Consider the following 55,698-nt stretch of genomic DNA (forward strand, 5'->3'; position numbering starts at 1 on the left):
AGGTAGGCACGGTAGCGCTCTTTATCGAGTGACGCGAAGACCTCCGTCTTGACCAGGGCGCTGAGCCCGGTCATTGCCGAAAGGGGGCGGCGCAGGTCCTGACTGACATGGGCAATAAAATTGGTGCTGGATTGGGCCGCGATCTGCCGGCGCCTTTCTGCTTCCTGCCGGGCACGGCAGTAGCGCTCCCAGGACTTTACGGTCTGGTATCCCAACCCGGCGACACCCAAGGCCAGGGCCGCGGCCAGCACGACGAAAAGCACGTGCGGCTGCGCACCGGGATGCGATGGCGTCCAGGTAAGGCTGGCCACCTGCGTACCGGCCTTGGTCTCCAGCGCCAAAGTTGCGTCGCGCGGCAGGCGCTTGGAAACAAAGGCCAGGTCCGCCAGCCCGAAGTCATGCGCGATCTCGGACAGATAGGCCGGTGTCAGGGGGCGGAGCAGTACCAGCAGATGAACGGTTTTGCCGTCCACTTCCGCCCGGGGTGTTTCCTGAAAAGGCAAAATCGGGCTCACCGCCACCAGGGCCACCGCGTCGCCAAGATTGACGAAGGCGGAGGCGGCATAGGGTCGGCTGACTTCACGGCTCCTGACATGATCGATCAGCTCGGCGAGCCCGCCGGCGAGCAGCCGCGGCATCTCCATCCGCTCCTCCGGTCCACGCCGGCCTTGGGAACCCTGCACTTGCGCCAGGACGGGCACATCGTTCTCGTCGAGGACCAGGAAAGCGTCGATCCCCAGCATGTCGTGAAGGTCATCGAGAATGATGTTCTCCTCAACCCAACCGCTGTCCGGCGCTTCCACCAGATTCCGGTAGGCCTCGTTCCAATAGCCGTAGTCACGCGCCAGAACCTCGGTCTGGCGCGCAAAGTTCTTCACCGCAGTCTGTGCGAGGTGATGGCTGTGATTGCGCAGCGATCTGTCCTGCGCCTCGACGTGCCAGAACACGGACCCCAGCAAAGCCGAGAGGGCGAAGAGCAACAAACCGCAGAGGACACGTACCGGCGGCATGCGCATCCGCGCTGCATCGCCAACATGGCTTCCAAACCCAACAGGACTTCCCAACATCGTCCGACCTTTCAAACATGGCCCCCCACAGTCGTATCGGCAGGCGAGATCGCGGAGCCGGGATCGCGGCGGCGGCCAAAAGCCGCTTCCGATCCCCTTTCGACGGCGTCTCTCCTTAAGAGCAGCTTGGCGGGCCGCTACGGCGCTGGCCGCGGCGGCCCGCCCGCTCTTGTTCTGATGAAGACCTGCAATCCTGCGCCCTGGGGTCGTTCAAGCGCTGCATTGGGGCCTTACCTGGCCAGCCTCCGGAAACCCGGTCGACCGAGCCTTCATCGTGACCTCCGACATATAGCAATTCACTAAATACATTCAATGAACATTATCATTGATTATTTTTAATGAATGAGTCATTATGGCCCGGATGAGCATTCTCCCGGCCCAGAAAACCCCCGTCAGCGGCGGCAAGCGCGCCGCGCAAAAGGCGGAAACGCGCCGCCGCATCATGCAGGTCGGCCGCAAAATGCTGTCGGAAAAGGGATACCTCGGAACGACGGTGACCATGCTCGCCGCCGAAGCCGGGGTCTCCGCCGGCCTGATCAATGCTCATTTCGGCTCCAAGGCCGGCCTGATGTTCGCCATCCTCACCGAACAGAACACGGCCCAGCTCGGCGAAATGGCGTCGGACCTGCCGCAGGAGGGGCCGGTCCGCGCGCGCCTGCTGCGCAAACTGCAGACCGAGTACGCCCATGACCTCGCCGATCCGAAGCTGACGGCGATCCTGGTGGCCTACTCCTGCGTCTGGCCGGCGGAGACGGAGCAGGAGAACATCAAGCAACGCCGGGCCGGCGATGCGGTGACCCGCGAGATTCTGCAGGCCGGGGTCGCCCGCGGCGAGATCGCGCCGCAGGCCGATCTCGAAGCGGCCATCGCGGCGATTTATGCGATCACCCTCTGGGGCATGCGCCCGGCGTTTTTTGAGAATGCCAGCGCCGATGAATGCCTGGCCCGCATCACGCCGCAGATCGACCTGATCCTGCGTGGCCTTGCGCCTGCAAGCTAGCGGGTGAGAAGCACCGGCCCCGCCGCTTCCCGGGCCTGCCAGCCGTGGCGTTGCAGTTCCGGGTCGTCGTGCGCCTCCTCGGGATACCCAAGGCAGAGATAGGCGACCAGACTCCAGGTCTCCGGAACCGCCAGATCCCGGCCGATCCGCAGGGGATCGAGAATCGACACCCAGCCGAGCCCGACCCCGGCCGCCCGCGCCGCCAGCCAGAGCGTATGGATGGCGCAGACCGTCGAATACTGCAGGGTCTCCGGCATGGTTCGCCGGCCAAGCCCCTGCCCCGCCTCGGGCGCGAGGTCGGCAAAGACCGCAAGCTGTTCCGGCGCCTCGCGCAGGCCGGAGAGTTTCAGCCGCGCATAGAGCGCCGCCCGGTCGCCGGCGTAGTCGGCCAGGGCCTCGGCATTGGCGGCCTCGAAATTCTCGACAACACACCCGCGCGCTTCAGGGCCGATGACCCGCACGAAACGCCAGGGCTGGCTGAGACCCACGCTGGGCGCCAGTTCGGCGAGCCCCAGCAGGCGTTCCAGCAAACCCTCCGGCAGGGCATCGCCGCGAAAGCGCCGGACGTCCCGGCGCCAGACCAGCAGTTCTTCAAGCCGCGCCTGGAATTCGGGACTGAAATCGGGGCCGGACGGCGGACTGGGGGACTCGGCTTTCATGAACGTCACTATCCATCCGCCGGACCACGCCCCGCAAGGCCCGAACTCAGCGGAACTGAGGGTGCGCGAACTCAGTGGTCTGACAAAACAACCAGTTGTGAAGAGACAAGGCCCGCTATCTGGCGTAAGCTGCGGGAAATAAAAGAAATCCGGCTCCCTTGCGGCCGGCTGCCGGCGAGAGGCGTCCGGCCGGGAACCGGCTGTGGCATCCAAACCAAGCTTTGCGAGGGACCATCATGCACACCATCCGAAACCCCATCGAGTGGGGAATGGACGCGCTGAAGGACGCCGCCCAGGCGGTCGAAGCCGCCGGCAGTTCCCTGCCCGCCGACGAAACCGCCGAACAGGCCGGACATCCAAGCGTTCGCAAGATCGGAGTCGCCGACCTGCGCGAGGCCCTGGCGAAAGGCTTCAGCGACTTCGGCGCCTACCGCTCAGACGTCATCTTCCTCTGCATCATCTACCCGGCGATCAGCCTGGTGCTCATCCACGCCGCCCTGAACTACGACATGCTGGCGCTGCTGTTCCCCCTGGCATCCGGCTTTGCCCTTGTCGGCCCGGTGGCGGCCATCGGCCTCTATGAGTTGAGCCGGCGGCGCGAACGCGGCCTGCCCGCAAGCTGGCTCCATGCTTTCGGGATGGTGCGCGCGCCCTCCTTCGGGGCCATCGCCATTCTGGGTCTCGCCTTGCTGGCGCTGTTCGTGCTGTGGCTGGGCGCGGCGCAGTTGATCTACCTGCTGACCCTGGGCCCGCAACCGCCGGCCTCGCCCGCCGCCTTCCTCTCCGATGTGCTGACCACCAGCGCCGGCTGGACCATGACCCTCGTCGGCCTGGGCGTCGGCTTCCTCTTCGCCGTGGTCGTGCTGGCGATCAGCGTAGTGTCCTTCCCGCTGCTGCTCGACCGCCCGGTCGGCCTCGGCATCGCCATCGGCACTTCGGTGCGCGCGGTCGCCGCCAACCCCGGCATCATGGCGCTCTGGGGCATGATCGTCGCCGGCGCCCTGGTGCTCGGCTCGATCCCCCTCTTCCTCGGCCTCGTCATCGTCATGCCGGTGCTGGGCCATGCCACCTGGCATCTGTATCGGCGGGTTGTGAGGTAGGGCGTTAGGGGTTAGGCGGGAGCCCGCACCATCGACCAGGTTGGCTCTCCCTGAGCCAGCAAGAGTGAGATATCGGGACTGAAGCCCACGGCAGGAACTCAAGGTTTCCGCCCTTCCCACCCCTTTTGTGTGCAATGCAACATAACTCTCCTTGACTTTGGGGCTGAAAAGGGGCATCTAGCGGTCATTGATGTCTCGTGATCGCGCGAAAGGTCTCTCCTGGCGGAGGCGCCTCTCATCCCGAGAACCATCTTTTCCCAAAATTTTCCGTTTGCTCCAGGTGCGCGTGGATGACGGCAACGCGCTAACCGGCGGTTTCGCTTGTCTGAAAGGCAGCACGCTCGGCGCAAAAGGACTCTGTTCGTGAATACCAGTACCCCTAATACCAATACCGATACCACCACCGCCCCGGCCGCCCCTGAGGCGCCGGTCGATGGTGTGAAGTTTACCGACCTCGGCCTGGCCGAGCCCCTGCTCCGCGCCCTGGCGGCAGCGGACTACACCACCCCCACACCGATCCAGGCGCAGGCGATCCCCGAACTGTTGAAGGGCCGCGACATGCTGGGCATTGCCCAGACCGGCACCGGCAAGACCGCCGCCTTCGCCCTGCCGATTCTGCAGCGCCTTTCAGAGAACAAAGAACATGTCGGGCCGAAGGCGACCCGCGCCCTGATCCTGGCGCCGACCCGCGAGCTGGCGGTGCAGATCGGCGATGCGCTGAAGGTCTACGGCCGCCAGTACAAGCTGCGCCACACGGTCATCCTGGGCGGCGTTTCCCAGCACGGGCAGGTGCGCGCCCTGGCGCGCGGCCTGGATATCGTGGTGGCCACGCCCGGCCGCCTGATGGACCTGCTGAACCAGCGCCACATCCGCCTCGACAAGGTCTCGCATCTTGTCCTGGACGAGGCCGACCGCATGCTCGACATGGGCTTCATCCGCGACGTGCGCAAGATCGTGGCGGCCCTGCCGCAGCGGCGCCAGTCGCTGCTGTTCTCCGCCACCATGCCGACCGAAGTCGCCAAGCTGGCCGGCGACATGCTGCACAATCCGCTGCGCGTCGAGGTGACGCCCAAGGTGGTGACCGTGGAGCGTATCGCCCAGTCGGTGCATCATGTCTCGACCGCCGACAAGCGGACCCTGCTGGAGAACCTGCTGGCCGACCCCGCCATGAAGCGCGTGATCGTCTTCACCCGCACCAAGCACCGCGCCAACCGGGTGGCCGAGCAGTTGGACAAGGCCGGCATCTCCGCCGACGCCATCCATGGCAACAAGTCGCAGAACGCCCGTCAAAAGGCGCTCGACGCATTCCGCAAGGGCCGCGCCCGCGTCCTGGTGGCCACCGACATCGCCGCCCGCGGCATCGATGTCTCCGGCATCACCCATGTGATCAACTACGAGCTGCCGAACGAGCCGGAAAGCTACGTCCACCGCATCGGCCGCACGGCCCGGGCCGGCGCCGAGGGTGCCGCGATTTCCTTCTGCGATGCGACGGAGCGTGCCTACCTGCGCGACATCGAACGCCTGATCAAGCTGCGTCTCGAGGTCATCGGCGACGCCCCGGCCAACGACAACCCGGCGCGGCGGCCGGCGCGCAAGAACGGGCCGCGCCCGCAGCAGCGTTCCGGACAGCGCCAGGGCAACGGCGAGCGTTGGGCCAAGTCCGGCAACGGCAAGGGTAAGCCCCAAGGCAAGCCGTATGCCAAGACGGGCCAGCAAAACGGCAACGGCGCAAAGCCTGGGTCGCAGGGCTCTTCCGAGCAAAAGGACGAGGCTCAGAAAAACGGTGGCAAAAAGCGCTTCGGCGGCAAGAAGCCCAACCAGAAGTTCGGCAGCAAGCAGAACGGCGGCGGGGCGTCGCCGCGGCGGCCGGCTTCGGGCGGGGCACCCAAGGGCCGCCCCCGGGCTGCCTAACGGCCATTAGCCACAGACCCCGTAATGCCTTCGAAGGCCGCCGCGCAAACCGCGGCGGCCTTCACTCTTTGGACCGTCCCGTTTCGCCCGCGATACACGCTTCACCATTGGCGGCGGCTGCAATCAACGCTAGAATATATTCGCGCTGAAGTTGGAGAGCCTCGGCGTTACCGGGTGTTTGGTTAACAGAGAGCACGAGCCATGATGGTGCTTCGCCGAACAACGGCGATGCTGCTTTTTCTTGCGTTGTCAGGGGAGTCCTCGGTCGGTCACGCCCTGGCCGAAGAGGCAGCCGACGAAAAGCCCGAAGTCTGCAGGGAGGGCGAAGGTGCCCTGACCTTCGGCCTCGATGACGTTGCGATATCGACGCTGACGCACTGCCTGAGCCTTCAGGCTTTGCGCCCGGGCGACAAGGTGGCGGCGCTGGTCGGCCGCGGCCACGCCTATTTCGCCCGGGACGACTACGACGAGGCGATTGCCGACTACAGCCGGGCGTTGGAGCTGGGCGAGGTCGACGTCGACCTGTTGGTCCACCGCGGCCGCGCCCACTACTACGAGGACCGCAACGACGAGGCTCTGGCGGACTTCGACCGCGCCCTCGCCCTGGACGGGGAGAATGACGAAGCATTCTACTTCCGCGGCCGCGTGTTCCACGAAGCAGAGCAGCACGACAAGGCTGCTGCCGATTTCGCTTCGGTCATACGGCTAAGCCCGGAGTCCAACAGCGCCTACTACTATCAGGGCCGCAGCCTGGCCGCCCTGGAACGCTACACGGAAGCCATTGCCAGCTACGACAAGGCGATCGAACTCGATCCCTTCGACAGTTGGGCTTTCAACAGCCGGGGAAATGTCTACCTGGATCTGGACGACTATGAGCGGGCGCTGCTGGACTATGACGAGGTGATCGAACTCGATCCCGAAGACGCCGTCGGCTATGCCAATCGCGGTATTGCGTTGAGCGCCCTGGACCGGCCGGCGGAAGCCATCGCCGACCTCGATATCGCACTGCGCCTGAACCCCAAGGACTCCGACAGCTTCGTGGAGCGCGGCGTCGCCTACTATGAGTTGGAAAACCTCGACCGCGCCATAGAAGACTATCGCGAGGCCCTGCGGCTGGAGCCGGACAATGCCTGGGCTCACAGCACGCTCGGCAACAGCCTGTCGGACCAGGGTCACTACGACGAGGCGATCGCCTCGTTCACAACGGCCCTGCGGATCGATCCCGACTACACCATCGTGTTCTACAATCGCGGCCTCGCCAAATATCGCGCCCGGAACTACAGCGCCGCTGCCGACGACTTCAGCGAGGCAGTAGCGCGGGATCCCAACGACCCCGACGCGTTCTACATGCGCGGGCGCAGTCACTATTTCCTGGACCAGCACGAAGCGGCGCTGAGCGATTTTACCAGCGTGCTCGAACTGGATGGAACCTATGCACAGGCACTGGTCGGGCGCGGCCTGGTTCACTACGATCTCAACGATCTTGACGACGCCCTTGAAGACTACGACGCAGCCCTGAAGCTCGATCCCGAATACACCTGGGCAATGAACAACCGCGGGCGCGTGCTGAACGACCTGAACCGCCATGCAGAGGCGGCCATCACCCTGGCGGAGGCCGTTGCTTTGGCGCCCGAATACGCCGCCGCCCATGCCAATCTCGGCACCGCACAGTATTTCCTGAACGACTTGAACGCCGCAGTCCGGAGCTATAGCGCGTCACTCAAGCACAATCCGGACAATCTCAACACACTGATCTACCGCGGTCAGATCTACAACGAACAACAGCGCTTCGATCTGGCGATCGCCGACTTCGACAGCGCGGTCGAACTGCGGCCGAACAGTGCCTGGGCCTGGAACAACCGGGGCATCGCCTTTGCCGACAGGGGCGATCCGAAAGCAGCCATCGCCGACTACACCACGGCGATTGAAAAGGACGCAACCTACTATCCGGCGCCTTACAACCGCGGCCTCGCCTACCTCAGGCTCGAGGACTACGACGCCGCCCTGGCCGATTTCACCCAGGCCCTGACGTTGCAACCCGATGACCCCGACATCTTCTACTCGCGCGGCGACGTGCACTACGAAATGAGCGAGTTCGCGCTGGCTGCGGCCGACTACAGCGAAGCCTTGAGGCTCAACCCGGAAAGCGCCTGGTCGTTTTACTCACGCGGACTTTCCTATGCCCACCTGGATGACCGCCAGTCAGCCCGCGCCGACTTCGACCAAGCGATCGAAGTCAGCGAGGACGCCGACAAGGCCGACATGGCATCGGATATCTGCTCACAGCTCATGGCCCAGAGGCACATCGCCCTCTCCCTGAGCTACTGCCGCCGCGCCGTTACGGAGTAATACAGATGGCGCGCCGAAAGGCCGCCCCAGCCACGACCAAGCAAGTCGTCCGATTATTCCTAATCGATTCGATGAAGCAACGCACTTACTTGGCGCAGGACCGCAAAGTCTTGCCTAAACCGTCTCGCAAAACCCCTCGGCACCCTTGAAAGCAGGCGCCTGCTGAATAGCTATGTATGACATAAAGACAAAGAGATGCACGAGAGGCTTCGAGCAGCGTTTCAGCCGGAAGTCTTGCGAGCAGGGGTAATACCCGCATGCTCGAACTGTTTGATGGCGATCGGATTCACATGTTTTGACGCAACCACCAAATTGGTTCCGTCAAAACATGATCCGATCTAGTGCTGCAAGGTCCCAAGCAGGCGCCAATGATCTGCTGCAAAAAAACCGAATACCAAGGGAGGAAACATGGCACCAAGGTAATCCCTGGAGCCGACACCGGTAGCGGCATCGGCAGCAGGTCAACTGCATATCCAAATTTAAAAACCAGGTATAAAGAAACGGCCGGGCTGATCCGGCGGTCTCAACAAGCTTGCGGCCAGCGCCGCGAAACAGAGAGAGCGAAATGAGCTTCAAGACAATCAAAACAAACATATCGGGCGGGATCGTCGCGGCGGTTGCATTGCTTGCCGCCCCTGCAGCCTTTGCGGCGGATTACGATTGGACGTTCCAGACATCTGCACAGGCCGGCGATAACTTCTTCACCATCCAACAGGCCTGGGCGGAACGTGTCGGCGCCATGTCCGGTGATCGCATCAAGATCACCGTTGTGCCGGTTGGAACAGTGGTGGCCCACACCGAGACGCTTGACGCGGTCGGCGCCGGCATCCTGCAGGGCCACATTACCGACCCTTCGTATTTCTCGGGCAAAGATCCGGCCTTTGCGATGCTTGGCAACCTGGTGGGCGCATGGTCGGCCCCGCAGCAGATGTTCAACTACATGAACTATGGCGGCGGGATCGAACTGTTCAACGAACTGGTCAACCCCTATGGCCTGCAGTTCCTGGGCGCATCCGCAACTGGTGTCGAGTCCTTCTTGTCGTCCAAGCCGATTTACGGAGTCGATGATCTGGCCGGTATCAAGATGCGGGCGCCCGAGGGCATGGTGCAGGAAGTCTTCGCCGCAGCGGGCGCCGCGCCGGTGAACCTTCCCGGCTCCGAGGTATATACGTCGCTGGAAAAAGGCGTGATCGATGCCGCCGACTACACGGTGTTTTCGACCAACCACGCACAAGGCATGCACAAGTTCGCAAACTACCCGCTTTATCCCGGGTTCCATTCGATGCCGGTAATCGACGTATCGATGAACAAGGCAATCTACGACGACCTGCCGGGCGACCTGAAAGCCATCCTGGAAGTATCGGTTCGCGACTTCGCTTATGACATGATCAACCGCCTGGAAGCGCAGAATGCCATCGCGGTGGCTGAAGCGACCGCCGATCCGAACATTACCGTCATCAACTGGCCCGACGAAGAACGCGCCAAGTTTCGCGGCATCGCCAGAAGCCAGTGGGCCAACTGGGCCGAGCGCTCTGAAATGGCCGGCAAGGCCTATGAAAGCGTGACATCCTACCTTATTGAAGCCGGCCTCCTGACCGCCGAGTAAACCGCCGGCCGCAAGCACAGGAAAGGGGGGCGCCCACTGCCCCCCTTTCGTATTGATCATTCCGCCAAAGCTGTCTTCAAGGAAGAGGCGCGCATGTCCGCTAACAAACCGTTTTTGCCCGAAGCAACCGACGATGAACAGTTGGAGGCCCTGAAGCGGATTCACGAAGACGGTGCGGCGGGTCCGCAGAATGCCCTCGACCGCGGCATCATGAAATTTGGCGGTGCGGTCAGTTTGCTGTTTGCACTGGCAGCTCTGATTTCGATCTACGAGATCGTCGCGCGCTATGCCTTCAACGCACCGACGATATGGGCCCACGAGACCGTCATCGCCTTGATCGCGGTCTGCTATCTGTATGGCGGCATGCAGTGCCTTGCCGGTGACAAGCACATCCGCATCGGCCTGATCTACTTCGGTACCAGCGGTGGCACCCGCCGCTTGTTGGATATCGTCAATGCGTTGTTGTCGCTGTTCTTTGCCCTGGCAATCGCCTATGCGGCCTTCACGATGGTCGACAAAGCCTGGTTCACACCGCAAGGCGACCTGCGCTTGGAGCGGTCGGGATCAGCCTGGAACCCGATGACACCGGCGCTGATCAAGCTGGCCTTGCTGATCACTTCGGCCGTGCTTGCCGTGCAGTCTGTCGGTCATCTTCTGACCGCTTATAAAGGCAGCGGTTATCGCCAATCGGCGCGTGAAGCACCCTCGAAGGCCGCGTTTGCCGGGATTTCCGTGGTGTTTTGCATTCTGATCCTCGGTGGCATCGTTCTGTTCACCTATGGACGGTCCATCGGGATCGAGATGGGGTCGCTCCTGTTGGTCGGCAGCATCATGGTGATGATCCTGACCGGTATTCCGCTTGCATTTGTGACGGGGCTGATTGCGATTATCTTCACGCTGGCGTGGTTCGGGCCGCTCGGCGTGCCTCTGGTCTCAAGCCGAATCTACAGTTTCATCAACGAGTACGTATTGGTTGCCATCCCGATGTTCGTGCTGATGGCATCATTGCTTGACCGCTCTGGCATGGCGCGGGACTTGTACGATGCGATGCGCATCGTTGCCGGTCGCATCAAAGGCGGCGTGGCCATTCAGACCCTGATCGCCGCCGTTTTCCTGGCGGCCATCTCCGGCATCATCGGTGGAGAGATCGTTCTGTTGGGCCTCATCGCCCTGCCGCAGATGCTGCGTCTTGGATACAACCGGGCGCTGGCCATCGGCACCGTCTGCGCCGGCGGCTCTCTGGGCACCATGATCCCGCCCTCCATCGTTTTGATTGTCTACGGGCTGACCGCAAGCGTTTCAATCGGCGATCTGTTTCTCGCTACCGTCACGCCGGGCCTGATGCTGGCGACACTATACGTCATCTACATCTTCGTGCGCTGTACGTTGGACCCGACAATGGCCCCAAGCATCCCACAGGCCGAACTGGATATGCCGCTCAGCGAGAAGGCCGCCAAGATGAAGGGCGTGATCATGCCCGTCGGGGTCGCCTTCATGGTGCTTGGTTCGATCTACGGCGGCGTGGCCTCGGTAACCGAGGCGGCGGCGATGGGGGTCTTGGGTGTCTTCCTGGCCGCGCTCGTGCGCGGAGAGGTCAGCGTGACGCTGATCCGCGACAGCCTTAAGCAGACGTTGGAAACCTGCGGCATGATCATCTGGATCGGCCTTGGCGCCTCGGCCCTGGTCGGGGTCTACAACCTGATGGGCGGCAACCGCTTCATCGAAAGCGCGATCCTTGACAGCGGTGCGTCGTCGTTGGTGATCGTCCTGGTCATGATGGCGATTCTGATCGTATTGGGCCTGTTTATGGACTGGATCGGCATTGCCTTGCTGACAATGCCGATCTTCGTTCCGATCATCATCAAGTTGGGGATGGACCCGGTTTGGTTCGGCATCCTCTTTGCCATGAACATGCAGGTCAGCTATCTGTCACCGCCTTTTGGTCCGGCCGCCTTCTACCTCAAGTCGGTTGCACCTTCGGACATGAGCCTGTCCGAGATCTTCCGCGCGCTGGTTCCGTTTATCTTCCTTCAGTTGATTGCCCTGACGCTTGTGCTGTTCAACCCCGGCATCGCGATGTGGCTGCCCAACTATCTCAACGGCAACTGAAGCACGGAGCCTGTAAGGTCGCCGCCTCTCAGCAGCGACAGAGGTAGTAGTAGTTCACCGGGTCGTGCTCCAGCTCGTTGACCTCGACCGAAGCAAAGCCGGCTTCGGCGAAGTAGCGCTCGGCGGTTTCACGGCCCCACATGGCGCCCAGGCCCTCACCATCCTGGGCCAGGGATACGGTCATGCAGTGCATACAGGAAACCGTGTAGAGCATCGGACCCATGGGATGATCGCGGTCGTGATGGTGGTGGCTCGACCCCTTGATGTCCTGCGCCAGATAGACGCCGTCCGCCGCCAAAGCCCGGCGGATGCCCTTCAACAGGTTGAGGGGCCGCGCCTGGTCGTGCACGGCATCGAAGGTGGTGACAAGGTCGAAGGCTGCTTCCGGCGCGCTGCTGTCGAAATCGCTCAGGTCCCGGGCCTCGAAGGCCAGGTTGTCGAGCCCTTTCCCAACCGCTTCTGCGCGCGCCCAGGCAATCGCCGCTTCGGAAAGGTCGTAGCCCTGAAAGCGGCTCTTGGGAAAACGCTCGGCCAGGAGCATCAGCGCCCGGCCCCGGCCGCAGCCGGCATCGAGCACCCGAATGCCCGCCTCAAGCCGCTCGATCAGGCCCGGCGCCAGCGGCAGAATATGGTCGATCAAGGCGGGCAGAACGGATTGGGCGCTGTCCTCGGCCATAACCTCGTGGAAACGGTCATAGCGTGCGTATGGCACCCCGCCACCCTGACGAAAACAGGTCAGAATGTCGTCCTCGACACTGCCCAGCACTGCGATGTATTGGGCATAGACAGCCAGGTTGGCCTCGGCCGAACGGGTCAGGAGAGCGGCATGTTCGGCCGGCAGGCGGTAGGTGCCGTTCTCCGGGTCCAGTTCCACCACGGCGCCGACTACCATGGCCCCCAGCCATTCCCGCACATAGCGCTCCTGCAGGCCCGCGCGTTCGGCCAGAGCTGCCGCGGTTAGGGGTGGGGCGCCCTCCATGGCATCGAACAGCCCGCTGCGATGCCCCAGAGAGGTCATCAGCATCATCGAAGCTTCATTGAGGGCCCCGACCATGCGGGCCTCGAAGGCCTCGACTCCAGCTGGGTCGGGGGCCTGATTGGCGGATTGATCGGGGGCGGATTGCAGGCTGCTTTGAAGGGCGTTGGTCATACTGACTGTCTCCGGTTTCGGTTACAGATGCAGCGACGCAGTGCTTTCTACCCCTGCGGCTCCGATCATGCTAATGTTGATTGCCGCGTAAACAGGTCGAATCTGCCATGAACGCGCCTTCCATGTCACCCAACCCGCCCCTGACCGTCGCTCTGGTCGCCACGCCGGAAACAAGTGCCTCCACCCTCTACGGGATGTACGACGTGTTCTGCTCCGCCGGCCGCGACTGGACGTTCATAACCACCGGGGTTCCGGGAACACCTGCGATGAAGCCCTACGTGGTCGCAGCGACCGCTGAAACCCTGCGCGCCGCAAACGGGGTGCCGATTACACCGGACCGGACCTTTGCCGACTGTCCCTCACCGCAGATCGTCTGCATCCCCGATCTTCTCGTACGGCCGGATCAGCCGATCGCCGGGCGCTATGACGCCGCCGTAGACTGGTTGCAGACTTGCAATAATCAGGGCGTCACGCTCGCCGCCGCCTGCTCGGGTAGCCTGCTGCTTGCCGAGGCCGGGCTGCTAGACGGCTGGGATGCCACCACCCACTGGGGCTATTGCGAAGCCCTGGGCCGGCGCTATCCGGAGATAACCGTGCATCCTTCCCGCGCGCTGGTGGTTTCCGGCGAAGGCCAGCGGCTCATTACCAGTGGCGGCGGCACCTCCTGGCAGGACCTCTCCTTGTTCCTGGTCGCCCGCTTCCTGGGCCAGGAGGAAGCCATGCGGCTGGCCAGGGTCTATCTGCTGGACTGGCATCACCATGGTCAGCTTCCGTTTTCCGTGCTGGCCTGCAGCAGACAGGTCGAGGACAAACGGATCGCCGACTGTCAGGAATGGATTGCCGAGCACTATGCCGAAACCGGGCCGGTCGCGGCCATGGCCACGCTCAGCGGCCTGGCCGAGCGTTCCTTCAAGCGCCGCTTCGCCAAGGCCACGGGCATGGCACCGCTCGACTACGTGCACACCCTGCGCCTGGAAGAGGCAAAGCAGATGCTGGAGACGACGGAGCTGGCGGTCGAGGCTGTCGCGAACGAGGTCGGCTATGAAGACGCCAGCTTTTTCCGGCGCCTGTTCCGCCGCAAGGTCGGCATGAAACCGACGGACTACCGCCGTCGTTTTGGCAACGTACGCAAGGCCTTGCAGGCGGCGGCAATCTAACAACCGCTCTGGATTGCCGATCCTTCAGTGTCAATGAAGCGCCGGATGTCATCCAGCACCGGTGCCGCAGCACGCAGCGGGCGCGACAGGGCGCCGACAATCCGCAGGTGTCCCAGGTCGTCATAGAAACGCGCTTCAGCCTTGCCGCCGGCCGCCCGCTGACGCTCGGCCAGGATGCGGCTGTTGCGCGGCCGGACCACGGTGTCGGCGTCGCCGCTCAGCAACAGCAGCGGCGGCGCCTTGGGGTTGACGTAAGCGACCGGCTGGGTCGCCGCCCGGCCCGCCGCCGGCCCGAAGATCGCCTTCAGAGCGGGATCGGTCAGCGGCAGGAAATCATAGGGCCCGGCAAGGCCCACCACGCCAGCCAGCGTATCGCAGGGGCGCAGCCCCTCGGCAGCCAGCAAACGGTCGTCGAGCGCCAGCATGACCGCGTTGTAGGCGCCGGCGGAGTGGCCGACCAGGAACAGCGGACCCTTGTGATGGCGGTGCGCCCAGGCGACGGCGGCGGCGGAATCTTCCAGAAACGCGGGATAACGCACCGGCGGATAAAGCCGGTAGTCGGGGATTGCCACCGCCAGCCCCTGAGAGGCAAAGGCCTCTCCAACAAAGCGGTAGTCGCCGCGCTCGCCGCTTTCCCAGGAACCGCCGTAGAAGAACAGCACCATAGCCTCCGGCTCGCCGCTTTCCGGTGCATAGAGATCCAGACGGTGGCGGTCGTCGGGGCCATAGGCGATACCGGCCTCCAGGCCGTAACCTTCCCGCGGGGTCAGCCCGTTCAGCAGATCGGTGCCAGAGCAGGCGGTGAGCAGCGCCACCAGGGATGAGCAGGACAGCAGGGTCCGGAGAGAGTGTCTTCGCATAAACCGGTTTACGCAGGTTCCGCCGTTGCGGATGCCTCCAGGCCGGAAAGAGGCGCGACCAGACATTCCAACACCCGTGGGTCACGATAGTAGAGCAGATGGGTGCGGCCGCTGAGCTTCTGCGGCCAGGGCGCCTCGAAGCTGAGCCGCCGGCTCATCCCTTCGCCATAACGGCCGCGATGCCCGGTCACCTCACCGCAGAGCCAGTCGCTGGGTGAGAAAAAGTCGACCCAGCGGTCAAGGCCTTCATGCTTCAGCATCCGCTTCCGCTCGGCCTCCAGCCACGACGACCGGTATCGCAGAACCGTGATCGGCGAGCCAAGGGAAACCAGAGTCAGGCGTTTGAAATCAGCCCGGTGCGGCCAGTCCGCCAGAATGTCGGTGGCGACCACCGTGCCGAAAGAATGCGCCACGATCACCACCTCGTCGTAGTCCGCCGCCATCACCGCGCGCAGCGTTGTGGCAATGCGTTTGCGCAAGCGGTCGCGCAGGCCGACGCCGTTTTCATCTTCCTGATTCTCGAAGTAATCCTTGATAAAACGCGCAAGCAGGACGATGGCATCAACCTGCAGCAAGGTCAGAACAAAAGGCAACACCGCCCACCATGCGTGCGACGCCAGCCAGCCGGTTGCCTGGCCGAAAAGGGCTATCATATCGGCCATGAGGGGGACGTTCTGCAGGTTATCCGGCACAGCACCGCCAGGGGCCACGGCCTGACCGACCAGAACCGCGAGAAGGAGATACCAGACGACCAGGGTCAGGCCACCCATGATAAGCCCGAAGGCGATGAGAAAGGATCCGCTGACCAGGGAGCTGAAGAAAGCCCGCCAGGTGCGCAGACTGAAGACCCAGTAGCCGACCAGTTCCAGGCCCTTGAAAAGCTTGGCCCAGGGCGGCAGTTCGGTCTGTTCCGGGATCATGTCGGCCCAATAGGCCTCAAAGACATCCAGGCAGTCCGAGGCGCTTTCGGCGTGACCGCCCTGGCTCTCCGCGCTGCGCAGCGGTTCGAAGGAGAGGCGCAAACCCGCCTCCCCTTCGACCACCACCTCGCCCACACGGCTTACAGGATGACGTTCCACTGTCTCCAGATTGTTTATCAGGATGTCGCGGCGTACGAAACGTTCCTCTCGCTTCAGGCCGGGGATCAGGATGATCGCCCGGCGCTTGCGCGCAACCGGCTCGCGATCGGAATCAGACATGTTCCCCCCCATCATTCAGGCCGAGTACCGTCGTCTCAGCCGTGTTCCTCGATACTGCCCTCCTGTGGCAGGTCGCTGGGTGCCACCGCCTCGACCATGAAGGCTGCCTCGTCCACTTCGGCAGCGAACTTCAGGCCGGCGGCCTTGATGGCGCTGTCCGGCACCTTCTCAAGGGGCGTATAACGCGGATGGTGATGCTCGCGGTAAGGGTCGTTGCGGGCCGCGTTAAAGCAGCAGATCATGGTCCAGCGGCGCATAGCGGAGCGGTTCTGGTCAGAGCGGTGCAGGGTGTTGCAGTGAAACAGCAGCACGTCGCCCGGTTCCATCTCCGCATAGACCGTCTCAAGCTGTTTCTGCGCTTCCTCCACCCGCGACAGGTCCGCGCCGACCTGATCGCCCTCCAAAAGGCCGTGTTCGATACGGCCCAAGTGGTGGGAGCCCTTCAGCACCTGGAGGCAGCCGTTTTCGCGTGTCGAGCGGTCGAGAGCGATCATCGCCGAGGCCATCAGCGGAAACAGGCAGCCGTTGTGATACCAGTAGCCATAGTCCTGATGCCATTCCCAGGCACCCCCCTCGAAAGGCTCCTTGGCCGTCAGCTTGGAATGGTAGTGATAGACCTCACCGCCCAGCAGGTCCTCCATGGTGTCGACCATCCTCTCGCAGCGCGCCGCCATGCCGTAAACGCTGTCGCCGGGATGGTTCCACAACGCCATCTTGGTCACCGCGCCCTCACGGTCACCACGATTGTAGAAGTGGCTGCTGATCGCCGGATCCCGCTCCATCGCCTGCTTCAGCAGCGTGGCTTCCTCGGAATCGAAGAAATTGCGGACGATGACGTAGCCATCGGCGTCATAGGCGGCCCGCTGCGCCGGGCTGAGTATATTGGGCATTTGCAGATCTCCTCCGTGACATCATAGGAGCGTCTCTTGCACTTTTCACATCCCAGCCTAGCATGCTTTCACAAGCGCAACGACCGGTCCAGGACAACCGGGTGTTACCAAGGGTTTCCCAGAAGAAGGGCATCGAATGAAACACCTTTTCAGACTGCTCGCTTTTCTCGTTCTGGCTGTCGTCGTCGCCGGCCTTTTCATCAGATTTGCGCCGGTGACCCCCGAAGACTGGCACGTCGATCCCGTGACGATAGAAAAGCCCGACACGGAAAATCACTTCCTGCTGCGGCCGCAGGGCGGCGACGGTCCGGCGCCGGTTTTCCAGGCATCGCCGGATGCCGTGGTCATCGCCCTGCAGGAAGTGATCGACGAGACTCCGCGGGCTACCGTCATCGACGGATCGCCCGGCGCGCGGCATATGACGATCCTCGTGAGATCAAAACTGGTGGGTTTCCCTGATTTCGTCACCGTGAAGGTGCTGGCGGCCGACAGCGGCACCGCGATCGCGATTTTCTCGCGTTCACAATACGGGAAGTCGGATTTGGGCGTGAACAAGGCGCGTGTGGAAAACTGGGTCAAGGCGCTGGAAACGCGGTTACGGAAATGAGGCCGGGTACGCTTCCCTAGTCATCGGCATAGACCTCCCCTTCCAGGTCATCAAGCTTGACCTGTAGGTGCGCGCGCACGTCCTGGACCGCCTGATTGTAGACCGCGGGACCGAGTGTCCTCAGAAACAAGCCGAGAATCTCGTTCGCACGGAATTCCGAAAGTTCCTCATCGAATTCTCCGCGAAACAAGGCTTGGAGCTGCCGCTTGAAATCGACCTGTCTGTCTTCGCTAAGTTCGATCCGCATGCTGACGCTCCCTGGCCGCTAGAAACTCGCCATCCTCGTCGCGAGAAAAAACAGAAATTTTCTTCGATGTATCCGACGTAGGTAGGATAACCGCCCACCGGCAGAAACGCCAAGGCAGACATCATGAGGGCAGCCCGAGGCATCCTGGAGGATCTGAGCGCCAACCCGGGCACCGCGATCAGTACAATCCCCTTCACTGTTGCCGGAACACCGATCAGTCTGTCGGTGCCTGATAGTCGGCGGCAATGCGCAGGTCGCGCAGTGGCCGCACGAGACGAATGGCTTCGTGGTACAGCGGATGAGCCTTATAGGCTTCCAGGGCCGCCGCGTCCCGGAACTCGCCATAGACAACCACGTCAATCTCACTTGACCAGGCGTCCTGCCGCCCGTTCAACGCCACTTCCAGATGCGCCGCGTCAGGGATCTCCCTCAGCCGGTCCAGACCGGATCGAATTGCTTCAACATCATCGGGGCGCCTGGCGCGAAACAGAACGATGTGGCGTATCATATTCGTTTCTCACAGTAATGGTCGGCTTTGCCTCAGCTTGTCAGGTGATCCACCCGCAGCCGCTTTCGTATCTATGATTGTTACCGCAGGCTATGTGACAAATGGCAACACTCTTCACCTTCGGCGCCTCCCACTACTGCGAGAAAGCGCGGTGGTCCCTCGATCTCTGCGACTTCACCTGCCGCGAAGTCCGCTGGGCGCCGGGGCCCCACCTGTTGTCGGCACGGCGCATTGCGCCCCAAAGCACGGTCCCGATCCTTCGTTGCCCGAGGAAAACGATCCAAGGCAGCGACCGGATCATGAACTGGATCGAGGACTCCGGCCGCGCGGCCTGGACGACCGAAGCGCCGGCAGCAGAAAAAGCCGAGATCGCCCGCCTTGAGGAAAGGGCCGATAGCGGCATCGGTGTCGCGGTTCGCCGTCTCATCTACGCGATGTCACTGGCAACGGAAGACCGCAAGGTCGCCCAACAGCTGTTTCGCGGCGCCCTGTGGTGGCACCGGCCGCTTGCCCGGCTGATGTGGCCGATATCGCGGCAGGCGATCATGAAAGGCCTGCAGGCGACGGCAGAAGACGTTCCGGCAGCGCGCAGCGCGCTTGAGCGGGAATTGGATTACGTTGATGAACTGATCGCCGACGGACTGATCGGCGGCCGGCGCCGCTTCCTGGTCGGCGACCGTTTCAGCCGCGCCGACCTTGCGGTCGCAAGCTTGCTGTCGCCGATCGCGCTTCCGCCGCAGCACCCGTTTTACCGGGACATGCCGCGATGGGATGCACAGCAGAAAATCGCGGAAACCTATCAGGATCGCCCTTGTATTCTCTGGACATCGCGGATCTACCGCGACTTTCGCTATCCCGGAAACCTGGCTGCGGTTCAGTCCGCCTGAAAGGCCGCGCCGCGGGCCAGCAGACCATCGACCTCTTCAACGCTGTAGCCGGCCTCTGCCAGGACTTCGCGGGTGTGCTGGCCGAGCAGCGGCGCGGCGCGGATAACACCGCCGGGCGTCGCCGAGAACTTCACCGCCGGGCCGAGAGACCTGGTCCTGCCGGCTTTGGGATGCTCGGTCTCGACGATCATGTCGCGGGCCAGTGCCTGCGGATCGCGATGCATTTCGTTCACGCTCAGCACCGGCCCGGCCGGCAGCCCGCCGCGCTCCAACAGTTCCAGCCAGTCGGCGGTGCGGCGTTTGCGAAAGATGCCGTTCAGGATCTCTTCCAGAACAAGACGGTTTGCCATACGCAGCGGATTGTCGGCAAAGCGCGGGTCGTCCAAGAGTTCCGGCGCCTCGATCAAGCCCGCCAACCGCTCCCAGTTGGCCTGGTTGGCGGCGCCGATGTTGATCCATCCATCCGCCGTCTGGAATGCCTGATAGGGGGCGTTCAGCGGATGGGCGGAGCCCAGGGGCTGCGGCGTCTCCTCCGTCGCCAGGGCAATGGCCGATTGCCAGAAAGTCTGGGTAATCCCCGCTTCGAAAAGCGAGGTATCGACCATCTGTCCCTCACCGGTCTTCAGCTTGTGGGCGTAGGCCGCGGCAATGCCCATGGCGCCCAGAATGCCCGCGGTGATGTCGCTGACCGGCGGCCCCACCTTCACCGGCGGCCGCCCCGGCCCCTCGCCCGTCACCGACATCAGGCCCGACATGCCCTGGGCGATGAGGTCGAAGCCGCCGCGCTCCGCATAGGGACCCGTCCGTCCGAAACCGGAGAGCGCGCAGTAGATCAAGCCGGGGTTGATCAGGCGCAGTTCGTCGTAGCCCAGGCCAAGCTTTTCCATGGTGCCCTTGCGGTAGTTTTCGATAACCACGTCGGCATCCCGCAGCAGGCGGAGCAGCGCCGCCTTGCCGTCCGGGTCTTTCAGGTTGAGAACGACACCGCGCTTGTTGCGGTTCAGCATCATGAAGGCGGCGCTTTCACCGCCGACGGTCGGCGGCACCATGCGGCGGGTATCGTCGCCCGCCGCCTTTTCCACCTTGATCACTTCAGCCCCCATGTCGGCCAGCATCATGCCGGCCACGGGCCCGGCCATGATGTGGGCCAGCTCAATCACCCGGCAACCGGTCAGCGGGCCTGGAGGCATGGTGTCATCCCCGCCGCTCATCCGGTTTAGCGGCCTTGCCAGTTCGGCTTGCGCTTGGCAAGAAAAGCCTCCAATCCCTCGCGGAAATCGGCGCTGCCATAGCAGCAAAGAATCAGATCCTCATCTTCGATGTCCTGGCGGGCGAGACGGCGCAGTCCCTCCTTGGTTGCGCGCAGGGTGAGCGGCGCCTGTTCGGTCAGCTGTTCGGCCAGGGCAAGAGCGCGGGACATCAGGGCCGCATGATCGGCCAACACCTCCGACACCAGCCCGGCCGTCATGGCCTCCTCGGCCAGGACAAGGCGGCTGGTGAAGAGGATCTCCCGCACCCGGCCGGCGCCAAGCAGGGCGCAGAGCCGCGCCAGATTGGCGACCGAGAGGCAGTTGCCCAGGGTCCGGGCGATGGGGAAGCCGAATTTCAGATCCGCCGTAGCAAGGCGCAGATCGCAGGCGGCGGCGATGGCCGCCCCGCCACCGGTGCAGGCGCCGGCGATGGCGGCCACGGTCGGCACCGGACATTCCTCCACCGCGCTCAGGACTACATCGATTTGCGCCTCGTAGTCCAAGGCATCCTGATCGGTCTTGAAGTCGCGGAACTGGCCGATGTCGGTGCCGGCGGCAAAAGCCTTCTCGCCGGCGCCAGTCACCACCAGGACCTTGGCGTCCCCCGGGTCCCGGCAGATATCCGCCAGACGCTGGTACATGGCAAAGGTCAGCGCGTTGCGCGCCTGCGGCCGGTTGAAGGTAATCAGGCCGATCGGCCCCTGCCGCTCGAACAGCAGCTCCTCGCTCGCGGTCATAACAAATCCTTTAGCGGTAGAAATACTCCACCAGGAACATAGGGATCGCGGGGATATAGGTACACATCAAGAGCACCACCAAGAGCACCGCGACAAAATAAACGTTCACCTTGGAAACCGCCCAGATGTTCGCCCGGGCCACGGCACAGGAGGTAATCAGCACGCTGGCGACCGGCGGGGTCTGCTGGCCGATTGCGAGGTTCAGCGTCACGACCAGGCCGAAATGCACGGGGTCGATACCCGCCGCCGAAATCAGCGGAATGACGATCGGCACCACCAGGATGATCGCCGCTGCGGAGTGCAGGAAAAAGCCGATCACCAGGAAGAAGAAGTTGAGAATCAGCAGGATAACATACTTGTTGTCGGTGAAATCCAGGATCGCCGCCGCCAGTTCCTGGGGCATCTGGGCGCGGGTCAGGAAGCCGCCCATCAGAACCGAAGCCGCGACCAGCAGCATCACCACCGCAGTCTGCATACCGCCATCCAGCATGGCACGCTTCAGATGACGCAGGTCGATCTGCCGGTACCAGAGGCCGACGACAAAGGCGGCGATGACCGCCAGCCCCGCCGCTTCGGTTGCAGTAACGAAACCGCCGAAGATGCCGCCCAGGATAATCACCGGCAGCGTGAAGGCCGGCAAAGCCTCCACAAAAGTCCGGCGCAGGCGCCGGAGGTTGAAGGCCTCTTCCACCGGCAGGTTGTAGCGCCGGGCAAAGAGATAGGCGACGAACATCAGGCCGAAGGCACCAAGCAGCCCCGGCACCACCCCGGCGACGAAAAGCTGCTCGACCGAGGTATTGGCGGAGGTCGCATAGAGGATCATCGGGATCGACGGCGGGATAATGATCGCCAGCGAAGCAGAGGATGACGTGACGGCAGCGGCCAGCGGGGCGCTGTAGCCGCGCTTTTTCATCTGCGGGATGAGAATGGAACCGAGCGCCGCCACATCGGCCACCGCCGAGCCGGAGATCTCGGCGAAGAACAGCGAGACGCCGATGTTGACCATCGCCAGGCCGCCCTTCACGAAGCCGATCAGAGCGGAGACAAAGTTGATCAGCCGGTCGGTGACGCCACCGGCGTTCATGATCGCCCCGGCCAGCACGAACATGGGAATGGCGATGAGGGAGAACTTGGTGGAGCCGTCGTACATATCCAGCGCGATGCTGACCAGGCTGTCCGGCCCTTCGCTGATCAGCAGGCCGAGCACGCCGGAAACCGCCAGAGCGACGGCGATGGGCACGTTCAGACAAATCATCGCGATCAGGGCAGCGAAGATGATGAGCATCAGCATTGTCTAGCGGTCCCCTACCTTGTCCTGGGCCTTGTCCTGGGCCTGGGCATTCTGCATCTCCTGCTCCACCTCTTCCTCGATCTCGGCGTGCTCCAGCGATATGCCGGAGACCGTCTTGCGCCAATAGTCCGGCAGGCTGAGTAGTTCGCAGACAATGAAGAGGACGGCGCCGATGGGAATGATCGACTGGGTGATCTGAACCGGCATCCAGGTGAGGGAAACCAGCCGGTCGCCCTCAAGAACCTCAAGCACCAGCATGCCGGCCCAGGCCATCAGGACGAAGAACCCGATGACAATCACTTCGGCCGCGACCAGCGCCAGTTTGCGCAGCGGAAGGGAAAGGGACAACAGCACCGAATCGAAGCCGATGTGACGCCGCTTCAAAGCCGCCAGGGCCGCCCCGTAATAGGTGATCCAGGAAAGCTGGATGGCCGCGACCTCGTCATACCAACTGAAAGAATCTCCGGCCAGCCGGACCAGGACGGCGGCGATCACCACCACCGTCAGAAGGATCATCAGAACAATGACAACCCATTCCAGCAGCCATTCCAGGCTTTGTCTTGCCGCCGCAAGCACGATCCAGATCTCCTCCGCCGCGGGCCAAAGCGCCATCAGACGGCCCGCATCGCGGAACCTCAATGAAGGGGAAAGACCGGCGGGCCCGGGCTGCGCGACAACGCACAGCCCGGCATGCCGCCGTATCAGGCTTCTACGAGCCTTCGGCCAGACGCAGGACCGTGTCGATCAGGTCCTTGCCGCCATCGACGCTGGTAGCGAACTCGTCATAAATCGGCTTGGAAGCTTCGACAAAAGCCGCCTTGTCCGCCGTATTCACCTGGATGCCGCCGTCTTTCAGCTTCTGCAGCAGGTCGGTCTCCAGCCGTGCGGCCTCTTCATAGACGAAGTCCTGTGTCTCTCTGCCGCACTGGGTCAGCGCATCCTGAACGTTCTGCGGCAGCTTGGCGAAGTGCTTCTCGGAAACCAGGACATAAGCCGGGGTATAGACGTGTCCGGTGATGGAGAGGTACTTCTGCACCTCCTGGAACTTGGCCGACCAGATCTGGGCGTAGGGGTTTTCCTGGCCGTCGATCACCTTGGTCTGCAAGGCGGTGAACACCTCGGAGAACGCCATCGGCGTCGGGTTCGCACCGTAGAGCTTGAACATCTTCACCCGCCACGCGCCGTTGGGGGTGCGCAGCTTCACGCCGGCCAGGTCCTCCGGCTTGTCGATCGGCCGGGTGTTGTTGGTGATGTTGCGAAAGCCGTTCTCAAAAAGACCGATGATACGATAGCCCTTGGCCTGAGCCGCCTTCTGGAAGGTGCTTTCCATCAGTTCGGCCTGGACGCGGCGCATGTGATCGCGGTTCTGGATGATATAGGGCATCTCAAAAACGCCGAACTCATCGGCGACCGAAGACATCACCGAAGAAGGCAGCGAGAAATGTACCTGGCCCAGCTTCAACTTCTGCAGCAGTTCCTTGTCCTTACCCAGCTGCGAAGACCCGAAGACCTGCACCTCGGCGGCATCGCCCAGCGCCTTGTTGGAACAGGCGGCAAAGGCATTCACGGAAGTTTCAAAAAGCGAACCGGGCTTGCCCACATGGCCGAACTTCAGGGTCATCTTGTCGGCAAGCGCCGGGCTTGCAAGCACGCAGACCAGGGCGGTCCCTGTTAGAATCTTTGCTAGTCTCATGATTGTTCCTCCCTTTGGTTTTGTTTGCTTCGGCTTGTTATTCAGCCGCAGAGGCAGACGTCTGTTCGCGCCCGCTTAAGTAATCCAGCGCTGCCTGGACACCGCCGCGCCGATGCGGCACGCCGGAAAGCTCCAGGCCCATCTCCACGCCGGAAAGGGTACCCATCAGCATCAGATCGTTGAAGTCGCCCAGGTGGCCGATGCGAAACACCTTGTCGGCAATCTTCGAGAGACCGTTGCCGAGCGACATGTTGAAGTTTTCCAGGGTCGTCCGGCGGAAGGCGTCGGCGCTTTGGCCTTCGGGCACGAGAACCGCCGTGAGGGAGCCGGAATAGTGCCGCGGCTCCAGGCAGAGGACTTCCAGTCCCCAGGCGCGCACTGCCCGCCGCGCCGCCGCACCATGGCGTTGGTGACGCTGAAAGACGTTTTCCAGGCCTTCCTCGTGCAGCATATCGATTGCCTCGACCAGACCGTAGAGCAGGTTGGTCGCCGGGGTATAGGGGAAATAGCCCTTGGCGTTGGGCTCAGCCATGGCATCCCAGGCCCAGTAGGCATTTGGCAGGCCGGCTGTCTTCGCGGCCGCCAGCGCCTTTTCGCTGATCGCGTTGAAGGACAGGCCCGGCGGTAGCATCAGACCCTTTTGCGAACCGGCCACCGTGACATCGACGCCCCAGTCGTCGTGGCGGTAGTCGATGGAGGCGAGGGACGAGATCGTATCGACCATGAGCAGCGCCGGATGGCCGGCCGCGTCGATCGCCCTGCGGATCTCCGGGATCTGCGTCACCGAACCGGTCGAGGTCTCGTTATGGACCACGCAGACCGCCTTGATCTCATGGCCGCTGTCGGCCCGCAGGCGCTCTTCGATGGCCACCGGGTCGGCGCCGTGGCGCCAGTCGCCGGCAATGAATTCCGGCTGCAGGCCGAGGCGTTGCGCCAGATGATTCCAAAGGGTCGCGAAGTGGCCGGTCTCGTACATCAGGACCTTGTCGCCGGCAGAAAGCGTGTTCACCAGCGCCGCTTCCCAGGCACCGGTGCCGGAGGCGGGATAGATGACGACCGTGCTTTCGGTCCGAAAGACCGACTTCATGCCCTCCAGCGCCTTGGTGCCGACGGCGGCAAAGGCCGGACCGCGATGGTCCATGGTCGGGAAGTCCATCGCCCGCAATACCCGGTCGGGCACGTTGGTCGGCCCCGGAATCTGAAGAAAATGGCGACCGGACATCAGGCTCTCCTCCTTGCCATCCGCTGTCTTGGCCGGCTGCCCTCTGTTTCATCGGAGCTTGCATCCACCCAGCCAAGGCGGATATGAATAATGAATACAAAATACAAACCGAAGGCGGATGTCAATGGGCGCTGCGCCGCGCGGAGATGGGGGAGAGCTGGCCCGGCGACTGAATGCGGCGCTGGAGGGCGAGGCCTACGGCGACCCCTTCTCGCGCGGGCGCTACGCCACAGACGCCTCGATCTATCAGATCATGCCGCGCGCCGTCGTCGTGCCCAGAACCTTCGCCGACGTGGAAGCGACCCTGGCCATCGCCCGCGATGCCGGCGTGGCCGTGCTGCCGCGCGGCGGCGGCACCTCGCAATGCGGTCAGACAGTGAACGACGCCATCGTCGTGGATTTCACCAGGCACCTGAACCGCATTCTCAGCGTCGACACGGTTGCCGGCACGGCGGAGGTCGAACCCGGCCTGGTGCTGGACCACCTGAACGCCGCGCTGAAACGGCACGGCCTCTGGTTCCCGGTGGACGTCTCCACCGCCTCGCGCGCGACCCTGGGCGGCATGGCGGCGAACAATTCCTGCGGTTCGCGCTCAATCCGCTACGGCACCATGCGCGACAACGTGCTGGGCATCGACGCCCTTCTGGCCGACGGAACGCGCATGGACTTCGGGCCGGTGCCCCGCGACCTCATCGGCGTCAACAGCCCAAGCCCGAAACACGACCTGTTCCGCGCTCTGCTCGACCTCGGCCAGCGGGAGGCGGAGGAAATCAAGGCGCGCTTCCCTGACCTGATGCGCCGGGTCGGCGGCTACAACATCGATGCGCTGGTGCCCAACGGTACCGACAACAACCTCTCGCATCTGCTGGTCGGCTCCGAGGGCACGCTGGCCGTCAGCGAGAAGATCAAACTGCAACTCTCTCCCCTGCCGAAAAACAAGGTGCTGGGAGTCTGCCACTTCCCGAGCTTTTACGAGGCGATGGATGCCGCCCGTCATCTGGTCACCCTGGACCCCACGGCGGTGGAGCTGATCGACCGCACGATGATCGAACTGAGCCGCGACATCCCCCTCTTCCGGCCGATCGTCGACCGCTTCGTGCGCGATGAACCGGAAGCCCTGCTGCTGGTCGAGTTCGCCGAGGCGGATCAGAACGAAAACCTGCGCCGCCTGAAAGCCCTGGGCGAGTTGATGGCCGAACTCGGCTTTCGCTGGGGCGACCCGGGCAAAAAGCCGGGCGGCGTGGTGGAAGCCATCGACCCGGACTTCCAGAAACAGATCTTCGGGGTCCGGGCCCAAGGCCTCAACATCATGATGTCCATGAAGGCGGAGGGAAAACCGGTCTCCTTCGTTGAGGACTGCGCGGTACGCCTGGAGGATCTGGCCGACTATACCCAGCGCCTGACGGAGATCTTCCGCAAGCACGGCACCACCGGCACCTGGTACGCCCATGCCTCGGTCGGCACCCTGCACGTCCGCCCGGTGCTGAACCTGCGCCTCGACAACGATGTAAAGGCCATGCGCGCCATCGCCGAGGAAGCCTTTGAGATGGTGCGCGAATACCGCGGTTCCCATTCCGGCGAGCACGGCGATGGGATCGTACGCTCCGAGTTCCACCGCGAGATGTTCGGCGCGCGCATGGTCGAGAGCTTCGAGTGGGTGAAGGACCGTCTGGACCCCGAGGGTCTGCTGAACCCTGGCAAGATCGTGCGGCCGCCCAAGATGGACGACCGCAGCCTGTTCCGCTACCCAGCGGACTACACGGTGCCGGAACTGCGCAGCGTCTTCGACTGGGCCGGCTATCCCGGCGCCGGGCGCGGCCTGCAGGGCGCGGTGGAGATGTGCAACAACAACGGCGCCTGCCGCAAGATCGGCGAGGGCGTGATGTGCCCCTCCTACCGCGTCACCCGCGACGAGCGCGATCTGGTGCGCGGCCGGGCCAACACCCTGCGCCTGGCGATCTCCGGCCAGCTGGGGCCCGATGCCATGACCTCCGAGGACATGGCCGAGACCATGAAGCTCTGCGTGTCCTGCAAGGGCTGCCGGCGCGAGTGCCCGACCGGCGTCGACATGGCCAAGATGAAGATCGAAGTATTGGCGGCGCGCGCCGAAAGGCACGGCCTTTCTCTGCGCGACCGCCTGATCGCCAACCTGCCGCGCTATGCCCCCTGGGCGGCGCGTCTGGCCGGGATCATGAACCTGCGCGACCGCCTGCCCGGCGCCGCGAAACTGTCGGAAGCGCTGCTGGGCCTCAGCGCCGAGCGCAGTTTGCCGCGCTGGCGCCGCGACCCTTACGCCCCTGAGGCAAAGGGGAGCGAAACCGCGGAGGTGGTTCTCTTCGCCGATACCTTCAACCGCTACTTCGAGCCGGACAACCTGCAGGCCGCCGAAACGGTGCTGCGCCGCGCCGGCCTGAAAGTGGGTCACGCCATGTCGGAACACGGAGAACGGCCGCTGTGCTGCGGACGCACCTATCTCTCCGCCGGATTGGTGGAAAAAGCCAAGGCGGAGATGCGGCGGACCATCGTCGCCGTGAAACCGGTCCTCGAACGCGGCGGATTCGTCGTCGGGCTGGAGCCCTCCTGCCTGCTCACCTTCCGCGACGAGGCCCCTGCCCTGCTGGGCGACGGCTGGTCGGCGGAGCTCGGCGCCAAGGTTATGCTGTTCGAGGAATTCATCGCGCAGAAGCTGAGCGCAGGGGACTTCAACCTGCCCTTGGCGCCGCTGCCGCAGAACAAGGCCCTGCTGCACGGTCATTGCCATCAGAAGGCCTTCAACGCGGTCTCACCGGTGCAGCAGGTTCTCGGCACGATCCCCGGACTTGCGGTAGACTTGGTCGAGTCGTCGTGCTGCGGCATGGCCGGGGCTTTCGGTTATCAGGCCGAGACCCTTGCGGTTTCCCGTGCCATGGGCGAACTCAGTCTGCTTCCGGCGGTCCGGGCGGCGGGCGAAGATGCGATTGTGGTGGCCGATGGCACCTCCTGCCGGCATCAGATCGCCGACGGCGCCAACCGTGAAGCGGTTCATGTCGCCGTTGTGCTGGAGCGCGCAAGCCGAGCAGCGGAAAGTCACGCACAAGGAACGCAATGAGCCTGACCGAAACCATCGACCGCCGCCCGCTGCACCATGAGTTGGTGGACCGGCTGCGCGACATGATCATCGAGGGCCAACTGGAGCCCGGCCAGAAAATCTCGGAAAAAGCGCTCTGCGAGCGTTTCGGCGTGTCCCGCACGCCGCTGCGCGAGGCGGTGAAGATCCTGGCGGCCGAGGGATTCCTCAAGCTGACGCCGCATCGCGGCGCCTCGGTCGTGAAACTGACCCTGAAGGATTTCGAAGAGGCGCTGCCGATCATGGGGGCGCTGGATGCGGTGGCCGGCGAGCTGGCCTGCCAGAACGCCACCGAGGCGGAGATCGCCAAGCTGGAAGATCTCACGGCGCGCATGACCGAGCGCTTCGAGGCCGATGATCTCATCGGTTATTACAAGCTGAACTCGCGGATCCACCAGTTGATCATGGAGATGGCGCGCAACCCGACCCTGACCCGCTCGACCCGCGTGCTGTCTGAGCGCATGCGCCGCGCGCGCTATGAGCTGAACATGTCACCGGCGCGCTGGGCCCAGGCGGTGGACGAACACCAGGCCATGGTGAAGGCCATCAAGAACCGCAAAGGCGTGCAACTGGGCCGCATCATGAAGGTCCACGTCATCCACAAGCTGCAGGACCTGCAGGCCCACCTCTTTGCCGAAGAACGCTAAAGCGGATTCACCGGGTTATAACAGCGGCGCGACTGCAGAGACGGCCGCGCCCTGCGCTATCCTGAATTGGATCTCCGGATCAGGCGCCTGAATTCGGATAGCAGGATTTCACTGGTGTTCGGGCCGGCCAGAACGCCGCGCCGCCTTCCGCTGCCGTCGAAGAGCAACAAGGTGACATGCCCGACGCTGTGTGCGGTGGCCAGCGCCTGCCCTTCAGGCTGGCGAATGTTGGCCACGAGATACTGGATTTCGCCAGCGTCCAACTGTGACAGCGCATCCCGGGCCTCGCGCTGCAGAGCGCGGCATTGGGAACATTGCGGGTCGTGGATCTGCACCACGGTCGGCATGCCGTTTCCGATGCGCGACAGGTCCTGCTCGACGATGCCGGCGTGGACAGAGGTCGCGAGGTACCAACCGCCACCACCGACGATGCCAACGCCGACAACGCCGTAGCCGATGCTCTGTAGAAAATCCCGCCGGCTGCGAACCCTTTTCTTTGGAGCTGATGATTCCACGGGTTGGGCGCCCGGGATAGCCCCTTGCTTCTTTTTCGAGGTCGTCTTGCGCTTTTGTCGCTTCATCGCGGAGTCCCTGTTTGGCCTGCGCCGGTCCATGACTGGCCATTTCCCATACGCCCAATTCATGGCGAAGAGATTGGGCGCGCAAACTATACCCGCATTGAGGCCCTCGATGCAGATCACCGATTCGTGACCCCCGCCAATGATCAGGAGCGCCGCACAAAAGGTGATTGCGTATGAAGCGAGCAGAATAGGCACCAAGCTCGCCATGGTGGCCGGCTTTGTCCTGACAATGAGTCACGGAGGCCGCAGCCTGCCCAGGCTAACCCGCCATGTCGCCGTAGAGCGCGCCGGTCGGGGTCTTCAGGAAGGCCTCGAAGGAAATCTCCTCCTGCCTGATGAAGCCCTGGGAAGGCAGCTTGCCTTCGTTCACCATTTCGATGACGGCACAGGCCGAGGCCGAGGTGGTCCAGGCGATGGCGGTCCAGCGCTCGCCGGAAACCTCGATGGGATAATAGGCGCGCACGAACTCCTTGCGGTTCAGGCGGCCCTCCGACCAACCCTCGGCGGCGACATGCACGTAGACCACGTCGTCATCCACCGGCGGCTTGGCGTTGGTCAGGATCTCGCCCGCCAGTTCGCGCCGCTCGCGCATCAAAAGCTCATGGAAAAAGAAGTTCATCATGTCGACATGACCGGGATAGCGCATGGACTTGTAGTCCAGGTTCTCGATCTTGCCGTCAAAGGTTTCGCACATGGTGCCGAGGCCACCCGAGGTGGTGAAGGCCTCCAGCTTCACGCCGCCGACGTAGAGGGTCTCGATCCACTCCATGGGCGAGACCCATTTGTGCTGCCCTTCCTCGATCACCTCGCAGTCGTTCAGGTATTCGTTCACCACCCCTTCCGGGGACCAGTTGAAGGCATAACCCAGATGACCGGTCGGATGCTGCGGCAGGGCGCCGACGCGCATCCGCACCGAGCGCACTTTCTCGAACTCACCGGCCAGATGGGCCGCGACGATGCCGACGAAACCCGGCGCCAGGCCGCATTGCGGCGCCATCACGCCCTTCGAGGTCTTGGCCAGCTCGCGGATCGCCTGGGTGGTGGGCACATCCTCGGTCAGGTCGAAGTAATGCAAGCCCTCCTGGTGCGCCGCCGCCGCGATATCCTTGTTGAGGATGTAAGGCAGGCAGGAGATCACCGCATCGTAAGGCCGCAACAGCGCCGGCAGGCCCGAGGTATCGCCCAGATCGGCGCTGCGGACCTCGAAGGGCGGCGTCCGGCGCAGCTCGCGCGTATCGATCCCGGTCACCTGGAAACCGGCGTTGGTCAGCATGCGCGCGGTCAGCGACCCGACCTTGCCGAGCCCCAGCACGGCGATCTTCTGGATGGACATGAAGCGATTCCTCTAAGCGGACGTTATCTTCAAAGGAATGACCCGGGCAGGGCGGCGATTTCGGCACCATCCTGCCCCTTCCCCGAAGCCAAGATCAGAGTAGCTTTTATCCGGAACCGTCGTGAAAGGGAATGCCGCTGGCGGTGCGGCGGCAAAACACAGTCCTAACCGGCCCTGACCCTGGCGCTCAGCACCTCGGACAGGGGGCCACCCGGCTTGTTGTTCTTGGCTTCGTACATCGCTGCGTCCGCAACTCTCAGCAAATTGTGGGCGTCCTCGCCATCGCGCGGATAGAGGGCCACACCGATGCTGACACCAAGCCCGATCATGGTTCCTCCGACATCGAAAGGAAGTGAAAATGTCTGCTCAATACGCCCGCAGACCTTCATCAGCACCTCAGGGGTCACGCCAGTGTCGAGCAACACCGCATACTCATCGCCGCCCAGGCGCGCCAGGGTATCCGATTCACGAATCTGATCGCGCATCCTTTGCCCCGCCGCGCGAAGGGTACTATCCCCAACATCATGACCGAACGCGTCATTGACCTGCTTGAACCCATCAAGATCCATAAAAATGATCGCGATCATGTCACCGCTCCGCCTGGAACGCGCCAGAGCCTGCTTCAGGCGGTCATCAAAAAGCCTGCGCGTCGGAAGCCCCGTCACGGAGTCAATATAGGCGATCATCCGAAGCGAACTGTTCGCGGCCTCGAGAGATCCTCGCACCTCCTCCAAGGCCTCGATCTTTTCATCGAGCTCCTGCCGCATGGCAACCTCGGCGGTGACATCGCTCTGGATTCCGACAAATCCCAGGAGTCCTTCGTCTTCGCCATGAATAGGATTGATCGTCAGCGCATTCCAGAACGTCGACCCGTCTTTGCGGTAGTTCAAAAGACGGCAAGTGATCTGCTGCCCATCGTCGATTGCTTTGCGCATCGTAGCCAAAGTGACTTTGTCGGTTTCCGGGCCCTGCAGGAAGCGGCAATTCCGTCCGATCGTCTCGGCCGCTGTGTAGCCGGTCAACTGCTCGAAAGCCGGGTTCATATAAATGATGGGATCGTCCGGCAACGTCGTATCGGTGATCACCACGCCGGTTGACGCAGCTTCGACCGCGGCCAAGAGTCCCTGATGGCTGGTCAATTTGGATTTCCCGAACATTCAAGAAATCTAATCATTAAGTGTAAATGATTAGTTATAATGCGTAGACAGACATGGAAATCCCTGTTGCAGTCCAGTTCTTCCAAGATACTGGGAAATGCTGTTCAGTGCATTGTTTTACAATGAAAAACACGTGTCCATGAGAATCCGGTTGAACGGTGTATCCGGACAGTCTACTTGCTCTCCGGGTAGAACTGCATGAAGCCCTTGTCGTTGGCGGGAGAGACCGGCCATTGGCGCCCGCGGGTGGCGGAGATCGAGCGGTTGGGGCCGGCGGCGAAGGTTTTGCCCGGCTCCCCGACCAGGGCGCCGTCCTTCACCCAGGCCTCGTCGGAACCATAGATCTCACCGGCCAGGGCCTGGGTCAAATCGGCCTGCAGACCGGCGAGTGACGGGTCCCCGGCGCGGTCATGCAGCTCCTGCGGATCGTCACCGAGGTCGAAGAGCTGGAAACGGTTGCCGCAGGGATACCAGATCAGCTTATGGCTTCCGCGGCGCAGCATGCGCGAGGCATGGGGCCCCTCGCCGAATTCGCCGTAGAGGGTCTCGCGCTTTTTATCGCCCAGCATCGACAGGCCCTCGACCGGTTCGGGGAGCGCGATACCGCAAAGATCCAGCAGGGTCGGCATCACGTCGCGCAGGCAGACCAGCCGGTCGTCCTGACGCTGAAAGCCGACCCGCTTGTCGTCGGCGACGCCCATCAGGATCATCGGGATATGGCAGGAGCCCTCGTAGAAAACCTGCTTCGCCCACATGCCGTGGTTGCCGAGCATGTCGCCGTGATCGGTAGTGAAGAGCACGATGGTGTCGTCCAGCACCCCCTCGTCGCGCAGGGTGCCGATGAGGGAGCCGATCTGATGGTCGATATGGGTGCAGAGCGCATAGAAGGCGCGCCGCGCCGCCAGGGCCTGCTGCAGGTTCAGCGCATCGCCGCGCGCCTGCGTCGCCTGGGCATTGTAGGGCAGCGCCGCGCGGTCCTGCGCCCAGGCCCCCATGACCGGCGCGTCGATCTCGATATCCCGGTAGAGGTCGACGTAACTCTGTAGGGGCACCAGGGGCGGGTGCGGATGGCGGTAGCCGCAGTACCACAGGCTGGGCCGCGTCGGGTCGCGCCGCTTGATGGCGCGGGCGGTCATGCGCGTTGCCCAGTTGGTCGGGTGGGTTTCCTCCGGCAGGTGCCAGGGGCGCCAGGTGTAGGTGTTGTTGCTCATGCCGTGATCGTACTGCCGGCCGAGATAACCCGCCTCGCCCAGATAGATCTCATAGTCGTCGGTGGTGCCGTAGAGGGTCCGCCCCTCGTCGTCCAGCAGCACATCGTCGAAACCGATGCGGTCGCGTTGCGGATAGACATGGATCTTGCCGACGGCCTGGGCCTGATAGCCGGCGTCGCGAAAGGTCTGGGCCAGGGTCGGCAGGTCCGCCGGCATCTCCAGCTGCGGCTGGAAGCTGCGGTCGCCATGCCGGCGCGCCGAGGTCCCGGTCATCAGGGAGCGGCGCGCCGGCAGGCAGACCGGATGCTCCGAATAAGCAGAGGTGAAGCGAACGCCGTTGCGGGCCAGTTGGTCCAGCACCGGGGTCTGGATCGCCGGATGCCCGGCCGCCCCCAGCAGCCCGGCGGACCAATGATCGGTGACGATGAGCAGAACGTTGGGCTGGGTCATTTAGCTGTCCTTGATGTCGCCGGCCGCGGCCGCAACGTTGCCGCCGCCATCCAGCGGCCAGTTCTCCGGCATGCGCGCCGAGCTGCGCAGCACCAGCTGACCAGGCAGGAATTCGCGCTGCGGCGCCAGATCGGGGTCTTCGATCAGTTCGGCCAGAATCTCGACCGCACGCTGGCTCAGTTCTTCCGCCGAGGCGGTAACCGACGTCAGGTCGTAGGTGCGCCAGGCCGCCTCTGCCGCGTTGTTGAAACCGACGACGGACACATCTTCGCCCGGCGTCAAGCCGAGATCGAAGCGCAGCGCGTCCAACGCCCCCATCGCCATGATGTCCGAGGCGCAGAAGATCGCATCCGGCGGGTTGGCGCCCAGCATGAGATCGAGCGCCGCGCGATGGCCGCCGTCGTAGGTGAAGCCGCCCTGGGCGACCGCCGGGGCCTGCGCCAGCGCGTCGCGAAAGCCGGCCTCGCGGTCCCGGCTGGTCGAGCTGTCATCCAAGCCGGCAATGAACCCGAAACGCCGATGTCCCCCGGCTTGCAGGAATTCACCGACCATGCGCCCGGCGCCGCGGTTATCGGTGGCAACGGCGCTGATACTGGAGTCGTCGACAATACGGTTCATGGTTACCACCGGCACACCGGCGTCGCGGCACAGACCCGGCGCCCTGCTGGACAAACGCGCCGAAGACATGATGACGCCGTCGACCTGGTAGGCGAGGACGTCGGTTATCATGGCATCGATGTTTTCGCTGGAGGGAATCGAGAACAACAACGCATGAAAGCCGGAGGCGCGAAGCGCGCCGCTGAGCTGATGCAGGATCGAGACGTAGAAGGAGTAGTAAAGATCGGCGACCACCACGCCCACCAGCCGTGAGCGGCGCGTGATCAGACCGCGTGCCAGGGCATTGGGGCGAAAGCCCAGCTGTACGGCAGCCGCGGTGATTTTCTTCCTGGCCTCTGGGGAAACATAGCCGTTGTTCGAAAAGGCGCGGGACACGGCCGATTGAGAGACACCGGCAAGCCGCGCCACGTCATAGGAGGTCGGCTGCTTACGCCCGGTCTTTGCGCTCGGGGCTCTGGCTGTTTCTTTTCCGTCTTCTTTTTTGCGGCTCATCCTTGATGCCTCTTGCGCAGTGCCGTGTAGACCGGTGCCGCGATGAAAAACAGCGTGATCAGGAATATGACCACCGCGATCGGCTGGCCGAAAAAGGCCAGGAAGCTCCCTTCGTTCAGCATAAGCCCCTGACGCAGGGATTGCTCCAGGGTCTTGCCGAGCGCCATGCCGATTACAATCGGCGCAACGGGCACGCCGGCGAGCCGCATGATCACGCCGAAGATACCGGCGACAACCGCAACCACCACATCGATGGGATTGCCGCGCACCGCAAAGGCGCCGACGACCGACATCAGCACCACCGACCCCATCAGCAGCGGCTCCGGCACGCCCATGATCCGGCGAAAGCCCTGCGCACCCAGGGCGCCGAAGCCGACCATCAGGACGTTAGCGATCAGGATCACGATGAAGGCGCCGATCATGATCTCCGGGTTGTTCTGGAACAGCTGAACGCCCGGCACCAGCCCCTGGATCAACAGCGCGCCGAGCAGAACCACCGTGCCGCCGTCGCCCGGAATGCCCAGCGCCAGGGTCGGCACCAGGGCACCGCCGGTCACCGCGTTGTTTGAGGCTTCGGCGGCGATAACGCCGTCCGGCTCACCCTTGCCGAAGTTTTCGCGTCGTGGCGAGGTTCGCCGTGCCTCGGCATAACTGACAAAGGTCGCCGCCGTGGCGCCGGTACCCGGCAGAACGCCGATGGCCGTGCCGATGGCGCTGCTCTGCAGCAGTATGCGCCAACGCAGGCGAATGTCGCCCCAGGGCGGCAGGCGAAAGCCGACCCCGGCGATATCGGGCGGCTTTCCTTCCCGGTAGTAGGCGGCGCGAATAAAAGCTTCGGAAAGGGCGAAAAGGCCGATCAGCACGGAGATCAACGAAAGACCGCCTGCCAGCGCGTCGACACCGAAGCCGAAACGCGACAGACCGGTCATGGTATCCGGCCCGACCGAGGCCAGAAACAACCCGATCGCACCGGCCAGCAGGCCCTTGACCGTGCTGCCGCTGGAAACCCAGGCGATACAGGTCAGGGCAAACAGGATGAGGGCAAAGGTCTCGACCGGCCCGAAGTAGACCGACAGCCGCGCCAGCTGGGGTGCGGCGACGATCAGGACCAGCAGCGAAAAGACGCCGCCGAAGGCGGAGGCAAAGGTCGCCCAGCCGAGCGCAAGGTCGGCCTTGCCGGCCTTCGCCATGGGATAGCCGTCCAGAACCGTCGCCGCCGACTGCGGCGTGCCCGGCGTATTGATCAGGATGGCGGTAATCGACCCGCCGTAGACCGAGCTGCAGTAAATGCAAAGCAGCAGGGCGATCGCCGCCGGCGTTCCCATCGAATAGGTGAAGGGCAAGGCCACCACCAGGGCCACCACCGTTCCCATGCCCGGCAGTGCGCCGACCAGGGTGCCGTAGGCGGTGCCGATCAGGATCGCGATCAGAACATCCCAGGAAGCGATCTGGCCCAGCGCCAGCGAGAGGCTGTCGATCAGGCTCATATCAGGGAGAACCAGGGCGTATGAGGCAGCGGCAGCCCCAACAGGTCATTGAACAGATACCAGACCGCAAAGGGACCGAGAACGCTCATCAGGCCCAGCGTCGTAAAGCGCCGATAGCCGAAGAAGTAGCAGTAGAGGAACAGGCCGGGCGCCGTGGCCAGGACAAAGCCGATGTGTGGCAGGGCAAAGGCCACGGCAAGAGAGACCGCCGCCACGGCCAGAAGCTTTGTGATCCCCGCAGCGCTGAGCCTTTGCGCTTCAGTATCCGGGGCCTTGGCCATGAAGAGCAGCAGAACCGACAGCGCAAAGACGAGGCCGAGGAAGATACGCGGCGTGAATACGGTGGATACATCGCCGCCGAAGCTCGGCACGTCGTAGTCTGCCGAGAAGGTCGAAGCGAAAAGACCGGCCGCAACCAAGGCAATGACGGCAAACAAGCTGCGTTCAAAGTTGGTCGGCATGGCAAACTCCCGCCACAATGAAGGACCCGGAGCTCCTCCGGACTGACTACTTCACAAGTCCGGCTTCTTTCAGAAGGCTGCCGTTCTGTTCGTACTGCCGGGCGAAGAACGCGGCGAACTCATCGCGCGGCATATAACGCACCTGGCGCTTGGCCTTTTCCATGTTCCCGCGAAAGCTGGCAGAGTTCACCGCTTTCTCGCAGGCGTCGGAGAGCGTCGATACCACGGCGTCGGGCGTTCCCTTCGGCGCAAAGAAGCCGAACCACACGAAGGATTCTACCGGCTGCCCCAGTTCCGCCAGAGTCGGCACATCAGGGAACTCGGCCGAACGTTTGGAATCAAGGATCGCCAGAGGCCGCAGACCGAAACGCGCCTTGGCATCGCCGAACCAGACCGCCATATCGACGCGGCCGCCCAGCATCGACTTGGCGACCTCGTTGATACCCTCGTGGGGAATGTAGGTGAATTTCACGCCATAGGCATTGGCCACCGCCGCCTGTGCGATATGCGGCAGCGAGCCCGGCGGCGGACCGCCGGTCACCAGCTTGCCGGACTTCGCCTTGGCGATCAGATCGTCCACCGTTTTGACCGGCGAATCCTCCAGCACCGTCACGTACTGCGGACCTTGCGCCACCAAACAGATCGGCGCCCAACTGTCCCCGTTGTAACTGGTCCTACGCAGGTGCGGTTGGGTTGTGGTGGTGCCCACCGGCATGAAGCCGAGCTTGTAACCGTCCGCTCTGGCCTGGGACAGCTGGGTCGCCCCGATGGTGCCGCCGGCGCCCGTCACATTGCTGACGACGATATCGGTTCCCAGGATTTTTTCCATCTCCGCGGCAAAGAAGCGGCCGGGAACATCCGTTCCGCCGCCCGCGCTGAAAGGAATCATCATCCCGATCGAGCGTTCCGGATACTCGGCCTGCGCGGCCCCGCCACCCAGCAAAACGGCCGCCGCCGCAATCCCCATTGCCCTTTTGAGCTTCATGATTTCCTCCCGGTTTTATTAGGCTTGATTGATATGCATTCGAATGCATATTCTCGAACTTGTCAATCCGAGTGCGAAATCGCAGGCTGCTGCAGTAGGCCCGATGCGCCCAATATTGCAGCCCGGCTTTATCGTCCATCCTTGCCGCAAGGAATCCCCATGTCGAAATTCCTCACCACCCACGTCGGCAGCCTGCCCCGGCCGGATGCCGTCTGCGATGTCCTGCAAGCGCGTGAAGAGGCCGGCAGCCCGCCGGATAATTTTGAGGCGGTGGTTGCCGGCGAAGTGAACGCCATCGTTGCGCGCCAGGTGGAGATCGGCATCGACTTCGTGTCCGACGGCGAGTTCTCCAAGATCGGCTACGCGAACTATGTGAAAGACCGCCTCACTGGATTTTCCGGCGACAGCCCGCGCATCCCCGGCGCCGACCTGGACGACTTTCCCGGCTTCCTGAAGATGCTGGCCCGCTGGCGCGAAGGCGCCCTACCGCGCCCGACGCCCTGCTGCACCGGCCCCATCGCGGTGAAGGACCAGGACCAACTGGCGGCGGACACGACCCGCCTCAGGGCCGCTGTCGATGCGGCGGGTGCCCGCGGCGGCTTCATCAACGCCGCCTCGCCCGGGGTCATTGCCCTGTTTCAGGCCAACGAGTACTACCCGGACCGGACCGCCTACCTGGAGGCTCTGGCCGAAGCCATGAAGGCGGAGTACCGCGCCATCGTCGAGGCCGGTTTCTTCCTGCAGATCGACTCTCCCGATCTCGGCATGGGACGTCACACGACCTTCAAACACGATGACGAAGCGACCTTCCTGAAGAGCGCCCGGGAACAGGTCGAGGTGCTGAACACCGCTCTCGACGGCCTGCCCGCCGAACGTCTGCGCATCCACATCTGCTGGGGCAACTACGAAGGCCCGCACACCCGCGACATCGGCCTGGAGAAGATTCTGCCCGTGCTGCTGAAGGCCAGGCCCTCGACCATTCTTTTCGAGGCGGCCAATCCGCGCCACGCCCACGAATGGCGTGTTTTTCAGGACATCGATCTGCCGGATGACAAAATCCTGGTGCCCGGTGTGATCGATTCAACCTCGAACTATGTCGAGCACCCGGAGCTGGTGGCGGAACGCCTGGCGAAGTTCGCCGATATCGTCGGACCCGAAAGGGTGATGGCCGGTTCGGACTGCGGCTTCGGGACCTTTGCCGGTGACGGCCTGGTCGACGCCGACGTCTGCTTTGCCAAACTCGCCGCCCTGGTCGAGGGCGCGAAGCTGGCACGCGAGCGGGCGTAAGAGCCGTGGCGCGGTTCCTGCTTCTACACGGTGCCTGGCACGGCGGTTGGTGCTGGTCCGCGGTTGCCGAACGGCTGAGCCGCGCCGGCCACAGCGTGTCGGCGCCGGACCTGCCGGGACTCGGCGCCGATGCCGGCAACCTGACACCGGACATCGGCCTGGAGACTCACCTTGCCTTCGCCCTCACCGAGCTCGACCGTCTGGGCGGCGCCATTCTTTGCGGGCATTCCTATGGCGGCATGCCGGCGCGGGGCCTGGTCGACCGGCGGCCGGATCTGATCGAGGGGTTGATGCTGATCGAAGCGCTCTGGCCCGGCGACGGCGAAGCGGCGTTCGATCTTGTTCCCAAGGCTTTCCAGGATCTGTTTCGCGGGCGCGCCGAGGCCGAAGGCGAGGGCTGGCGCATGCCGCCGCCCGATGTGGCGCAGTTCGCCATCGCCGACGCGGCGCTTGCTGCCGACATCGCCGCGCGCCTGACCGACCATCCGCTGAAAACCTTCGAAGACCCGCTGCGGCTCTCCGGCCCGGCGCGGCTGCCCGGGCCCCGCAGTTTCGTCATCGCCGCGGACCGCGACCCGCAACCCTATGCCGCCACCGCAGCGGCCCTGTCCCAACAGGGCTGGACGATCAAGCACCACCCCGGCGGCCACGAGATGATGATGACGCAGCCGGGTCTTGTTGCCGAAGCCCTGCTGGAAGTCGCCGCAGACAGCATGTCAGACACAGAGAGGAAGACCGATGCGCAAAGAGCTTGATATTCATTTCGACGAGGAGAGCGCTGCCTGGTTCGGCAAATCGGCCCCGATCGACCGGAGCGAAATGGAAAAGCGTGTCTGGCGGTTCCGCGACCTCACACCCTCGCCCCGGGCTTTCCTGGATTGCACCCTGCCCGGCCATGTCCGCACGCTCTACAGCGCGCTGGGCCATGGCTCCGATGAAGAACAGCTTGAAGGAACCGCCGTCGAGCAGGCGGAGAACTATCATATCGACTTCGTGAAAGCCGCACCGCAGAACGGCGCGGCCCTGCACAGCCACGGCTCCGAAGAGACCTTCGTCGCCCTCACCGGCAAGTGGGAGATTTTCTGGGGCGACGACGGAAAGAGCGGCAGCACGGTGCTGGCGCCCTTCGACGGCATTGTGGTTCCCGGCGGCGTCCTGCGCGGCTTCCGCAACATCGCCGACGAGGAGGCAACCCTGATGGCGATCCTCGGCGCCCGCAACGCCGGCCACTGCATCTGGGCCGAAAGCCTGCAACCGGCCTTCGCCAAGCAGGCTGCGGAGTAGCGCCGACGCACGCCCTTACCGCTCTCTCCAAGTAACCCGGAAAAGTCATCTTTGTTACACCTTTAGCCCAAAACCGGCCGCGGTATTACCTTGACGCATTCAGGCCCAACCGCCAGATAGGGGGAAATGCAGAAAGGACTTCCATCATGTTCCGATCTCGATTTGTCAAAGCCACCTGTGTCGCCGCCGGAATCGCCGTTCTCTCAGCCGCGCCGGCATGGGCGGATGATCCTAGCGCCGAGTCTTCCGAAGCGAAGCCTGCCGGCGGTTTGGTCGAGCAGGTCCAAGAGGATGCCGAGAAGTTGGGAGACAAGGCCGCCGAGGTTGGCGAGAGCACCGGAGAGGCCGCAGAGGAGACCGCCGACAGCGTTGCTGAAGGTGCCGAAGACGCCTTCAGCTGGACAAAGCGACAAGCCAAAGACGCCTATGAATGGTCAAAAAAGCAGGTCGAAAAAGTCACCCAGTAAGGGAGACCGCGCAGACGGCTCTATCGATTTCAAGGGGAAGAAATGGTGCCCAGGGGCGGATTCGAACCACCGACACCATGATTTTCAGTCATGTGCTCTACCAACTGAGCTACCTGGGCACTGAAACGTTGGTATGGGGGCACGAACACTGCGGCCGGACGGCCCGGGGCGCCCCCTGACGCTGCAGAACAGCGACGCAGGCTTATAGGCCCTGAACCCGGCTCTGTCCAGCCCCCTCACCCAAGAATCCGGTCCTCAATCCCGCCAGGAATTCGGCGGCTTTTTGGGGGTCTGTTCAGGGGGCCAGCGTCAGACGCAGGGTCAACAGCTGTTCGTCGCGCAAAACCGTGATTTCCACGACCTCGCCGGGCCGTTTCATCTGGATGGCGCTGGTCGCCTCGGCCAGCTTGCGCACCGGCCGGCCGTCCACGGCGGTCACCAGATCGCCGACCTTCAGCCCCGCCGCCGCCCCGGCCCCGCCGGGCTGGACGCCCCAGAGGCGCAGGCCCGTCCAGCGTTCCCGTTCCTCCGGCTCCAGGGCGGCCATGCCCAGGCCCAGCTTGCCGCGCCGCACCTCGCCATAGGCAATCAGGTCTTCCACCACGCGGCGCACCAGGGGGGCGGAAGCGGCGAAATTGACGCCGATGTTGGCATCGCTGTCCTTGGTGAAGATCGCCGAAAGCAACCCGACCAGCCGCCCCTGGGGGTCGACCAGCGCGCCCCCGGACGCGCCCGGGTTCATCGCCGCATCGGTCTGAATGAAATCCTCTATCGGGTTGAAACCGGTTCCCGCCCGGTGCACCGCCGACACCACCCCGCAGGTGACCGACAGATCGAGGCCGAACTGATTGCCCACCGCACAGACCGGGCTGGCCAGCGCCGGCTCCGGCCCGTAGGGCAGCGGCGGTAGATCCGCGGCGATCTTCAGCAGGGCCAGGTCGCTGGCCGGGTCGCGGCCGACAAGCTCGGCCGGCAGTTCGCGCCCGTCGGGCAGCCTTACTTTGATCGAAAGGGCGCGCGCGACGACATGGTTGGCGGTGACCAGATAGCCGCCCGAGGCGATGGCGACGGCGGTTCCTTCCGGCGCTACGCCGGGCGGCAGCTGCGGCTGGCCGCCTTGCGGGTGGCCGGGCCAGAGCGGCAGCACGGATACGATGGAATTCAGAACCACGGGCTCGAAGTTCGCCGCCGCAACCGGGTGAGACGGCAGCGCTGCCAAGGCCCAGCCGAGCACAAGCGACAGCACCAGAAGGCCCGGCCGGGTGCGCGCGGCCATGGCTCAGCGCTCCTCTTCGCCCGGCTCCGGCACGAACTCGCCGTCAGGCGCTTCATCGGTCGGAATGCTGTAGTTGCCCTTCAGCCAGCGCCCAAGGTCGACATCCGCACAGCGCTTGGAGCAGAAGGGCTGGTAACGATGCACCGTGGCGGCGGAACAGATCGGGCAGCGCCGCCGGGCGCCATCCTTACGCGGCAGGGGCACGACGCGGGCATCGCTGTCGCTGCTGTCATCATCCATGCTTGGCCTCTCCAGATCTCCCAGAATCAGCTTAGCACGAGGTCATAGCTTTCGACCAAGGGATCGGCAACGACGCTTACCGGACCGCCGAGGCGCTGCTCAACGGCGGCCAGCGCCGCCGGCAGGCTGGTCCCCGCCGCCCCTTCAACACCCTGGCCGCCTTTCAAAGCCGCCGCCACCGACGGCGAGACCCGCAGGGTCATGCTGGAGACCGGCCTGCCCCTTGCATCGGCGCCAAGCCGGCGCAAGGCCTCGTAGGCCAGGGTCTCCGGTGTTTTTTCCCAGCCCCTGGCGCCGAGCCCGCAGGGACGGCAGAGCACCTCATGCAGCGGCAGCCGCCCACGGCGGCGCGTCATCTCCAACAGCCCTGAGGGCGAGAGACCGAAGACCTGGCAGGGTTCCGGATCGCCGGAGACGGCCTCGCGCAGGGCCGCCGCAACCGCCTTGCGCTCTTCCGGACTCCGCATCGCCAGAAAGTCCACCACGATAAGACCGGACAGCGCCCGCAGGCGCAGTTGCCGCGCGATCTCCGGCACTGCGGCCAGGTTGACCTCCCGCGCCTGGGCGGCGGCGCCACCGCGCCCATCATGACGGCCGGCGTTCACATCGACGGCGGTCAAGGTCCGGACCGGCTCAATCAGCAGGGAGGCGCCGCCCGGGCAGTCGGCGTGCGGCTGCAGCAGTTCCTCAATCTGCTCTTCAAGCTCGAAAGCTTCGAACAGCGGGGTCGCAGCGGCATGCAGCGTGAAGCCGGCGGCATCGCCCGCCCGGGCCTTTAAACGATTGAGCAGTGCGACGTCGTCGGCAATCACTTCGCCCAGGTCGGCACTGCGAAGCAGGTCTACCAGAGGGCCCATGGTATCGGCCAGACGGGCCGGTGCCTTCTGCCCGGCGACCAACTCGGCTGCGCCCGCGCCGACCTTGGCGCTCACCCTTGCGCCCTTGCCGCCGGCCGGCGCCCGCAACACCTTGACCGGCAGGGCCGTACCCTCGGTCGGCACCGGACCGGCCATCTCCCGCTTCGGCAGCAGGCCGGGACGCGCCAGACCAAGATCGACGAAAGCGCCCTCCAGCCCCTTGTCGAAACGCTGAACGCGGGCCAGGAAAAGATCCCCGGCCTGGGGTGGCGCGCCATCGCGCAAAACCAGCAAGTCCTCAAGCACGTCGTCGCGCAGAACAGCCGCACGGATCTCGCCGGGCAGGGCTGAGACGATCAGTTCGGCCGTCATCGCGAAATCAGGTCCTGTAGCCCAGGCCGGTCAGCAGGTTGCGCGTTTCCACCAGCGGCAGGCCGACCACGTTCGGATAGGACCCGATGATCCGGGGAATGAAAGCCGCCGCCCGGCCCTGGATGGCATAGCCGCCGGCCTTGCCGCGCCATTCGCCCCCGGCCAGGTAGTCTTCGATCTCGGCCTCGCAAAGGCGTTTGAACACCACCGCGGTAGTCACCAGGACATCCGCCCGGCGACCGTCCGGCGCCTGCACCACAACCGCGCCCAGCACCCGGTGCCGCCGCCCGGACAGCAGGGTAAGACAGGCCCGCGCCGCGGCTTCGTCTTCCGGTTTCGGCAGGATGCGCCGGCCCACCGCCACCACCGTATCGGCGGCCAGCACAAAGGCCCCGCCATGACGCGCCACCACGGCATCGGCCTTGGCGGCGGCAATCCGTTTGGCATAGGCCGGCGGCAGTTCGCGCTTCCTCGGCGTTTCGTCGATATCGGCCGGGTCGATATCCGCCGGCGTCATACCGATCTGCTGCAACAGCTGCAAACGCCGCGGCGAGGCCGAGGCCAGCACCAAGGGTGCCGGATTCGCAGCCGCTGCGGGATCAGACGAAGCAGGTTCCTTGCTTTGCGGGACGGCCATGATCCGGCCCGTGCTTTACTTGAAGCGGAAAGTGATGCGGCCCTTGCTCAGATCATAGGGCGTCATTTCCACGTTCACGCGGTCGCCCGCCAGAACGCGGATACGGTGCTTGCGCATCTTGCCGGCCGTGTGGGCCAGCACTTCATGGTCGTTGTCCAGCTTCACGCGAAACATCGCGTTGGGCAAAAGCTCAACCACGGTACCCTGGAACTCTAGGAGGTCTTCCTTGGCCATCAGTCCTTCGATCTTGGTAGTTTCTGCCGAAGCGGTCTAGGCCCCGGCCCCGATCATCTCTGTTATCCCCGACCTCTCACCCCGGGAAAGCGCCGCGGATCATACCGAAAAGCTCCGCGAAGAACAAACGCCCCGATCAGGGCCCTAAAACCAGCTGAAATCGGCGGAAAACCGGCGTTTCCCCTAAGATGTTTTCGACTGACGTCGAAGCGGGCCGGTGCCGTCTAAACCGAAAGGAGTCTAGCGATCGGGTTTGAGGTCCAGGGTGAAGCGCTGCTCGATGCGCTTGCGCAGCTGATCGCGCACGGCACGATAAGCCTGCAGCCGGGTTTCGCGACTCCCCTCGATGATGCTGGGATCGAAAGTGTTCCAGAACTCCACGTCGCAGGCCATGGTGCGGGTCAGTTCGACGGCCTGGTGCTGGGCCTCCGGCGAGAGCGAGATGATCAGGTCGTAGGAGGTGTCTTCCAGGTCGTCGAAGGACTTGGCGCGGTGCTTCGACATGTCGATACCCAGTTCGTCCATCACCTCGAGAACAAAGCCGTCGATCTCCTGCGGCCGCACACCGACGGAATCGACGTAGATACGATGGCCCAGCAGGTGTTTCAGCAGCGCCTCACCCATGGGCGATCGCACCGCGTTGTGGCTGCAGGCGAAGAGAACGGCTTCGGGGAGATCGCCCATTCGGGCCTATCCGCGAATCTGCAGGACGCAGATCAGCGTAAAGAGCCGCCGCGCCGTCTGGAAGTCGATCTCGATTTTTCCCTGCAGGCGCTCCTGAAGCAGCTCCGAACCATCGTTGTGCAGACCGCGGCGGCCCATGTCGATCGCCTCGATCCGGGCCGGGCTCGCGGTCTTGATCGCTTCGTAGTAGGTCTCGCAGACCATGAAGTAGTCCTTGACCACCTTGCGAAACGGCGTCAACGGCAGGGTCACGATCCCCAGGCTCTCCTGCGCCTCGGTGCGGATATCCCACAGCAGGCGGTTCTCGGAAATCGAAAGGTGGAGATGGTAAGGACCGGAGAAGTCGCCGACCGGAACAAAGGCGTTCTCCTCCAGCAGATCATAGATGGCAACGGCGCGCTCGTGTTCCACCTCGGGACTGCGCCGTATCACCGCAGAGTCGTCCAGGGTGATATCGGTCAGCCGCTGGGTCGAAACCGCCGCGCGGTCCGTTGCTTCCTCTCCGCTTTCTTCGGTCATAGCCGCCAGCCCCCGCCGCGGTCAGGAGGGCTCTGGGTTGACGGCAAGACGCAGCGCCACAGACTTCGCATGGGCATCCAGACCCTCAGCTTCGGCCAGAAGCACGGCAGCCGGGCCAATCGCGCGAAGCGACTCCGCGTCGCAAGCCACCAGCGAGGAGCGCTTCATGAAGTCGAGTACCGAAAGGCCGGAAGAAAACCGGGCCGAGCGGGCCGTCGGCAAAACGTGATTCGGGCCGGCCAGATAATCGCCAATGGCTTCCGGCGTGTGGCGCCCCAGGAAAATGGCGCCGGCATTGCGGACCTGCTTTGCCAGGCCGTCGGGATCGGCGACAGCCAGTTCCAGGTGCTCCGGCGCGATGCGGTCGATCAGGGCCACGGCCTCGTCCATGGTGCCAAGGGTGATAATGGCCCCGTGGTTGCGCCAACTCTCGCCGGCAATGGCCGAACGCGGCAGGGCCACCAACTGCTCATCGACGGCCAGCGCCACGGCGTCACCAAAATCCGCATCGTCGGTAATCAGGATCGACTGCGCGGCGGTGTCGTGTTCGGCCTGGGACAGCAGATCGGCGGCGATAAGGTCCGGACGGTTGTCGCCGTCAGCGACCACCAGCACTTCCGAAGGACCGGCGATCATGTCGATGCCGACCGTGCCGAAGACCCGGCGCTTGGCAGCGGCCACATAGGCATTGCCGGGGCCGACGATCTTGTCCACCGGCGCGATGGTGGCGGTTCCATAGGCCAGAGCGGCAACCGCCTGGGCACCGCCGACGCGGTAGACCTCGGTCACGCCCGCCAGCCGCGCCGCGGCCAGGACCAGCGGGTTGATCACGCCGTCGGGTGTCGGCACCGTCATCACCAGGCGCTCAACCCCGGCGACCTTGGCCGGCAGGGCGTTCATCAGCACCGATGACGGATAGGCCGCGGTACCGCCGGGCACGTAGAGCCCGGCCGCCCCCACCGCCGTCCAGCGGTGGCCGAGACGAACCCCCACCGCGTCGCGGTAGTCCATGTCCTCCGGCTTCTGGCGGCGGTGATAGTCGGTAATCCGCTCGGCCGCCAGGGCCAGCGCCTCCATTGTCGCGGGATCACAGCGCCCGGCAGCTTCGGCAAGCTCGGCCTCGGGAACCCGCAGCGTTTCGGCCGTCAGTTCCAGCCGGTCGAAGCGGGCGGTATAGCGCAGAAGCGCCGCGTCACCGTCGCGCCGCACCGCCGCCAGAATGTCCGCGACAACGGCATCGACATCCTCGTCGCTCTCGCGCTTGCCGGCCAGCAAAGCGGCAAAAGCGGCTTCAAATCCCGCATCCCGGCTGTTCAGCCTAAGCGGCATCGGCGACCTCGCGGAACCGCTCGACCAAGTCCGACAGTTCCTCCGAGCGGGTCTTGAAGGCGGCACGGTTGACGACAAGGCGCGAGGTCACCTCGGCAATGGTTTCGACCTCTACCAGGTCATTGGCACGCAGGGTCGACCCGGTCGAGACCAGGTCGACGATGCGGCGGCAGAGCCCCAGGCCGGGCGCCAGCTCCATCGCCCCGTTCAGCTTGATGCATTCCGCCTGCACGCCGCGTGCCGCGAAGTGCCGGCGGGTAATCTCCGGATACTTAGTGGCGACGCGGATGTGGCTCCAACGGCTGGGATCGTCGCTCTCCGCCAGGTGTCGCGGCGCGGCAACCGAGAGGCGGCAGTGGCCGATATCGAGGTCGACGGGCGCATAGAGCTCCGGATAGTCGAACTCCATCAGAATGTCGTTGCCGGCCACGCCAAGATGCGCGGCGCCGAAAGCGACGAAGGTCGCCACATCGAAAGAACGCACGCGAATGATATCCAAACCCGGCAGGTTGGTTTTAAAGCGCAGTTGCCGGGCGTTGTCGTCGGAAAAGGCCGCTTCCGGCTCAATCCCGACCCGGGTCATCAGGGGGCTCAATTCCTTGAGGATACGGCCCTTTGGCACCGCCAGGATCAGGGCTTCGTTCGAGGTCACGCTCAGACTCCGCTGCTTGTCTTCCATAGAGATTGCCCGGCCGGGCTGTAAAGGTACCGGGTAACGGCACTGGGAAAAGGCCCGGCAGGGCCTTCAGCCGCCTTGGTATGGCTATTTTTCCCGGGAATTGCCACCGCCTTTTTCGGTCGGCGGCGTCGCCGGATGACGGCCCCAAGCCGCCGCAGCGGCTATTCTCCGCCGGTTTCCGACTGTGCGTCGGTATCCTCAGCGCCGTGTTCGGGCCGCCAGCGGGTCGGCCAGGGCAGGCCGATGTCCTCCAAATGGCAGCGCACCGCCTCGACTTCCAAGCGAATGGCGGCATCACCGGAAAACAGCAAGGTAATGGCCCGCGGCTCGCTGGTGATGGTCAGCAGGCTGAGGATCTCGTCCTTATCGCCGGGCGACATGCCTCGATAACGCACCCGCTCCACCTTGTCGAAGCAGATCCCGCTGTTGACCCGCTCAAAGGGCGGCGGGTCACCACTATCGTCAAAGGAGACGTCCTCGCCCTCCGGTGACGCCTCGGGGGCCGGTTGCGAGGGCGCGGACCGGGCCTCCGCATCGCCCAGTCCCTTCGGCCAGTGGAAGCGGTTGGCCACCATGACAAAGCGCTTTTCCTTCGCCAGAAAAGCCATATCCGCCTGCGGGATCAAGGCGTCCTGCAGCAAGGCAGCGACAACGTCCATATCCTCGGGGTCATGGGCGCGCAGCTTCAGCGGCTGGGATTCCGACATGATCGCCGCCCCTAGCCCGACGCCTGGCGGCGGGCGATCTCAGCCCCGCAGGCCGCCAGCTTCTGTTCCAGGCGCTCGTAACCGCGGTCCAGATGGTAGACGCGGTTCAGCACGGTTTCCCCTTCCGCCGCCAGCCCGGCCAGCACCAGGGAAACCGAGGCGCGCAGGTCGGTGGCCATGACCTCGGCACCGGTCAGGCGTTGCTGCCCGCGCACCATGGCCGAGGCACCGTGCACATTCACATTCGCACCCATACGAGTGAGTTCTGGCACATGCATGAAGCGGTTTTCAAAGATTGATTCGGTAATCATCGAGGCCCCCTCCGCAGTGGACATAAGGGCCATGGTCTGCGCCTGCAAGTCCGTCGGAAACCCGGGATAGGGCTCGGTCATCACATCGACCCCATGCACCTGGCCGTTGGCCCGGCGGACCTTCAGGCCGCGGTTGGTTTCCTGCACCTCGATACCGGCCTCCGTCAGCACCTTGATAACGGCGCTCAGATGGTCCGCGCGGCCACCGATCAGGTCGAGCTCACCGTTGGTAATGGCCGCCGCCATGGCGTAGGTACCGGTCTCGATGCGGTCGGCCACCACGCTGTGCTCAGCACCCTGCATCCTCTCGACGCCGCGTATGGTGATCCGGTCGCTGCCAAGCCCCTCGATTTCCGCCCCCATCTTGATGAGGCATTCGCCGAGGTCGATGACCTCCGGTTCGCGGGCGGCATTGAGCAGCTGCGTCTCGCCCTTGGCCAGGCAGGCCGCCATCAGCAGGTTTTCCGTCGCCCCCACCGATACCTTCGGGAACACCACCGGGGCGCCGACCAGCCCCCCGGGCGCGGCGGCGTAGATATAGCCTTCCTTCAGATCGATCTCGGCCCCCAGCAGTTCCAAGCCGTTCAGGTGCAGGTCCACCGGCCGGGTGCCGATCGCACAGCCGCCGGGCAGCGACACCTGCGCCCGCCCTTCGCGCGCCAGGATCGGGCCCAGCACCAGCACGGAGGCGCGCATCTTGCGCACCAGGTCATAGGGCGCCACGACCGAGGTGATGCGCTCGGCCCGGAGCTCCAGAACCCCGCCGTTGCTGCCGTTTTCAGCCCCGCCGTTCATGTGCAGGTTGACGCCGTGCTGGGCCAGCAGGCGGGCCATGGTAGAGATGTCGGCCAAGTGCGGCACGTTGGAGAGGCTCAGCGTCTCCTCGGTCAGCAGGCTGGCCGCCATCAGCGGCAGGGCCGCGTTCTTCGCGCCGCTGATCCGTATCTCGCCCTTCAGCGGCTTGCCGCCCTGGATAACGATCTGGTCCATAGTTTACTTGCCTCGCAACCGGCCAGAAGCGGCCGGCAGCCTTTTTTGTTCTTAAGATCTAGAGCCGCGGCAGGGTAACGCCGCGCTGGCCCATGTACTTGCCCGCCCGGTCTGCGTAGGACACGTCGGGCTCCGAAGCGCCCTTCAGGAAGAGGAACTGACAGCCCCCCTCGTTCGCATAGACCTTCGCCGGCAGCGGGGTGGTGTTGGAGAACTCCAGGGTCACGTGGCCCTCCCACTCCGGCTCCAGCGGCGTCACGTTCACGATGATTCCGCAGCGCGCATAGGTCGATTTGCCCAGGCAGATCACCAGCACATCGCGCGGAATACGAAAGTACTCTACCGTGCGCGCCAGGACGAAGGAGTTCGGCGGAATGATGCAGACATCGGTGTCGCGCTCAACAAAGCTCTGGTCCGAGAAATTCTTCGGGTCCACCAGGGCGTTGTCCACATTGGTAAAAATCTTGAATTCGCTGGCCACCCGCGCATCGTAGCCATAGGAACTGACGCCGTAGGAGATCACGCCGTCCCGGCGCTGCGCCTCGACATAGGGCTCGATCATGCCCTTGGTCTCGGCCATTTCGCGAATCCAACTATCCGGCATGATGGCCATGGCCGTCACGTTCCCCTCTGGTTGCGGTTCGTAAGCCCGGTCAGGGGCGGAATTCCAGCACAGACCGGGCGCTTCGGGATGGCGCGTTTCTACTGGAAAGACCGCCGATCCACAAGCGGGACAGGGCTGCTGCCACGATCCGCCCCCTCATTCGCCGGGCTGGCCGGCATCCGGCTTGCGGGTTCCGGCCGCCGCCGGCGCATCCGAATCCACCCGGCCGCGCTGCTGGGCCTTGCGCTTCCTCAGATTCTCACGCAGGGCGGCGGCGAGGCGCTGCTCGCGCTCCGCAGCCGAAGACGGCTTGGATCCGGCCTTAGGCCCGGCATTTTTGCTTGCTGACGGCATGGCGCGAGACTGCCCAGCGATTATGGCAAGGTCAAGGCTGCCCTGAGCCCCGCCTTAAGCCCGCTTTAACGCCGCGCCGCTAAAGACGTCCGGGCAAAGACTAACGGGCGCTGGCCGGGGCCGGAAAAGCCCGGTAAAGCCTTGCGGAACGCTCTTGCCAACGCGGATGACTGGTGGCATGTTCCGCGCGCATCAGGCAGATGCCTTGGCAGATGCTTCCAGTGCCGCCGTAGCTCAGGGGTAGAGCACACCCTTGGTAAGGGTGGGGTCGGGTGTTCAATTCACCCCGGCGGCACCATTTTCCCTTCTTGCCTCCCACAGTCGATTTGCGTTGCAGCATAGGCCGAGCCCTGCGCCACCGTCCTGGCTGCCGACCGGTTTGAGCATCCCTGCGAGTCCTACGAGATGCTATTGAGGAGATCGGGCCTTTTCCCTCAGGGCCCGGCACCGGCACAACAAGGCCGCCGTCCTTTCCCGTAACGCCCCTGGTCCCATGACGACCCTGCTGTCTTTCGCCGCGCTCTTTGCTTCGATCTTTCTGGTGCAGATGGGCTCCGGCTCCCTGGGGCCGCTGGATGCGCTTTCCGGCTCGGTCCTCGGCTTCAGTACCGAGGAGATCGGCCTGCTGGGCTCGGCCCATTTTCTCGGATTCTTCCTGGGGTGTTATGTGGCGCCCCGGCTGATCGGCGATATCGGTCATTCACGCACCTTCGCGGCGGCGGCGGCCATCGGGGCGATCGGCGCCCTGCTGCACCCGGTGCTTGAGGGGCCGCTCTATTGGGCGCTGCTGCGCGTGCTCACCGGCCTTGCCATCGCCGCGGCCTACACGGTGGTGGAAAGCTGGCTGCACGCCAAGACGGACAACCAGAACCGCGGCCGGGTCTATGGCATGTTCCGGGTGGTCGATCTGGTCGGCGGCATCGGCGCCCAAGGCTTCATCGCCATCCTGGAGCCGGCCAGTTACGTGGCCTACAACATCGTCGCCATGTTCTGCTGCATCTGCCTGCTGCCCCTGGCCCTGACCCAGCGCGCCGCGCCCAAAACCCCGACGGCGCCCCGGCTGCAGCCGATCAGGGCCCTGCTGCTCTCGCCCTCGGCAATTGCCGGCATCGTGGTCGCCGGGGTGACCAGCGCCGGCTTTCGCATGGTCGGCCCGATCTACGGGGTCGAGAACGCCCTGACCCAGGGCCAGATCGCCATCTTTCTCGCCTCCGGGATGCTCGGTGGCGTCGCCGCCCAGTATCCCGTCGGCTGGATCGCCGACAAGACCGACCGGCGTCTCGTGCTGCTCGGGCTTTCGGGTTTCGCGGCCGCCTCCTGCCTGGGCATCGCCTATCTGGTGACGCCGGGCGATGCGACGGCGATCTTTCTGGCGGCCTTTCTCTTTGGCACCACCGCCTTCCCGATTTATTCGGTCTCGGCAGCCTATGCCAACGACTTCGCCGAGCCCGACTTCGTGGTCGAGCTGAATGCCGCGCTGATCTTCTTCTTCTCCCTCGGCGCCATCGTCAGCCCGGCGATTTCGGCCTGGCTGATCGCCCTGGCCGGCGCCAATGCCCTGTTCCTCTTCATGGCCGTTACCCATCTTCTGCTGGTCGCCTTCACGCTCTACCGCATGACCCGCCGCCGCGGCGCCGAACCGCGCGAGCCCTACCGCTATCTGCCCCGCACCTCGATGATCCTCGGCCGCATGTTCAAGGCCGGCAATGGCGGCAACGCCAACCGCGAGGACTGACCCAAAGACGAAGCAGAGGTCTCAAGACGGCAGCCTTTGCCACAGACCACCGGCCGAGCGGTGGGCGCGCCGCCGCAACACCAAATCCGGGCGGCGCATGAGGAACCTGCGGTCCGGCGGGTTAAAGGGCTTGCCCAAAAACGCCGGCAGGCTGATGGCGATCAGGTAGCGCTGCTTGCTGGGGCCGTCCCGGCGTGGCAGCTTGCGGGCGCCCGCAACCTTTGCGTCTGTCCGGATCTTTCGATGCCCCCTGCCTCGCCGACCCTCAAAGCCATCGCCTGGATGATGGGTGCCCTGCTGTCTTTTGCGTTCATGACGATCTCCGTGCGGGAACTGACGGGGGAGATGCATGCCTTCCAGATGCTGTTCATCCGCAGCGCCATCGGCGTCTGCATACTGCTGCCCTTTCTGCAGCGCCAGGGTTGGGGGCAGATCCGCGTGGCGCATCTTGGCGGCCATGCCACACGCAACGTTATCCACTTCACCGGCCAGGTACTCTGGATCTCCGGCATCGCGCTGCTGCCACTGGCCACCGTAACAGCCCTGGAATTCACGGCGCCGCTCTGGGGTGGCGCGCTGGCCGTTCTGTTTCTGGGCGAGAAGATGAACCGCGGCCGCTGGATTGCCTTTGGCCTCGGCTTCGTCGGCGTCCTGGTGATCATCCGGCCGGGCTTCATCGAGGTCAGCGACGGCATTCTCATCATGCTGGCCTGCGCCTTCTTCTTCGGCGCCACCGGCGCGACCACGAAGTGGCTGACCCGCCGGGAGACGGCGCTGGCCATCGTCTTCTATATGGTGGCGATGCAGGCGGTCATGGGCGCCGTCGCCTCCAGCTTCGTCTGGACGCCGCCGGCCTGGCACCAGACACCCTGGCTTCTGCTGCTGGCGATCACGGGGCTGAGCGCCCACTACTGCCTGACCCGCGCCCTGGCCGCTGCCGATGCCACCTTCATCATGCCGATGGAGTTCCTGCGGCTGCCATTGATCGCCCTGTTCGCGTATCTGCTCTATGCAGAGGCTTTCGAGTTCATGACGCTGCTTGGCGCCGCCATCATCTTCTCCGGCAACTTCGTTTCGATCCGCCACGAAACACGGTCCGTGGTGCGCTAGAACGCGTCCCGACGCAAACAAGCGGTTGCCACAGCGCTTTATCCTGGGGCTCAATCGGTCCTGTCCCGCCCGAGAATCCGGAGAGCGCCACATGTCCTATGAAACAATCGACTACGATGTCAGAGATTCCGTCGCCTGGATCACCTTCAACCGGCCGGACCGTTTCAATGCCATGAACCCGGTCATGCTGCGCGAACTCTGCGACGTGGCCATCCGCTGTTCCAGCGACAAAGGGGTCCGCGCCGCGGTGCTGACCGGCGCCGGCGATCAGGCTTTCTGCGCCGGTGGCGACGTATCGGAGTTCGCCAGGCGTCTCGATGACATCGACCTGCTGGTGAAGGAGATGACCACCTACCTCCATGCCGCGATCTCACGCTTCGCCTGGATGCCTGCGCCGCTGATCGGCGCGGTCAATGGCGTCGCCGCCGGTGCGGGGCTCAGCGCCGTTGCCTTCTGCGATCTCGTGATCGCCTCAGAGGCGGCGACCTTCACCTCGGCCTACACCCAGATCGGCCTGACGCCCGACGGCAGTTCGACTTATTTCCTCAATCGTATCCTGGGTCCCCGCCGCACCATGGAGCTTTATCTCACCAACCGGGTGCTGAGCGCCCGGGAGGCACTGGATTGGGGCCTGGTGAACAAGGTGGTGGGCGCCGGGCAACTGACCGACGAAGCCGGAGCTCTGGCCACCAGCCTGGCCGCGGGGCCGACCCGCGCCTTCGGCGGCGTGAAAAAACTGCTACAGAGCACCGCGACCGAAAGCCTGGAAACCCAGATGGAGCGGGAAACCCGCTTCATCGCCGAGATGGCCACCAGCGCCGACGGCCAGGAAGGCATTCGCGCTTTCACCGACAAGCGCAAACCGACTTTCACCGGCCGCTGATCCGCCAAGCCGCTGATCGGGCAAACCGGCGCAGACCTTCTCTTTCAAACTCTTTCAAACCGAAATCCCAGTTCTTCCCGCTGACCTTCCCCGAACCTTTCTGGGGTTGCGGGGAATCGAATCTTGACCATTATGCAAATGCGAGTCATTTTCATTCGCATCTTTGGCTCTCCAGGAAAGCGCCCGTCCCATGGCTTCCACCTCCGCCCAGCACCGCAGCGCCGCCGAACAACCGCGCGCAGACCGACCACGCATCGTCGCCAACCTCACCTTTGCCGAAATCATCATCGTATGGGCCCTGCGGCACAGCCTCACCGACGCGGGGGCACAGCGCACCAGGGACGCACGGATCGCACCGGAATTCTCCCGGGCACTCGGTCTGGCACGGCTGGAGGAAAGCCTCACCTCCCTGGCTGTCCTGGCTCAGGGTCTTGCCCGGGCCGGTCGCCTCCCCCAAAGCGAGGCAGCGGTCAACGACGACCGTGTGACGGCACGCGAAGAAGCGGTCCTGGCCACGCTGTCCGCCCACCAGCACGGCGCCTCTGCGCTGGCAACCTGGCTAAGCGAGTGGCTGGTGGTGCAAACCGAACAGCAACGCTTCGCTACCGCCGCCCGGGTCCTGGCCGAAATCATGGCCGAGGCCGGACAGTTCCTGCCGCATCCACCGGCCGGTAAGCGACCGCCGACGACACCATCGGCGGCCCCTATCCAAAATAACCTCATAGCGCCAGCCGACGATAGGCGCCGCCCGGTCACTGGACGACAAGGCCTGACGGCAGCCGAACAGCACCTTCTGACCGGTCTGCGGCTCTGGGTTCAGGCTTTCAAAGAGGACGACGAACCTCTGGAAGCCGTGCGGCGACATTTTGGGCAACAGGCTGATGTCGATCCGGGGCTCAGCCTCCATGCGATCCTGCGCAATACGACCCTGACCGCCCTGCGCCCGATCGACGTGCGCTGCCGCAACTGCCCCGGCCTGTCGCCGGACGAAGCAAGGCTGCTCGACTGTATCGCGTGGCTGCAGCGCGGGGCCGCAGAGCCGGCAACAGCGGCGCTTGCCGCCTGGCTACCTCCGTCAGCCCTGCGCCTGTCTCTTGGCGCGGCGCGCAGTC

At 64.1% G+C, this 55,698-nt stretch carries 54 protein-coding genes and 2 tRNA genes (2 of these 56 cut by a window edge); 20 read left to right on the forward strand and 36 right to left on the reverse strand.

Going from position 1 to position 55,698, the window contains the following annotated elements; all coding sequences use genetic code 11:
* Positions 1-1,067, reverse strand: partial view of a sensor histidine kinase gene (locus HBA54_RS19525; RefSeq protein WP_167227768.1) — the 5' portion only. 553 nt of this gene lie to the left of the window's left edge; the window shows 1,067 of its 1,620 coding nt (coding positions 1-1,067); the start codon lies at positions 1,065-1,067; the stop codon falls past the left edge of the window.
* A gap of 361 nt (positions 1,068-1,428) precedes the next feature.
* Between HBA54_RS19525 and HBA54_RS19530 the strand changes: the two genes are divergently transcribed.
* Positions 1,429-2,067, forward strand: coding sequence for a TetR/AcrR family transcriptional regulator (locus HBA54_RS19530; protein WP_167227770.1), 639 nt, complete (start codon positions 1,429-1,431; stop codon positions 2,065-2,067).
* Here HBA54_RS19530 and bluB read toward each other — a convergent pair.
* Entirely contained in the window at positions 2,064-2,726 is a 663-nt protein-coding gene (gene bluB / locus HBA54_RS19535; RefSeq protein ID WP_167227772.1) for a 5,6-dimethylbenzimidazole synthase, read from the reverse strand. The genes HBA54_RS19530 and bluB overlap by 4 nt on opposite strands.
* Positions 2,727-2,962: 236 nt before the next feature.
* On the opposite strand from bluB, the gene HBA54_RS19540 reads away from it, so the two are divergent.
* From HBA54_RS19540 to HBA54_RS29725, 5 genes are all read left to right on the forward strand, one after another.
* Positions 2,963-3,826, forward strand: a complete 864-nt coding sequence (locus HBA54_RS19540; protein ID WP_167227774.1) for a DUF2189 domain-containing protein — start codon at positions 2,963-2,965, stop codon at positions 3,824-3,826.
* Between the two features lie 363 nt (positions 3,827-4,189).
* Positions 4,190-5,737 (forward strand): DEAD/DEAH box helicase, encoded by a 1,548-nt coding sequence (locus HBA54_RS19545; protein WP_437126230.1) that lies wholly within the window; start codon positions 4,190-4,192, stop codon positions 5,735-5,737.
* 201 nt (positions 5,738-5,938) lie between these two features.
* Complete coding sequence (locus HBA54_RS19550) at positions 5,939-8,086, forward strand: tetratricopeptide repeat protein (RefSeq protein WP_167227776.1); 2,148 nt, start codon at positions 5,939-5,941, stop codon at positions 8,084-8,086.
* A 565-nt stretch (positions 8,087-8,651) separates the two neighbouring features.
* A complete protein-coding gene (locus tag HBA54_RS19555; protein ID WP_167227778.1) occupies positions 8,652-9,692 on the forward strand; it encodes a TRAP transporter substrate-binding protein in 1,041 nt (346 codons plus the stop codon).
* A gap of 93 nt (positions 9,693-9,785) precedes the next feature.
* Complete coding sequence (locus HBA54_RS29725; RefSeq protein WP_167227780.1) at positions 9,786-11,801, forward strand: TRAP transporter large permease subunit; 2,016 nt, start codon at positions 9,786-9,788, stop codon at positions 11,799-11,801.
* Positions 11,802-11,829: 28 nt separating this feature from the next.
* On the opposite strand, the gene HBA54_RS19565 is transcribed toward HBA54_RS29725, so the two are convergent.
* Positions 11,830-12,951 (reverse strand): class I SAM-dependent methyltransferase, encoded by a 1,122-nt coding sequence (locus HBA54_RS19565; protein ID WP_167227782.1) that lies wholly within the window; start codon positions 12,949-12,951, stop codon positions 11,830-11,832.
* Positions 12,952-13,058: 107 nt separating this feature from the next.
* On the opposite strand from HBA54_RS19565, the gene HBA54_RS19570 reads away from it, so the two are divergent.
* Complete coding sequence (locus HBA54_RS19570) at positions 13,059-14,108, forward strand: GlxA family transcriptional regulator (RefSeq protein WP_205944777.1); 1,050 nt, start codon at positions 13,059-13,061, stop codon at positions 14,106-14,108.
* On the opposite strand, the gene HBA54_RS19575 is transcribed toward HBA54_RS19570, so the two are convergent.
* Genes HBA54_RS19575 through HBA54_RS19585 form a run of 3 tightly spaced genes read right to left on the reverse strand, consistent with a single transcriptional unit; the run spans position 14,105 to position 17,057 of the window.
* Positions 14,105-14,968 (reverse strand): alpha/beta hydrolase, encoded by an 864-nt coding sequence (locus HBA54_RS19575; protein ID WP_167227784.1) that lies wholly within the window; start codon positions 14,966-14,968, stop codon positions 14,105-14,107. The two genes, HBA54_RS19570 and HBA54_RS19575, sit on opposite strands and share 4 nt — an antisense overlap.
* An 8-nt stretch (positions 14,969-14,976) precedes the next feature.
* On the reverse strand, positions 14,977-16,167 hold the full coding sequence (locus HBA54_RS19580) for a hypothetical protein (RefSeq protein ID WP_167227786.1): 1,191 nt from the start codon (positions 16,165-16,167) through the stop codon (positions 14,977-14,979).
* 35 nt (positions 16,168-16,202) lie between these two features.
* Positions 16,203-17,057 carry a phytanoyl-CoA dioxygenase family protein gene (locus HBA54_RS19585; protein WP_167227788.1) on the reverse strand — a complete coding sequence of 285 codons (855 nt, stop codon included), beginning with the start codon at positions 17,055-17,057 and terminating at the stop codon, positions 16,203-16,205.
* 214 nt (positions 17,058-17,271) lie between these two features.
* On the opposite strand from HBA54_RS19585, the gene HBA54_RS19590 reads away from it, so the two are divergent.
* A complete protein-coding gene (locus tag HBA54_RS19590) occupies positions 17,272-17,664 on the forward strand; it encodes a DUF1499 domain-containing protein (protein ID WP_167227790.1) in 393 nt (130 codons plus the stop codon).
* 16 nt (positions 17,665-17,680) lie between these two features.
* Here HBA54_RS19590 and HBA54_RS19595 read toward each other — a convergent pair whose 3' ends face one another.
* Both HBA54_RS19595 and HBA54_RS19600 read right to left on the reverse strand, forming a co-directional pair.
* Entirely contained in the window at positions 17,681-17,911 is a 231-nt protein-coding gene (locus HBA54_RS19595) for a DUF2164 domain-containing protein (RefSeq protein ID WP_167227792.1), read from the reverse strand.
* Between the two features lie 214 nt (positions 17,912-18,125).
* Entirely contained in the window at positions 18,126-18,419 is a 294-nt protein-coding gene (locus HBA54_RS19600; protein WP_167227794.1) for a Dabb family protein, read from the reverse strand.
* Between the two features lie 101 nt (positions 18,420-18,520).
* Here HBA54_RS19600 and HBA54_RS19605 point away from each other — a divergent pair, with 101 nt between their 5' ends.
* The gene (locus HBA54_RS19605) at positions 18,521-19,306 is read left to right on the forward strand and encodes a glutathione S-transferase family protein (RefSeq protein WP_167227796.1); all 786 of its coding nucleotides are present in this window, start codon (positions 18,521-18,523) and stop codon (positions 19,304-19,306) included.
* Here the strand turns inward: HBA54_RS19605 and HBA54_RS19610 are convergent.
* The 6 genes from HBA54_RS19610 to HBA54_RS19635 form a co-directional block, all read right to left on the reverse strand.
* Positions 19,294-20,496 carry a CaiB/BaiF CoA transferase family protein gene (locus tag HBA54_RS19610; protein ID WP_167227799.1) on the reverse strand — a complete coding sequence of 401 codons (1,203 nt, stop codon included), beginning with the start codon at positions 20,494-20,496 and terminating at the stop codon, positions 19,294-19,296. The two genes, HBA54_RS19605 and HBA54_RS19610, sit on opposite strands and share 13 nt — an antisense overlap.
* Positions 20,497-20,522: 26 nt before the next feature.
* Positions 20,523-21,293, reverse strand: coding sequence for an enoyl-CoA hydratase (locus tag HBA54_RS19615; RefSeq protein WP_167227801.1), 771 nt, complete (start codon positions 21,291-21,293; stop codon positions 20,523-20,525).
* A gap of 10 nt (positions 21,294-21,303) precedes the next feature.
* Complete coding sequence (locus tag HBA54_RS19620) at positions 21,304-22,584, reverse strand: TRAP transporter large permease (protein WP_167227803.1); 1,281 nt, start codon at positions 22,582-22,584, stop codon at positions 21,304-21,306.
* Positions 22,585-22,587: 3 nt separating this feature from the next.
* Entirely contained in the window at positions 22,588-23,196 is a 609-nt protein-coding gene (locus HBA54_RS19625; RefSeq protein WP_167227806.1) for a TRAP transporter small permease, read from the reverse strand.
* 97 nt (positions 23,197-23,293) lie between these two features.
* A complete protein-coding gene (locus HBA54_RS19630; RefSeq protein WP_205944778.1) occupies positions 23,294-24,277 on the reverse strand; it encodes a TRAP transporter substrate-binding protein in 984 nt (327 codons plus the stop codon).
* A gap of 37 nt (positions 24,278-24,314) precedes the next feature.
* Positions 24,315-25,499 carry a pyridoxal-phosphate-dependent aminotransferase family protein gene (locus tag HBA54_RS19635; RefSeq protein WP_167227810.1) on the reverse strand — a complete coding sequence of 395 codons (1,185 nt, stop codon included), beginning with the start codon at positions 25,497-25,499 and terminating at the stop codon, positions 24,315-24,317.
* Between the two features lie 124 nt (positions 25,500-25,623).
* Here HBA54_RS19635 and HBA54_RS19640 point away from each other — a divergent pair, with 124 nt between their 5' ends.
* Positions 25,624-28,587, forward strand: a complete 2,964-nt coding sequence (locus tag HBA54_RS19640) for an FAD-binding and (Fe-S)-binding domain-containing protein (RefSeq protein ID WP_167227813.1) — start codon at positions 25,624-25,626, stop codon at positions 28,585-28,587.
* Positions 28,584-29,252 (forward strand): GntR family transcriptional regulator, encoded by a 669-nt coding sequence (locus HBA54_RS19645; protein ID WP_167227816.1) that lies wholly within the window; start codon positions 28,584-28,586, stop codon positions 29,250-29,252. Before HBA54_RS19640 ends, HBA54_RS19645 begins: the two co-directional genes overlap by 4 nt.
* 56 nt (positions 29,253-29,308) lie before the next feature.
* Here the strand turns inward: HBA54_RS19645 and HBA54_RS19650 are convergent, their stop codons facing one another.
* From HBA54_RS19650 to HBA54_RS19685, 8 genes are all read right to left on the reverse strand, one after another.
* On the reverse strand, positions 29,309-30,040 hold the full coding sequence (locus HBA54_RS19650; RefSeq protein WP_167227819.1) for a hypothetical protein: 732 nt from the start codon (positions 30,038-30,040) through the stop codon (positions 29,309-29,311).
* Between the two features lie 52 nt (positions 30,041-30,092).
* Positions 30,093-31,166 carry a saccharopine dehydrogenase family protein gene (locus tag HBA54_RS19655; protein WP_167227821.1) on the reverse strand — a complete coding sequence of 358 codons (1,074 nt, stop codon included), beginning with the start codon at positions 31,164-31,166 and terminating at the stop codon, positions 30,093-30,095.
* A gap of 164 nt (positions 31,167-31,330) precedes the next feature.
* On the reverse strand, positions 31,331-32,305 hold the full coding sequence (locus HBA54_RS19660; RefSeq protein WP_167227823.1) for a GGDEF domain-containing protein: 975 nt from the start codon (positions 32,303-32,305) through the stop codon (positions 31,331-31,333).
* A 191-nt stretch (positions 32,306-32,496) separates the two neighbouring features.
* Positions 32,497-33,984 carry a sulfatase-like hydrolase/transferase gene (locus tag HBA54_RS19665; RefSeq protein ID WP_167227825.1) on the reverse strand — a complete coding sequence of 496 codons (1,488 nt, stop codon included), beginning with the start codon at positions 33,982-33,984 and terminating at the stop codon, positions 32,497-32,499.
* Positions 33,985-35,094 carry a LacI family DNA-binding transcriptional regulator gene (locus tag HBA54_RS19670; protein WP_167227827.1) on the reverse strand — a complete coding sequence of 370 codons (1,110 nt, stop codon included), beginning with the start codon at positions 35,092-35,094 and terminating at the stop codon, positions 33,985-33,987. It abuts the gene before it with no gap.
* Positions 35,091-36,581, reverse strand: coding sequence for a tripartite tricarboxylate transporter permease (locus HBA54_RS19675; RefSeq protein ID WP_167227829.1), 1,491 nt, complete (start codon positions 36,579-36,581; stop codon positions 35,091-35,093). The genes HBA54_RS19670 and HBA54_RS19675 overlap by 4 nt, the downstream gene beginning before the upstream one ends.
* Positions 36,578-37,042 (reverse strand): tripartite tricarboxylate transporter TctB family protein, encoded by a 465-nt coding sequence (locus HBA54_RS19680; protein ID WP_167227831.1) that lies wholly within the window; start codon positions 37,040-37,042, stop codon positions 36,578-36,580. Before HBA54_RS19680 ends, HBA54_RS19675 begins: the two co-directional genes overlap by 4 nt.
* 46 nt (positions 37,043-37,088) lie before the next feature.
* Positions 37,089-38,027, reverse strand: a complete 939-nt coding sequence (locus HBA54_RS19685) for a Bug family tripartite tricarboxylate transporter substrate binding protein (protein WP_167227833.1) — start codon at positions 38,025-38,027, stop codon at positions 37,089-37,091.
* Positions 38,028-38,186: 159 nt separating this feature from the next.
* Between HBA54_RS19685 and HBA54_RS19690 the strand changes: the two genes are divergently transcribed.
* The 4 genes from HBA54_RS19690 to HBA54_RS19705 all read left to right on the forward strand — a co-directional run bounded on the left by HBA54_RS19690 (position 38,187) and on the right by HBA54_RS19705 (position 41,065).
* Positions 38,187-39,314 (forward strand): cobalamin-independent methionine synthase II family protein, encoded by a 1,128-nt coding sequence (locus HBA54_RS19690; protein ID WP_167227835.1) that lies wholly within the window; start codon positions 38,187-38,189, stop codon positions 39,312-39,314.
* 5 nt (positions 39,315-39,319) lie between these two features.
* Positions 39,320-40,069 carry an alpha/beta fold hydrolase gene (locus tag HBA54_RS19695; protein WP_167227837.1) on the forward strand — a complete coding sequence of 250 codons (750 nt, stop codon included), beginning with the start codon at positions 39,320-39,322 and terminating at the stop codon, positions 40,067-40,069.
* Positions 40,053-40,598, forward strand: a complete 546-nt coding sequence (locus tag HBA54_RS19700; protein ID WP_167227839.1) for a cupin domain-containing protein — start codon at positions 40,053-40,055, stop codon at positions 40,596-40,598. Before HBA54_RS19695 ends, HBA54_RS19700 begins: the two co-directional genes overlap by 17 nt.
* 146 nt (positions 40,599-40,744) lie before the next feature.
* Positions 40,745-41,065: a hypothetical protein gene (locus tag HBA54_RS19705; protein WP_167227841.1), complete on the forward strand. Its 321-nt coding sequence runs from the start codon at positions 40,745-40,747 to the stop codon at positions 41,063-41,065.
* Positions 41,066-41,108: 43 nt separating this feature from the next.
* Here the strand turns inward: HBA54_RS19705 and HBA54_RS19710 are convergent.
* The 14 genes from HBA54_RS19710 to HBA54_RS19775 form a co-directional block, all read right to left on the reverse strand.
* A tRNA-Phe gene (locus HBA54_RS19710) sits at positions 41,109-41,184 on the reverse strand.
* A 176-nt stretch (positions 41,185-41,360) separates the two neighbouring features.
* Entirely contained in the window at positions 41,361-42,341 is a 981-nt protein-coding gene (locus HBA54_RS19715) for a S1C family serine protease (protein ID WP_167227843.1), read from the reverse strand.
* Positions 42,342-42,344: 3 nt separating this feature from the next.
* Complete coding sequence (locus tag HBA54_RS19720; RefSeq protein ID WP_167227845.1) at positions 42,345-42,581, reverse strand: DNA gyrase inhibitor YacG; 237 nt, start codon at positions 42,579-42,581, stop codon at positions 42,345-42,347.
* Between the two features lie 26 nt (positions 42,582-42,607).
* Positions 42,608-43,810, reverse strand: coding sequence for a ribonuclease E/G (locus HBA54_RS19725; protein ID WP_167227847.1), 1,203 nt, complete (start codon positions 43,808-43,810; stop codon positions 42,608-42,610).
* A 7-nt stretch (positions 43,811-43,817) separates the two neighbouring features.
* Positions 43,818-44,447, reverse strand: coding sequence for a Maf family protein (locus HBA54_RS19730; RefSeq protein ID WP_167227849.1), 630 nt, complete (start codon positions 44,445-44,447; stop codon positions 43,818-43,820).
* A gap of 15 nt (positions 44,448-44,462) precedes the next feature.
* Positions 44,463-44,681, reverse strand: coding sequence for a translation initiation factor IF-1 (gene infA / locus HBA54_RS19735; RefSeq protein WP_167227851.1), 219 nt, complete (start codon positions 44,679-44,681; stop codon positions 44,463-44,465).
* A 240-nt stretch (positions 44,682-44,921) separates the two neighbouring features.
* Positions 44,922-45,365, reverse strand: a complete 444-nt coding sequence (locus HBA54_RS19740; RefSeq protein ID WP_167227853.1) for an arsenate reductase ArsC — start codon at positions 45,363-45,365, stop codon at positions 44,922-44,924.
* A 6-nt stretch (positions 45,366-45,371) separates the two neighbouring features.
* The gene (locus tag HBA54_RS19745) at positions 45,372-45,884 is read right to left on the reverse strand and encodes a UPF0262 family protein (RefSeq protein ID WP_167227855.1); all 513 of its coding nucleotides are present in this window, start codon (positions 45,882-45,884) and stop codon (positions 45,372-45,374) included.
* Positions 45,885-45,905: 21 nt separating this feature from the next.
* Positions 45,906-47,213 carry a histidinol dehydrogenase gene (hisD, locus tag HBA54_RS19750; RefSeq protein WP_167227857.1) on the reverse strand — a complete coding sequence of 436 codons (1,308 nt, stop codon included), beginning with the start codon at positions 47,211-47,213 and terminating at the stop codon, positions 45,906-45,908.
* Positions 47,203-47,892 (reverse strand): ATP phosphoribosyltransferase, encoded by a 690-nt coding sequence (gene hisG / locus HBA54_RS19755; RefSeq protein ID WP_167227859.1) that lies wholly within the window; start codon positions 47,890-47,892, stop codon positions 47,203-47,205. Before hisG ends, hisD begins: the two co-directional genes overlap by 11 nt.
* A 161-nt stretch (positions 47,893-48,053) precedes the next feature.
* The gene (locus tag HBA54_RS19760) at positions 48,054-48,599 is read right to left on the reverse strand and encodes a DUF2948 family protein (RefSeq protein ID WP_167227861.1); all 546 of its coding nucleotides are present in this window, start codon (positions 48,597-48,599) and stop codon (positions 48,054-48,056) included.
* Positions 48,600-48,610: 11 nt separating this feature from the next.
* Positions 48,611-49,900 (reverse strand): UDP-N-acetylglucosamine 1-carboxyvinyltransferase, encoded by a 1,290-nt coding sequence (murA, locus tag HBA54_RS19765; protein ID WP_167227863.1) that lies wholly within the window; start codon positions 49,898-49,900, stop codon positions 48,611-48,613.
* 58 nt (positions 49,901-49,958) lie between these two features.
* Positions 49,959-50,513, reverse strand: a complete 555-nt coding sequence (gene dcd / locus HBA54_RS19770) for a dCTP deaminase (RefSeq protein WP_167227942.1) — start codon at positions 50,511-50,513, stop codon at positions 49,959-49,961.
* A gap of 147 nt (positions 50,514-50,660) precedes the next feature.
* Positions 50,661-50,858, reverse strand: coding sequence for a hypothetical protein (locus tag HBA54_RS19775; protein WP_167227864.1), 198 nt, complete (start codon positions 50,856-50,858; stop codon positions 50,661-50,663).
* Positions 50,859-51,081: 223 nt separating this feature from the next.
* Here HBA54_RS19775 and HBA54_RS19780 point away from each other — a divergent pair.
* The 5 genes from HBA54_RS19780 to HBA54_RS19800 form a co-directional block, all read left to right on the forward strand.
* A tRNA-Thr gene (locus tag HBA54_RS19780) sits at positions 51,082-51,156 on the forward strand.
* Positions 51,157-51,351: 195 nt separating this feature from the next.
* Positions 51,352-52,593 carry an MFS transporter gene (locus tag HBA54_RS19785; protein WP_167227865.1) on the forward strand — a complete coding sequence of 414 codons (1,242 nt, stop codon included), beginning with the start codon at positions 51,352-51,354 and terminating at the stop codon, positions 52,591-52,593.
* A gap of 243 nt (positions 52,594-52,836) precedes the next feature.
* Entirely contained in the window at positions 52,837-53,703 is an 867-nt protein-coding gene (locus HBA54_RS19790) for a DMT family transporter (protein ID WP_167227866.1), read from the forward strand.
* A 91-nt stretch (positions 53,704-53,794) separates the two neighbouring features.
* Complete coding sequence (locus tag HBA54_RS19795) at positions 53,795-54,586, forward strand: enoyl-CoA hydratase/isomerase family protein (protein ID WP_167227867.1); 792 nt, start codon at positions 53,795-53,797, stop codon at positions 54,584-54,586.
* A 190-nt stretch (positions 54,587-54,776) separates the two neighbouring features.
* Positions 54,777-55,698, forward strand: the 5' portion of a protein-coding gene (locus HBA54_RS19800) for a hypothetical protein (protein WP_167227868.1). The gene runs 143 nt beyond the window's last position; only the first 922 of its 1,065 coding nucleotides appear in the window; it begins with the start codon at positions 54,777-54,779; its stop codon lies off the right edge, out of view.

Origin of the sequence: Pelagibius litoralis (assembly GCF_011683915.1) — a bacterium.
GTDB lineage: Bacteria > Pseudomonadota > Alphaproteobacteria > Kiloniellales > Kiloniellaceae > Pelagibius > Pelagibius litoralis.

Bases quoted from the DNA above. Each gene is read 5' to 3' on its own strand.
- HBA54_RS19530 (WP_167227770.1), top strand. From the start codon at position 1,429: ATGAGCATTCTCCCGGCCCAGAAAACCCCCGTCAGCGGCGGCAAGCGC.
- bluB (WP_167227772.1), bottom strand. From the start codon at position 2,726: ATGAAAGCCGAGTCCCCCAGTCCGCCGTCCGGCCCCGATTTCAGTCCC.
- HBA54_RS19540 (WP_167227774.1), top strand. From the start codon at position 2,963: ATGCACACCATCCGAAACCCCATCGAGTGGGGAATGGACGCGCTGAAG.
- HBA54_RS19550 (WP_167227776.1), top strand. From the start codon at position 5,939: ATGATGGTGCTTCGCCGAACAACGGCGATGCTGCTTTTTCTTGCGTTG.
- HBA54_RS19555 (WP_167227778.1), top strand. From the start codon at position 8,652: ATGAGCTTCAAGACAATCAAAACAAACATATCGGGCGGGATCGTCGCG.
- HBA54_RS29725 (WP_167227780.1), top strand. From the start codon at position 9,786: ATGTCCGCTAACAAACCGTTTTTGCCCGAAGCAACCGACGATGAACAG.
- HBA54_RS19565 (WP_167227782.1), bottom strand. From the start codon at position 12,951: ATGACCAACGCCCTTCAAAGCAGCCTGCAATCCGCCCCCGATCAATCC.
- HBA54_RS19570 (WP_205944777.1), top strand. From the start codon at position 13,059: ATGAACGCGCCTTCCATGTCACCCAACCCGCCCCTGACCGTCGCTCTG.
- HBA54_RS19575 (WP_167227784.1), bottom strand. From the start codon at position 14,968: ATGCGAAGACACTCTCTCCGGACCCTGCTGTCCTGCTCATCCCTGGTG.
- HBA54_RS19580 (WP_167227786.1), bottom strand. From the start codon at position 16,167: ATGTCTGATTCCGATCGCGAGCCGGTTGCGCGCAAGCGCCGGGCGATC.
- HBA54_RS19585 (WP_167227788.1), bottom strand. From the start codon at position 17,057: ATGCCCAATATACTCAGCCCGGCGCAGCGGGCCGCCTATGACGCCGAT.
- HBA54_RS19595 (WP_167227792.1), bottom strand. From the start codon at position 17,911: ATGCGGATCGAACTTAGCGAAGACAGACAGGTCGATTTCAAGCGGCAG.
- HBA54_RS19600 (WP_167227794.1), bottom strand. From the start codon at position 18,419: ATGATACGCCACATCGTTCTGTTTCGCGCCAGGCGCCCCGATGATGTT.
- HBA54_RS19605 (WP_167227796.1), top strand. From the start codon at position 18,521: ATGGCAACACTCTTCACCTTCGGCGCCTCCCACTACTGCGAGAAAGCG.
- HBA54_RS19610 (WP_167227799.1), bottom strand. From the start codon at position 20,496: ATGCCTCCAGGCCCGCTGACCGGTTGCCGGGTGATTGAGCTGGCCCAC.
- HBA54_RS19615 (WP_167227801.1), bottom strand. From the start codon at position 21,293: ATGACCGCGAGCGAGGAGCTGCTGTTCGAGCGGCAGGGGCCGATCGGC.
- HBA54_RS19620 (WP_167227803.1), bottom strand. From the start codon at position 22,584: ATGCTGATGCTCATCATCTTCGCTGCCCTGATCGCGATGATTTGTCTG.
- HBA54_RS19625 (WP_167227806.1), bottom strand. From the start codon at position 23,196: ATGGCGCTTTGGCCCGCGGCGGAGGAGATCTGGATCGTGCTTGCGGCG.
- HBA54_RS19630 (WP_205944778.1), bottom strand. From the start codon at position 24,277: ATGAGACTAGCAAAGATTCTAACAGGGACCGCCCTGGTCTGCGTGCTT.
- HBA54_RS19635 (WP_167227810.1), bottom strand. From the start codon at position 25,499: ATGTCCGGTCGCCATTTTCTTCAGATTCCGGGGCCGACCAACGTGCCC.
- HBA54_RS19640 (WP_167227813.1), top strand. From the start codon at position 25,624: ATGGGCGCTGCGCCGCGCGGAGATGGGGGAGAGCTGGCCCGGCGACTG.
- HBA54_RS19645 (WP_167227816.1), top strand. From the start codon at position 28,584: ATGAGCCTGACCGAAACCATCGACCGCCGCCCGCTGCACCATGAGTTG.
- HBA54_RS19650 (WP_167227819.1), bottom strand. From the start codon at position 30,040: ATGGCGAGCTTGGTGCCTATTCTGCTCGCTTCATACGCAATCACCTTT.
- HBA54_RS19655 (WP_167227821.1), bottom strand. From the start codon at position 31,166: ATGTCCATCCAGAAGATCGCCGTGCTGGGGCTCGGCAAGGTCGGGTCG.
- HBA54_RS19665 (WP_167227825.1), bottom strand. From the start codon at position 33,984: ATGACCCAGCCCAACGTTCTGCTCATCGTCACCGATCATTGGTCCGCC.
- HBA54_RS19670 (WP_167227827.1), bottom strand. From the start codon at position 35,094: ATGAGCCGCAAAAAAGAAGACGGAAAAGAAACAGCCAGAGCCCCGAGC.
- HBA54_RS19675 (WP_167227829.1), bottom strand. From the start codon at position 36,581: ATGAGCCTGATCGACAGCCTCTCGCTGGCGCTGGGCCAGATCGCTTCC.
- HBA54_RS19680 (WP_167227831.1), bottom strand. From the start codon at position 37,042: ATGCCGACCAACTTTGAACGCAGCTTGTTTGCCGTCATTGCCTTGGTT.
- HBA54_RS19685 (WP_167227833.1), bottom strand. From the start codon at position 38,027: ATGAAGCTCAAAAGGGCAATGGGGATTGCGGCGGCGGCCGTTTTGCTG.
- HBA54_RS19690 (WP_167227835.1), top strand. From the start codon at position 38,187: ATGTCGAAATTCCTCACCACCCACGTCGGCAGCCTGCCCCGGCCGGAT.
- HBA54_RS19700 (WP_167227839.1), top strand. From the start codon at position 40,053: ATGCGCAAAGAGCTTGATATTCATTTCGACGAGGAGAGCGCTGCCTGG.
- HBA54_RS19705 (WP_167227841.1), top strand. From the start codon at position 40,745: ATGTTCCGATCTCGATTTGTCAAAGCCACCTGTGTCGCCGCCGGAATC.
- HBA54_RS19715 (WP_167227843.1), bottom strand. From the start codon at position 42,341: ATGGCCGCGCGCACCCGGCCGGGCCTTCTGGTGCTGTCGCTTGTGCTC.
- HBA54_RS19720 (WP_167227845.1), bottom strand. From the start codon at position 42,581: ATGGATGATGACAGCAGCGACAGCGATGCCCGCGTCGTGCCCCTGCCG.
- HBA54_RS19725 (WP_167227847.1), bottom strand. From the start codon at position 43,810: ATGACGGCCGAACTGATCGTCTCAGCCCTGCCCGGCGAGATCCGTGCG.
- HBA54_RS19730 (WP_167227849.1), bottom strand. From the start codon at position 44,447: ATGGCCGTCCCGCAAAGCAAGGAACCTGCTTCGTCTGATCCCGCAGCG.
- infA (WP_167227851.1), bottom strand. From the start codon at position 44,681: ATGGCCAAGGAAGACCTCCTAGAGTTCCAGGGTACCGTGGTTGAGCTT.
- HBA54_RS19740 (WP_167227853.1), bottom strand. From the start codon at position 45,365: ATGGGCGATCTCCCCGAAGCCGTTCTCTTCGCCTGCAGCCACAACGCG.
- HBA54_RS19745 (WP_167227855.1), bottom strand. From the start codon at position 45,884: ATGACCGAAGAAAGCGGAGAGGAAGCAACGGACCGCGCGGCGGTTTCG.
- hisD (WP_167227857.1), bottom strand. From the start codon at position 47,213: ATGCCGCTTAGGCTGAACAGCCGGGATGCGGGATTTGAAGCCGCTTTT.
- hisG (WP_167227859.1), bottom strand. From the start codon at position 47,892: ATGGAAGACAAGCAGCGGAGTCTGAGCGTGACCTCGAACGAAGCCCTG.
- HBA54_RS19760 (WP_167227861.1), bottom strand. From the start codon at position 48,599: ATGTCGGAATCCCAGCCGCTGAAGCTGCGCGCCCATGACCCCGAGGAT.
- murA (WP_167227863.1), bottom strand. From the start codon at position 49,900: ATGGACCAGATCGTTATCCAGGGCGGCAAGCCGCTGAAGGGCGAGATA.
- dcd (WP_167227942.1), bottom strand. From the start codon at position 50,513: ATGGCCATCATGCCGGATAGTTGGATTCGCGAAATGGCCGAGACCAAG.
- HBA54_RS19775 (WP_167227864.1), bottom strand. From the start codon at position 50,858: ATGCCGTCAGCAAGCAAAAATGCCGGGCCTAAGGCCGGATCCAAGCCG.
- HBA54_RS19785 (WP_167227865.1), top strand. From the start codon at position 51,352: ATGACGACCCTGCTGTCTTTCGCCGCGCTCTTTGCTTCGATCTTTCTG.
- HBA54_RS19790 (WP_167227866.1), top strand. From the start codon at position 52,837: ATGCCCCCTGCCTCGCCGACCCTCAAAGCCATCGCCTGGATGATGGGT.
- HBA54_RS19795 (WP_167227867.1), top strand. From the start codon at position 53,795: ATGTCCTATGAAACAATCGACTACGATGTCAGAGATTCCGTCGCCTGG.